The 56363-nt window shown below is 69.8% G+C and carries 56 protein-coding genes and 2 pseudogenes (2 of these 58 running past the window's edge); 15 read left to right on the forward strand and 43 right to left on the reverse strand.

The window, feature by feature from the left end; translation table 11 throughout:
• Together K883_RS01215 and K883_RS01220 are read right to left on the reverse strand one after the other, a co-directional pair.
• On the reverse strand, positions 1 to 931 hold the 5' portion of the coding sequence (locus K883_RS01215) for a lysophospholipid acyltransferase family protein (protein ID WP_036453433.1). Its footprint begins 8 nt before the window's first position; only the first 931 of its 939 coding nucleotides appear in the window; its start codon is at positions 929 to 931; its stop codon lies beyond the left edge, outside the window.
• 91 nt (positions 932 to 1022) lie between these two features.
• Positions 1023 to 1601, reverse strand: a complete 579-nt coding sequence (locus K883_RS01220) for an MPT63 family protein (RefSeq protein ID WP_036453434.1) — start codon at positions 1599 to 1601, stop codon at positions 1023 to 1025.
• 296 nt (positions 1602 to 1897) lie between these two features.
• On the opposite strand from K883_RS01220, the gene K883_RS27835 reads away from it, so the two are divergent.
• The 4 genes from K883_RS27835 to K883_RS01235 all read left to right on the forward strand — a co-directional run bounded on the left by K883_RS27835 (position 1898) and on the right by K883_RS01235 (position 4492).
• Positions 1898 to 2074, forward strand: coding sequence for a hypothetical protein (locus K883_RS27835; RefSeq protein ID WP_020188525.1), 177 nt, complete (start codon positions 1898 to 1900; stop codon positions 2072 to 2074).
• Positions 2075 to 2157: 83 nt separating this feature from the next.
• Positions 2158 to 2997: an SDR family oxidoreductase gene (locus tag K883_RS01225; RefSeq protein WP_008258798.1), complete on the forward strand. Its 840-nt coding sequence runs from the start codon at positions 2158 to 2160 to the stop codon at positions 2995 to 2997.
• A gap of 81 nt (positions 2998 to 3078) precedes the next feature.
• The gene (locus K883_RS01230; protein ID WP_008258799.1) at positions 3079 to 4149 is read left to right on the forward strand and encodes a YncE family protein; all 1071 of its coding nucleotides are present in this window, start codon (positions 3079 to 3081) and stop codon (positions 4147 to 4149) included.
• A 10-nt stretch (positions 4150 to 4159) separates the two neighbouring features.
• Entirely contained in the window at positions 4160 to 4492 is a 333-nt protein-coding gene (locus tag K883_RS01235) for a hypothetical protein (RefSeq protein ID WP_008258800.1), read from the forward strand.
• Here K883_RS01235 and K883_RS01240 read toward each other — a convergent pair.
• The 5 genes from K883_RS01240 to K883_RS01260 form a co-directional block, all read right to left on the reverse strand.
• The gene (locus tag K883_RS01240; protein ID WP_008258801.1) at positions 4458 to 4814 is read right to left on the reverse strand and encodes a hypothetical protein; all 357 of its coding nucleotides are present in this window, start codon (positions 4812 to 4814) and stop codon (positions 4458 to 4460) included. The two genes, K883_RS01235 and K883_RS01240, sit on opposite strands and share 35 nt — an antisense overlap.
• Before the next feature lies 1 nt (position 4815).
• On the reverse strand, positions 4816 to 6306 hold the full coding sequence (locus K883_RS01245; protein ID WP_014712071.1) for a molybdopterin-dependent oxidoreductase: 1491 nt from the start codon (positions 6304 to 6306) through the stop codon (positions 4816 to 4818).
• An 11-nt stretch (positions 6307 to 6317) separates the two neighbouring features.
• Positions 6318 to 6818 (reverse strand): hypothetical protein, encoded by a 501-nt coding sequence (locus K883_RS01250; RefSeq protein ID WP_036453436.1) that lies wholly within the window; start codon positions 6816 to 6818, stop codon positions 6318 to 6320.
• Positions 6819 to 6957: 139 nt separating this feature from the next.
• Positions 6958 to 7566, reverse strand: a complete 609-nt coding sequence (locus K883_RS28110; protein ID WP_231504794.1) for a phosphatidylserine decarboxylase — start codon at positions 7564 to 7566, stop codon at positions 6958 to 6960.
• Positions 7567 to 8278: 712 nt separating this feature from the next.
• Positions 8279 to 8692 (reverse strand): ChaB family protein, encoded by a 414-nt coding sequence (locus K883_RS01260; protein ID WP_036453440.1) that lies wholly within the window; start codon positions 8690 to 8692, stop codon positions 8279 to 8281.
• Positions 8693 to 8824: 132 nt separating this feature from the next.
• Here K883_RS01260 and K883_RS01265 point away from each other — a divergent pair, with 132 nt between their 5' ends.
• Positions 8825 to 9250: a MarR family winged helix-turn-helix transcriptional regulator gene (locus K883_RS01265; RefSeq protein ID WP_026071277.1), complete on the forward strand. Its 426-nt coding sequence runs from the start codon at positions 8825 to 8827 to the stop codon at positions 9248 to 9250.
• Here K883_RS01265 and K883_RS01270 read toward each other — a convergent pair whose 3' ends face one another.
• From K883_RS01270 to rpsB, 3 genes are read right to left on the reverse strand one after another with little or no spacing between them, the layout of a single operon-like run.
• Positions 9251 to 10654, reverse strand: a complete 1404-nt coding sequence (locus K883_RS01270) for an amidase (protein ID WP_036453441.1) — start codon at positions 10652 to 10654, stop codon at positions 9251 to 9253. It lies immediately after the preceding gene.
• A 31-nt stretch (positions 10655 to 10685) separates the two neighbouring features.
• A complete protein-coding gene (gene tsf / locus K883_RS01275; protein ID WP_036453443.1) occupies positions 10686 to 11501 on the reverse strand; it encodes a translation elongation factor Ts in 816 nt (271 codons plus the stop codon).
• A 12-nt stretch (positions 11502 to 11513) separates the two neighbouring features.
• Positions 11514 to 12350, reverse strand: coding sequence for a 30S ribosomal protein S2 (gene rpsB / locus K883_RS01280; protein ID WP_008258810.1), 837 nt, complete (start codon positions 12348 to 12350; stop codon positions 11514 to 11516).
• A 340-nt stretch (positions 12351 to 12690) separates the two neighbouring features.
• Here rpsB and K883_RS01285 point away from each other — a divergent pair.
• Positions 12691 to 13134, forward strand: a pseudogene (locus tag K883_RS01285) (M23 family metallopeptidase); the annotation flags it as partial.
• 244 nt (positions 13135 to 13378) lie between these two features.
• Here the strand turns inward: K883_RS01285 and K883_RS01290 are convergent.
• The 9 genes from K883_RS01290 to K883_RS01330 form a co-directional block, all read right to left on the reverse strand.
• Entirely contained in the window at positions 13379 to 14275 is an 897-nt protein-coding gene (locus K883_RS01290) for a tyrosine recombinase XerC (protein WP_036453452.1), read from the reverse strand.
• A 32-nt stretch (positions 14276 to 14307) separates the two neighbouring features.
• Positions 14308 to 15468, reverse strand: coding sequence for a lactate 2-monooxygenase (locus K883_RS01295; RefSeq protein WP_036453453.1), 1161 nt, complete (start codon positions 15466 to 15468; stop codon positions 14308 to 14310).
• Positions 15469 to 15493: 25 nt separating this feature from the next.
• Complete coding sequence (locus K883_RS01300) at positions 15494 to 16363, reverse strand: siderophore-interacting protein (protein WP_008258817.1); 870 nt, start codon at positions 16361 to 16363, stop codon at positions 15494 to 15496.
• A 33-nt stretch (positions 16364 to 16396) separates the two neighbouring features.
• Positions 16397 to 17566 (reverse strand): DNA-processing protein DprA, encoded by a 1170-nt coding sequence (gene dprA, locus K883_RS01305; RefSeq protein ID WP_036453458.1) that lies wholly within the window; start codon positions 17564 to 17566, stop codon positions 16397 to 16399.
• Positions 17563 to 19074, reverse strand: coding sequence for a YifB family Mg chelatase-like AAA ATPase (locus K883_RS01310; RefSeq protein WP_036453460.1), 1512 nt, complete (start codon positions 19072 to 19074; stop codon positions 17563 to 17565). The genes dprA and K883_RS01310 overlap by 4 nt, the downstream gene beginning before the upstream one ends.
• The gene (locus K883_RS01315; protein ID WP_036453462.1) at positions 19074 to 19448 is read right to left on the reverse strand and encodes a YraN family protein; all 375 of its coding nucleotides are present in this window, start codon (positions 19446 to 19448) and stop codon (positions 19074 to 19076) included. Before K883_RS01315 ends, K883_RS01310 begins: the two co-directional genes overlap by 1 nt.
• 119 nt (positions 19449 to 19567) lie before the next feature.
• Positions 19568 to 20389 (reverse strand): formate dehydrogenase accessory sulfurtransferase FdhD, encoded by an 822-nt coding sequence (fdhD, locus tag K883_RS01320; protein WP_036453464.1) that lies wholly within the window; start codon positions 20387 to 20389, stop codon positions 19568 to 19570.
• Positions 20389 to 22728 (reverse strand): FdhF/YdeP family oxidoreductase, encoded by a 2340-nt coding sequence (locus K883_RS01325; protein WP_179945039.1) that lies wholly within the window; start codon positions 22726 to 22728, stop codon positions 20389 to 20391. Before K883_RS01325 ends, fdhD begins: the two co-directional genes overlap by 1 nt.
• A gap of 64 nt (positions 22729 to 22792) precedes the next feature.
• Positions 22793 to 23782, reverse strand: a complete 990-nt coding sequence (locus K883_RS01330; protein ID WP_036453468.1) for an NAD-dependent epimerase/dehydratase family protein — start codon at positions 23780 to 23782, stop codon at positions 22793 to 22795.
• 192 nt (positions 23783 to 23974) lie between these two features.
• Here K883_RS01330 and K883_RS01335 point away from each other — a divergent pair, with 192 nt between their 5' ends.
• Entirely contained in the window at positions 23975 to 24733 is a 759-nt protein-coding gene (locus tag K883_RS01335) for a GAF and ANTAR domain-containing protein (RefSeq protein WP_036453470.1), read from the forward strand.
• Positions 24734 to 24740: 7 nt separating this feature from the next.
• On the opposite strand, the gene K883_RS01340 is transcribed toward K883_RS01335, so the two are convergent.
• The 4 genes and pseudogenes from K883_RS01340 to rplS form a co-directional block, all read right to left on the reverse strand.
• A complete protein-coding gene (locus K883_RS01340; RefSeq protein WP_003875077.1) occupies positions 24741 to 25046 on the reverse strand; it encodes a DUF2469 domain-containing protein in 306 nt (101 codons plus the stop codon).
• A 15-nt stretch (positions 25047 to 25061) separates the two neighbouring features.
• Positions 25062 to 25833, reverse strand: a pseudogene (locus K883_RS01345) (ribonuclease HII).
• A gap of 2 nt (positions 25834 to 25835) precedes the next feature.
• The gene (gene lepB, locus K883_RS01350) at positions 25836 to 26732 is read right to left on the reverse strand and encodes a signal peptidase I (protein ID WP_036453472.1); all 897 of its coding nucleotides are present in this window, start codon (positions 26730 to 26732) and stop codon (positions 25836 to 25838) included.
• Between the two features lie 102 nt (positions 26733 to 26834).
• The gene (rplS, locus tag K883_RS01355; protein ID WP_007775353.1) at positions 26835 to 27176 is read right to left on the reverse strand and encodes a 50S ribosomal protein L19; all 342 of its coding nucleotides are present in this window, start codon (positions 27174 to 27176) and stop codon (positions 26835 to 26837) included.
• Between the two features lie 351 nt (positions 27177 to 27527).
• Between rplS and K883_RS01360 the strand changes: the two genes are divergently transcribed.
• Entirely contained in the window at positions 27528 to 28514 is a 987-nt protein-coding gene (locus K883_RS01360) for a serine hydrolase (protein WP_036453475.1), read from the forward strand.
• Between the two features lie 9 nt (positions 28515 to 28523).
• On the opposite strand, the gene trmD is transcribed toward K883_RS01360, so the two are convergent.
• The 5 genes from trmD to K883_RS01385 form a co-directional block, all read right to left on the reverse strand.
• Positions 28524 to 29264 carry a tRNA (guanosine(37)-N1)-methyltransferase TrmD gene (gene trmD / locus K883_RS01365; protein ID WP_036453477.1) on the reverse strand — a complete coding sequence of 247 codons (741 nt, stop codon included), beginning with the start codon at positions 29262 to 29264 and terminating at the stop codon, positions 28524 to 28526.
• Between the two features lie 11 nt (positions 29265 to 29275).
• Entirely contained in the window at positions 29276 to 29791 is a 516-nt protein-coding gene (rimM, locus tag K883_RS01370) for a ribosome maturation factor RimM (protein ID WP_008258891.1), read from the reverse strand.
• 9 nt (positions 29792 to 29800) lie between these two features.
• Positions 29801 to 30043, reverse strand: coding sequence for an RNA-binding protein (locus K883_RS01375; RefSeq protein ID WP_003878715.1), 243 nt, complete (start codon positions 30041 to 30043; stop codon positions 29801 to 29803).
• Positions 30044 to 30051: 8 nt separating this feature from the next.
• The gene (rpsP, locus tag K883_RS01380) at positions 30052 to 30573 is read right to left on the reverse strand and encodes a 30S ribosomal protein S16 (protein ID WP_008258899.1); all 522 of its coding nucleotides are present in this window, start codon (positions 30571 to 30573) and stop codon (positions 30052 to 30054) included.
• A gap of 219 nt (positions 30574 to 30792) precedes the next feature.
• Positions 30793 to 31212, reverse strand: a complete 420-nt coding sequence (locus K883_RS01385) for a nuclear transport factor 2 family protein (RefSeq protein ID WP_008258903.1) — start codon at positions 31210 to 31212, stop codon at positions 30793 to 30795.
• A 59-nt stretch (positions 31213 to 31271) separates the two neighbouring features.
• On the opposite strand from K883_RS01385, the gene K883_RS01390 reads away from it, so the two are divergent.
• Positions 31272 to 32159 (forward strand): D-alanyl-D-alanine carboxypeptidase family protein, encoded by an 888-nt coding sequence (locus K883_RS01390; RefSeq protein ID WP_008258904.1) that lies wholly within the window; start codon positions 31272 to 31274, stop codon positions 32157 to 32159.
• Positions 32160 to 32243: 84 nt separating this feature from the next.
• On the opposite strand, the gene K883_RS01395 is transcribed toward K883_RS01390, so the two are convergent.
• The 4 genes from K883_RS01395 to ffh all read right to left on the reverse strand — a co-directional run bounded on the left by K883_RS01395 (position 32244) and on the right by ffh (position 37433).
• Complete coding sequence (locus K883_RS01395) at positions 32244 to 32837, reverse strand: TetR/AcrR family transcriptional regulator (RefSeq protein WP_008258905.1); 594 nt, start codon at positions 32835 to 32837, stop codon at positions 32244 to 32246.
• A gap of 1 nt (position 32838) precedes the next feature.
• Positions 32839 to 34671 (reverse strand): N-acyl-D-amino-acid deacylase family protein, encoded by a 1833-nt coding sequence (locus K883_RS01400; RefSeq protein WP_008258907.1) that lies wholly within the window; start codon positions 34669 to 34671, stop codon positions 32839 to 32841.
• Between the two features lie 103 nt (positions 34672 to 34774).
• Complete coding sequence (locus K883_RS01405) at positions 34775 to 35857, reverse strand: amidohydrolase family protein (protein WP_008258908.1); 1083 nt, start codon at positions 35855 to 35857, stop codon at positions 34775 to 34777.
• Between the two features lie 19 nt (positions 35858 to 35876).
• On the reverse strand, positions 35877 to 37433 hold the full coding sequence (ffh, locus tag K883_RS01410; protein ID WP_008258909.1) for a signal recognition particle protein: 1557 nt from the start codon (positions 37431 to 37433) through the stop codon (positions 35877 to 35879).
• Positions 37434 to 37572: 139 nt separating this feature from the next.
• On the opposite strand from ffh, the gene K883_RS01415 reads away from it, so the two are divergent.
• The 4 genes from K883_RS01415 to K883_RS01430 all read left to right on the forward strand — a co-directional run bounded on the left by K883_RS01415 (position 37573) and on the right by K883_RS01430 (position 41114).
• Complete coding sequence (locus tag K883_RS01415; protein WP_008258911.1) at positions 37573 to 38367, forward strand: alpha/beta hydrolase; 795 nt, start codon at positions 37573 to 37575, stop codon at positions 38365 to 38367.
• Positions 38368 to 38468: 101 nt separating this feature from the next.
• A complete protein-coding gene (locus K883_RS01420) occupies positions 38469 to 40232 on the forward strand; it encodes a DEAD/DEAH box helicase (protein ID WP_008258913.1) in 1764 nt (587 codons plus the stop codon).
• Positions 40233 to 40293: 61 nt separating this feature from the next.
• A complete protein-coding gene (locus tag K883_RS01425; protein ID WP_008258924.1) occupies positions 40294 to 40722 on the forward strand; it encodes a DUF6188 family protein in 429 nt (142 codons plus the stop codon).
• 23 nt (positions 40723 to 40745) lie between these two features.
• Positions 40746 to 41114 (forward strand): VOC family protein, encoded by a 369-nt coding sequence (locus K883_RS01430; RefSeq protein ID WP_036429395.1) that lies wholly within the window; start codon positions 40746 to 40748, stop codon positions 41112 to 41114.
• A gap of 18 nt (positions 41115 to 41132) precedes the next feature.
• Here K883_RS01430 and K883_RS01435 read toward each other — a convergent pair whose 3' ends face one another.
• The 7 genes from K883_RS01435 to K883_RS01465 all read right to left on the reverse strand — a co-directional run bounded on the left by K883_RS01435 (position 41133) and on the right by K883_RS01465 (position 51349).
• Positions 41133 to 43595: a [protein-PII] uridylyltransferase gene (locus K883_RS01435; protein ID WP_081614499.1), complete on the reverse strand. Its 2463-nt coding sequence runs from the start codon at positions 43593 to 43595 to the stop codon at positions 41133 to 41135.
• A 45-nt stretch (positions 43596 to 43640) separates the two neighbouring features.
• Positions 43641 to 43979 (reverse strand): nitrogen regulatory protein P-II, encoded by a 339-nt coding sequence (gene glnB / locus K883_RS01440; RefSeq protein ID WP_003878721.1) that lies wholly within the window; start codon positions 43977 to 43979, stop codon positions 43641 to 43643.
• Complete coding sequence (locus K883_RS01445) at positions 43976 to 45397, reverse strand: ammonium transporter (protein WP_008258928.1); 1422 nt, start codon at positions 45395 to 45397, stop codon at positions 43976 to 43978. The genes glnB and K883_RS01445 overlap by 4 nt, the downstream gene beginning before the upstream one ends.
• 153 nt (positions 45398 to 45550) lie before the next feature.
• Complete coding sequence (gene ftsY, locus K883_RS01450) at positions 45551 to 46867, reverse strand: signal recognition particle-docking protein FtsY (RefSeq protein ID WP_036453480.1); 1317 nt, start codon at positions 46865 to 46867, stop codon at positions 45551 to 45553.
• Positions 46868 to 46929: 62 nt separating this feature from the next.
• Complete coding sequence (gene smc / locus K883_RS01455; RefSeq protein WP_036453483.1) at positions 46930 to 50520, reverse strand: chromosome segregation protein SMC; 3591 nt, start codon at positions 50518 to 50520, stop codon at positions 46930 to 46932.
• 135 nt (positions 50521 to 50655) lie between these two features.
• Complete coding sequence (locus K883_RS01460; RefSeq protein ID WP_008258938.1) at positions 50656 to 50949, reverse strand: acylphosphatase; 294 nt, start codon at positions 50947 to 50949, stop codon at positions 50656 to 50658.
• Positions 50936 to 51349, reverse strand: a complete 414-nt coding sequence (locus K883_RS01465; protein ID WP_009956342.1) for an OsmC family protein — start codon at positions 51347 to 51349, stop codon at positions 50936 to 50938. The genes K883_RS01460 and K883_RS01465 overlap by 14 nt, the downstream gene beginning before the upstream one ends.
• A gap of 52 nt (positions 51350 to 51401) precedes the next feature.
• Between K883_RS01465 and K883_RS01470 the strand changes: the two genes are divergently transcribed.
• Complete coding sequence (locus K883_RS01470) at positions 51402 to 52175, forward strand: PIG-L deacetylase family protein (protein WP_036453484.1); 774 nt, start codon at positions 51402 to 51404, stop codon at positions 52173 to 52175.
• 111 nt (positions 52176 to 52286) lie between these two features.
• On the opposite strand, the gene mutM is transcribed toward K883_RS01470, so the two are convergent.
• The 4 genes from mutM to sepIVA form a co-directional block, all read right to left on the reverse strand.
• The gene (gene mutM, locus K883_RS01475) at positions 52287 to 53135 is read right to left on the reverse strand and encodes a DNA-formamidopyrimidine glycosylase (RefSeq protein ID WP_009956339.1); all 849 of its coding nucleotides are present in this window, start codon (positions 53133 to 53135) and stop codon (positions 52287 to 52289) included.
• A gap of 4 nt (positions 53136 to 53139) precedes the next feature.
• Complete coding sequence (gene rnc / locus K883_RS01480) at positions 53140 to 53847, reverse strand: ribonuclease III (RefSeq protein WP_008258944.1); 708 nt, start codon at positions 53845 to 53847, stop codon at positions 53140 to 53142.
• The gene (locus K883_RS01485; RefSeq protein ID WP_179945040.1) at positions 53844 to 54443 is read right to left on the reverse strand and encodes a YceD family protein; all 600 of its coding nucleotides are present in this window, start codon (positions 54441 to 54443) and stop codon (positions 53844 to 53846) included. Before K883_RS01485 ends, rnc begins: the two co-directional genes overlap by 4 nt.
• 69 nt (positions 54444 to 54512) lie before the next feature.
• Positions 54513 to 55250 (reverse strand): cell division protein SepIVA, encoded by a 738-nt coding sequence (gene sepIVA / locus K883_RS01490; RefSeq protein WP_008258949.1) that lies wholly within the window; start codon positions 55248 to 55250, stop codon positions 54513 to 54515.
• 433 nt (positions 55251 to 55683) lie between these two features.
• Between sepIVA and K883_RS01495 the strand changes: the two genes are divergently transcribed.
• Positions 55684 to 56363, forward strand: the 5' portion of a protein-coding gene (locus K883_RS01495; RefSeq protein WP_036453488.1) for a permease. Its footprint extends 487 nt past the window's final position; the window shows 680 of its 1167 coding nt (coding positions 1-680); its start codon is at positions 55684 to 55686; its stop codon lies beyond the right edge, outside the window.

The raw sequence follows: 56363 nt of genomic DNA on the forward strand, positions 1-56363 counted from the left end.
AGAACGGGAAGGCGCGCTTGCGCGCCAGCGCGTCCATGCCCTCCTGGATGGAATCCTGCACTTCGTGGTATTTGCGGTCGACGTATTCCTCGTCGTCCGCCCGCGCGGGGTCGTGGTCGAGTTCCACGGCGGGCATGAAGCGCGTCCTGATCTTGGCCGGCAGGGGCAGTTGGGGCAGCGTCGCCGGGGCGATCCCCCACGGCAGCGAGATCGCCAGCGGGAACACCTTGAGCCGCAGTAACCGGTCCAGTCGCAAGGCTTTTGACAGCCGGTCGCCGCGGATCAGCACGGGCATCGCGTCGGCCCCGCCGACGGTGGCGATGGGCACGATCGGCACCCCGGCCCGGATCGCCATCTTGACGAAGCCCGTCCGCCCGGCGAGGTTGGCCCGATCGCGCTCGGTCCACGGGCGCAGCGAGTCCACTTCCCCACCCGGCCACAGCGCGACGTCACGCCCTTCGGCCAGGGCGGTGGCGATCGCGTCCGGGGCGGCCGGAAGCACCCCCATCGACCGGAAGTAGCGCCCGAACAACGGAATTGCCATCAACGCGTCATGGGCGGTGCCGTGCAGCGGCCGGTCCTGGCCGAACCGTCGCCACCATTGCAGACCAACCGTCCAGGCGTCCCACACGAACGGGGCCCCGGAGTGGATCCCGACCAGCAGCGCCGGCGGTGCTTCCGGGATGTTCTCCCAGCCGTCGATCTCCATCCGAAACCAATAGTCCACCAGCACATTCCACAAATACTTCTGTCGCTGCAGGGCGGCCTCGTCCTGGCCGGACAGATCCCAGCGGCCGGCGCGCTCGGCGACCCAGCCGCTCAGCCCGCCGCCCTGTCCGCTGCGCCGCTCGTCCATCGCCGCTCGCGTTCGCTCGGCGTTGCGTTGCGCTTGTTTGCGCACGCTCGCCGGCCTGTGGTCCGGGTTACTCATGAATGCCGGATACCCGGTTCACCCGCGCCCGATTCGCCGGGACGCAAAAACTCCCCGCACCACCGGGGTGCGGGGAGTTTTGCCGGCCGGATCAGGCGCTGGGCGCCGGCGCCGGGGGGGCACCGGGTGCCGGGCTGTTTGGCGCGCCGGGCGCCGGGCTGTTGATCGTCCCGGACGCGGAGCCGCCCTCCACGTTCGACGTCCAGATCAGGACGTCTTGCATGCCGTCGTTGTAGACGACGCCGTTGGGGGGCGCGCCGGTCACGTCGAAGTACAGCGTGCCGGTGGATTCACTGCCCTGCGGGATCGGCGCGGGGCTGAGCCCGTTCGGCGTCCCGACCTTGTCGATCACCCGGTAGTTCTGACCGTTGGGTCCGCGGGCGATGAAGTCGTTGACCATCGGGGTCACGAGGCCGGCCTCCGACCGGGCGCTGATGTCCGCCTGGTAGAGCGTGCCCTTGGGCGTGTAGCCCGGGATGGTGACATTGCTCGGCTGCAGGTTGCTCACGGTGTAATTGGTGATCAGGGCGCCGTCCACGAACTGTTCGCTGGTGCCGAATCCCTGAATGTTGGGCGGCGGCGAAGCCAAAGCCGGCGCCGCGGCGAAAACGCCCGCGGCCGCAATCCCGGCGGCGGCAACTGTCTTAATAGCCGTCTTGGTGACCTTCATTATTCATTCCTTTCGTCGCACACAAACGCCCCCCGTCAAGGGCATGCGGATATACGCAGCGAAATAGCCATGCGGCTCCGGCTTTAAACATCTACCCGCGCCGCACGCCAATAATCGGGTCCATTAGCTGGCGAAATGCGGGTGTTTTCGCCGACGACATCTTTGGTAACAGCACACAACACCCGCATCACCGCTAACACCCGCCGCGGGCCCCGATTAAGCCGTGCGCCGCCGGGTAACCGGTGCGCGAAGACATTCCGAGCACAGGCCCAGACATCCGCGAAGGGGGCGATCGCGTGCAACGTGGCAACTCCAAGCACAGCTCACGGGAAGACGACGAGCTCAAGCACGAACTGGAAGGCACGGTCCGCGGCAATCGGTCCAGCCGTAGCGAGGAGTGGCGGGACCCGGAGCCCCCGGCCGACGACGATCCGGACGTTCCGACCGCCGGCCCGACCCGTCGCGAATCGTAAAGCGGGAAGCGGAGCGCCGGCGTTTGCCCGGTTCGGCTTCTCCAATGACATGGCGAACTTTCGAGCGAGGCAAAGGAAATCAGATGGGCTTTACCGCGCAACAACAATCCGTCCCGGGCGTGCAGGCCCAGATGGATCCAATTCCCGATTGTGGTGAAAACACTTACCAGGGCTCGGGAAAACTCCTCGGCAAAAAGGCGATCATCACCGGCGGCGACAGCGGCATCGGGCGTGCGGTCGCGATCGCCTTCGCGCGCGAGGGCGCCGACGTGCTGATCGCGTACCTCAACGAGGACGACGACGCGCGCGACGTGGCCCGCTACGTCACCAACGCCGGACGCAAGTGCGTGCTGGTGCCCGGTGACCTCTCCGACGCCGCCCATTGCCGCGCCGTCGTGGACCGGGCGGTGCAGGAATTGGGCGGCGTGGACATCCTGGTCAACAACGCCGCGTATCAGATGATGCGCAAGAGCCTGGACGAGATCAGCGACGAGGAGTGGGATTACACCTTCCGGCTCAACGTGGGCGCGTATTTCTACCTCGCCAAGGCGGCCCTGCCCTACCTGAACGCCGGCTCGTCGATCATCGGCAGCTCGTCGGTGAACTCCGACAGCCCCAATCCGACCCTGGCGCCCTACGCGGCGACCAAGGCGGCGATCGCCAATTTCTCCGCCAGCTTGGCTCAGCTGTTGGGCGAGAAGGGGATTCGGGTCAACAGCGTGGCGCCGGGTCCGATTTGGACGCCGCTGATCCCGTCGACGATGCCGCCGGACAGCGTGGAGTCCTTCGGCGACAACGTGCCGCTGGGGCGTGCCGGCCAGCCCGCCGAACTCGCCCCGCTCTACGTGCTGCTGGCCTCCGACGACGCGAGCTACATCTCCGGGGCGCGGGTGGCCGTCACGGGCGGGCGGCCGATTCTGTAGGCGGCGCTCCCGTCGCGTCCTCTCGCAGGTGTAACGGGCCGCCCGGCGGGGTACAGCCCGGACGGGCGAAACGGCGAAAGGATGGCACCGATCGTGGCCATCGGGAGCGGTCAGCGACGAAGGTTGCGACGGTGGTCGGTCGCGGCGGCCGCCGCAGTCGTGGCGGTAGCGGGTTGTTCGGCGCCCGGGTCCTCGCTGGAGAGCGCGCCGGCGGTCAGCGTGGCGACCATCGACGCGACCCTGCATGACCCGGTCTGGTCCTATCACGACCACGAGTTGCTGGGCCTCACCGACGATCACCGGCTGGCCGCGATCGGCTACGCCGGGCCGGGCACCGCCCATACCCGGCTGTCGGCCCCGATGGGGTCCGGGCGCAACCTGCAGATCAGCCAGAAGGACGACCGCCACGTCTTCGTGCCGCAGCCGGAACGCGGCAAGGTCGCCGTCGTCGACATCGCGACCCTGCGGCCGGTCGCCGAAATCGACGCCGGCCCCGCGCCTTCCTACCTCGCCGAGGACGCCGGCATGCGGGTGCTGCTGGCGCTCGCCGCGGACGGTTCGTCGGTGACGCCGGTGGACCAGTACGGGTTCCGCAAGCTGCCGACGGCCACCTACGCCGGGGAGCCGGCCGACACGATCGACGGGTCCAACCGCGGGCGGCAAATCGAGTACCACCTCTACGGCGCCTCGGGCATCCGCTACTACAAGGGGCCCACGTCGCCGCCCGAAGAACGCGGCTCGCTTCCGATGGCCGTCGCCGTGTGGGCGGGCGACGGAACCCAGGTCACCCGCAGCTATGTGGCCGGGCGCGACGACAAGGTGCTGTACGCGGTCGACTCGCGTCGCGGCGGCGACGGGCTCGAGGTGCTGGCCCGAACCGAACTGTCGTCGCCGATCCGCTATCTGGGCACCGACGACACGCGCATCTACGCGGCCACCGACCGCGACGTGACGGTGCTGGAAACCGCGAGCTTCACCGGCTTTCCGAACGGGACCATCCGGGTGATCCGCACCCTCGACTACCGGGCGGGATTGCCGTCGGGCCCGGTCGCTTCGGCGCCGCTGTCCGGGATGGCGATCGGGCCCAAGCGGGTATATCTGACCCTGCGCGGCCAGCCCCACGTGATCAGCGTGGCGAAGCCACGCCTGTGAGGGAGGTCAGGTGAGCACGACAGCGCGGCGGCCCGAGCCGATCGGCATCGATGACGACTTCGAGCTGCTCGATGAGCAGATCGCGGCGCTCAAAGAGCTCGCGCGACGCGACGACGTTCCCGAAGGGCAGGCCTACGACTTCGGAATCCGTTGGGGGGCAGCGCTCGCCGGGAGGTTCCGGCGGCTGGTGCACTACAGTTGCCTGGGCGTGCTCGACGAGCCCTCCGAACGACGGTTCCAATCCCTGTGTGACGACCTGCGTTCCGTGTCGGAGTTGATCGAGAGGTTCGATCTCGCCCGGCCGCGATTCACCGATACCCCGAGCCACCCCACGTTGCGCTAGCCTGTCTCGCCCTGGCGCGGCTCGCGATGTCCTCGACGTCGGAGATCTCCCGATAGTCGGACAAAAACTCGTTGGCGGCCAACACGATTCCGGTGCGCGGGGCCGGACAGCCGTCGTTGCGGCACGTCAACGCCACCATGAAGGCGTCGTCGTCCTCGTCGAGGAACAAGAATCCGAGATACAGCGCGTGCCCGACGGCGAAATCCTTGCCGCCGCAGCCGGCACAGTGCCCGCCCTTGACGGCCACCAGCTCTGAAACTCGTTCGCGCTCAACGCTTTGCAGGTCGATCAGCTCGGGACGCGTTGCCGAAGGGTCGGGCATGTCAGATCTCCACGTCCTTGTCGTAGTGGACGTTGTCCTCGCGCCAGCCCCCAAGGCCGTGGCCGATGCCGGAGTAGTCGTCGATGAACTCGATCTGGTTGATCCACTTCGCCATCTTGAAACCGACCTGGGTCTCCACCCGCAGCCGCAGCGGCGCCCCGTGCTTGATGGGCAGCGGCTTCCCGTTCATCTCGTAGGCCAGCAAAGTCTGTGGCTTGTAGGCGAGTTCGAGATCGATCACCTCGTAGAACTGGCCCTCCCCCTCCGCGCTGGGCTCGTCGCGGCCGGTGTCCTGCATGGTCAAAAAGCAGATGTACTTCGCCTGCGGGAGCGGACGCACATGATCGGCGAGTTGGGCCAGCGGAATTCCGCTCCACTGGCCGATGCTGGTCCACCCCTGCACGCAGTTGTGCATCACGCGTTGCGATTGCTGTTCGGCCAGGCCGCGCAGCGCGTCGAGGTCCAGCGTCACCGGGTTTTCCACCAGCCCGCCCACCCGCACGCGCCAATCGACGAAGTTGTGCACGGCCATCACCTTGTACTCGGCGCTGGTCGGCGGCTTGCCGTTGACCCGGTGCTCCTTGGACGTCATCCGCTCGGGGTAGTTCTGCCTCGAATTCAGCGGCCGCAACAGGATTTTGCGGGCGCGGGTGACCACGGCGCCGAGCACGCGGCGCACCTGAACGGGCCGGCGCAGGCTCCACACCGTCGCCGCGACGTGGACGGCGACGATGGCGGCGACGATCACCAGCGACAGGGCGGTGGCCCAACCGATGTTGCGCACGGAACCGAAGATCATCGACGCGGTGAGCTGGCCCCAACTCCAGAAGAAGATCATCGACAGGTGGATGACGATGAACACCACAAACGCGATCAGGCCGAGGAAGTGCAGGCTGCGCGCCCATTGCCGGCCGCCCCACATGCGCACATACCAGGGGAACGCGGCCTCGATGGCCGGTGACTGCGCGGCACCCGTCAGGATCTGGAACGGCGCCAGCACGAAGATGACCCCGGCGTAGGTCAGCTTCTGGATGGCGTCCAGTGGCTCGCCCGGCAGCAGCGGCGGCAGGTTGAAGCTCATGTAGGTGACGATGTCGTTCCACGCCTCACCGAAGATCGACCACGACGCCGGCCAGTACCGGTGCCACTGCCCGGTGGCGAACAGCAGGATGTAATACGAGAGGCCGACGAGGATCCAGCCGATCACCGAGAAGAAGTGCCAGTGGCGGCCCATGCCGAGTTTCTTGTGGCCGGGCAACGAGAACAGCGAGCTGTAGTCCTCCTCCTCGTCGAGGGTGTCGTAGAGCTTGTTGACCGGCATTTCCTTGACCGTGAAGCGCGCCCACTCGCTGCCGGGCCTGCTGTCGTCGTGCCAGTACAGCTTCGGGTGCGTGGACAGGATCTCGATGCCGCTGCGGATCACCAGCGTCAGAAAAAGGACATTGAGCCAGTGGTCGATGCGCAGCCACGCCGGATAGTCGAGCACTGTCATGTCGTCACCGTTCAGTCGCGCCAGTTCTGTCGTTGCGGATACGCCACGTTGATGCCGGACAGGACGGTGGTGTGCACGGCGATGAAGGCACCGGCCAACGCCATGGCAAACGTTCCCGGGGCCAGGTCCCACCGCCCGGTCACCGCCACCAGACCCGGCAGGCTGACAAAGCGGCTGACCAGATAGATCACCAGGAAGGCCGCGCACACCAGGCTGCCGGCGTACCAGCCCGCTTGCGGCACAAGGGGTTTGGCGGCAAAGGCCATCGCGGCGGCGACGGCCAGGCAGGCGGCGATCAGCGCGGCCAGATACACCCAGAAATACAGCGGCAGGCCGGGCCGGGTGGCCGCCAGGTAGGCGTGCACCGCCACCAGGCCCATGAGCAGCGATGTGCCCAACGCGGTTACGGTGCGCGGCAAGTCGAAGGCGACGTAGCCGTTGAGCGTGAGAAGGGGCGAGGACAGCACCTTGTGCCACGCTGTGATCCACAGTCGCCCCAGGAGACCGGCCATTGCGGCTGACTACCCCGACTGATAGGCCCACAAACGATCGACCGATGCGAGCTCGAACGGCTCAATCCGCACCGTCGGAGAAGCCGTCTTGCCCCCCGCAGGCAGGGCTTTTACCCCTTTGGCGGCGTAATAATCACCCTCACTGCGGGTTTCGCGGCGCGGCGCAGCGCGCCACCGGCGAACCGACCAGCCGGAACTCCTCACTGCTGTCCAGCTGGGGATCGACCCCCTCCTGGAAGAGGATGATGATGTCCGAGCCGCCGAACTGGAAGTACCCGAACTCCTCCCCCTTGGCCATGTGTTTGCCGGGCACCGCGGTGAGGACGACCGACGACACGTGGGCCATGCCCACCGGGATGACCGCCACGATGCCGATGTCGCCGCAGTCCGATTGCGAGGTGTCGACGGTGACCACGCCGCGGGTCTGGGAGAACTCGTACCCGCTGCTGGCGCTGTCGCTGGAGGCGAACTCGTGTTCTTCCAGGCCCACCCGCATGAAGACTTTCCCGTTGATCCGGAAGGACTCCTCGACCAGTCCCGCGACGGGCAGGTGATAGCGGTGGTAGGCGTGCACGGGCAGCATGTAATGGACGAAGGTGCCGCGGGCGAAGCTCTCGCTGTATTGGCTTCCTTCGATGAGTTGCTTGATGTTGCCGTACTTTTCGTTCTTGACGGTGGTGGCGGGGATGCTCGAGTCGGCAGCGATGTCGTAGGCGTGCTGGTATTTGCAGTCGGCCGGTGAGGTCACCACCAGGTTGGTGGTCGGCTCGGCGATCGGGCGCAGCCCCCCCGTTGATTTCCCGCGCGATGAACTGGTTGGCGGTCAGCCATCCGCTGGGCGCGTTCGGGGCACCGTCGACCAGTGACTCGTGGATGCGGTACTCCGGCGCGTTGTCGATGAACGACTGCAGGGCTTCGGGGCTGAACGACTCCGGCGTGTCCAGGAAATTCCCCCACTGCCGGGCGAAGTCCGTCAGCCATTCCCGAAAGACACCGGAGCCCTGGGCCGGCTCGTCGCCCTGGTCGACCAGGAAGTAGAAGTGCGCCATGCGATCGCTGACCTCTTGAGCCTGCCGCTTTTCGTTCTTCCAGGCGTCCGCGTCCGACTCGTGGGGCACCCATCTCAGGAAGCGCCTCAGGTAGGACTCGTACTCGCCGATGTCGCGCGGCCACTCGAGCGCCTCGTACAGCTCCGGGTTCAGCTCGGATTCGGCCCGCCGCCGCGCCTGATGCAAAGACCGCTCGAGCCGATCCGCGAGACCGGGCTCGTTGTTGAGCGTGTCGCGGAGGTTGTGGATAACGGAATCCGGCTCGCTCATGTCACTGCTCCCTGGTTCGTCTGTGCGCGAACGCTTCGCGACCACGGGCAGTCACGTACCCGCGGACTCGGGCGGCAAACGGCGCCGCATCGCCGCGGTGCGCACGCGAACGCAAAGGACCGCGGGAGTTGGCGATTCCGCTCAGCGGCCGCGGGCGCGGCGATTGTGCTTCTTGATCGCGTCGACCAATTCCGCTTTGTTCATCGTCGATCGGCCCGGAACGTCGAGGCGGCGGGCCACGTCGAGCAGGTGCTTTTTGCTGGCGTTGGCGTCGACGCCCTCGGCCGACTCGCCGGGCGGTCGCAGCCCGCCACGCTCGGCGCGCTCGTCGGACGGACCCTTCTTCTCCTTGGGTTCCCAGTGGTCGCCGACCTTTTCGAAACTGTGCTTGACGGCGGCGTAAGCCACCCGGTGGGCCCGTTCCTCGCTGCCGTACTCCTCGGCGGCCGCGTCGTGGGATTTCGCGAACGTGCGTTGCGCTTTGGCGTTGGAACGCCGCAAAGTGCTGGGCAGTTCGCTCTTCTTGGGCGCTCCGCCTTTCGTCGTCTTCGGCATCGAACCTCCTCGTGCGCCAAAAGCGGTGCGGGAAACCTGTTACCGCCGGTCGGTTACCCCGTTGCGGGCCGGGCAATCGCGGTCCGGCAAATGTGCGCCGCGGCCAGGCGAACATATGTCAACATGGTTGACATGAACCAGGACGACGCCCCCCTTGGCTATCTGCTGTACCGGGTGGGGACGGTGTTGCGGCCGGAGGTTGCCGCGGTGCTGAGTCCGTTGGACCTGGCCCTGCCCGAATTCGTTTGCCTGCGCATCCTTTCGATGCACCCGGGGATGTCGAGCGCCGAGCTGTCCCGCCACGCGGGCGTCACCCCGCAGGCGATGAACACGGTGCTGCGCAAGCTGGAGGACGTCGGTGCGGTGGAGCGGCCCTCGTCGGTGTCGTCGGGGCGGGCGCTGCCGGCCAACCTGACCGGCGCGGGCCGCGCCCTGCTCAAGCGCGCCGAAGCGGCGGTGCGCGGCGCCGACGCACGGATCCTGAGCAAGCTCACCGAGACGCAGCAGCGCGAATTCAAAAGGATGCTCGAAAAACTCGGGTCCGACGAGCGGGCCTGATCACCCGGCCTGGATCCGCGCCCACGGCCGGGCCTCTTCGAGTTCGTAGGCGAGTTCGAGCAGCAGCGACTCCTGCCCCATACCGGTCGACAGCATCATGCCCACCGGCATGCCGTGGGCGGATTGGGCCAACGGCAGCGAGATCGCCGGTTCGCCGGTCACATTGTGCAGCGGGGTGAACGACACCCACTCGATCAGCCGGTTGATGACCTGCTGATAGTCGGTCGGCGCCAGGAACCCGATGCGGGGAGTCTCGTCGGCCAGGGTCGGCGTCAGCACCGCGTCGTAGGTGCCGTAGAACCGCGCGGTGCGCCGCCGCGCCCCGCGCAGGCGCATGATCGCCGCCGGGAGCCGGTGCAGGTGGCGGCCGGTGTGTCGCATGAGGCCCAGCGTCAGGCAGTCCAGCCTGGCGCGGTCGAACGTCTCGCCGAACATGTGCCGTCCGCCGCGCACCTGGGCCAGCGCCAAGAATCCCCAATACAGCACGAAGTCGTCGACGAAACTGGCCGCCACCGGCGGTTCGTCGACGTGTTCGACGCGGTGGCCCAGCTCTTCGAGCAAACCCGCGGATTTCAGCGTCAGTTCCCGCACCGCGGGGCTGCACTCGCGGTGGATCGAGCGGGTCAACACCGCGATCCGCAGCCGCTGCCGGCCGGGCCCGGTGACGTCCCCGACCGGGGCCAGCTTGGGGTTGCGCCAGATCCGCTCGGCCTCCCGGTAGAACGCCGCGGTGTCGCGCACCGAACGGGTCACCACGCCGTTGACGACGACGCCGACCGGCATCCGGCGCAGCACCGCGTCCAGGGGCAACCGCCCGCGCGACGGCTTGAGGCCGACGAGCCCGTTGCAGGACGCCGGGATGCGGATCGAGCCGCCGCCGTCGTTGGCGTGCGCGATCGGCACCACACCGGCGGCGACGAACGCCCCCGATCCCGACGACGATGCGCCGGCGCTGTATTCGGTGTCCCACGGGTTGCGGACCGGGCCCAGCCGCGGGTGTTCGGCCGACGCGCTGAAACCGAATTCCGAAAGCTGCGTCTTGCCCAGCGAGGTCATCCCGGTGGCCAGGTACAGCTGGGTGAACACGCTGTCGGCGACGGCGTCGCGGCGTGTCCACGCGTCGGTGCCGTGCATCGACGGCTGGCCCGCGACGTCGACGTTGTCCTTGATGAACGTCGGGACGCCCCCGAAGTAGCCGCTCGGCGAGTCAGGCGCCGCAGCCCGCGCTTGCTGAAAAGCCGCATACGCCAACCCGTTTAGCAGCGGGTCGACGGCTTCGGTGCGGGCGATCGCCGCCTCGACCGCCTCGGCCCTGCCGACGCGTCCGGAGCGGATGGCCTCGGCGAGCCCGACCGCGTCGAGATCGCCGAGGGCGTCGTCGCCGAACGCGTGCACGTGCCGCATAGCAGTGACGCTAGCCGCTCACGCGCGCCGGCTACGCCTGACCCACCTCGAAGCGCACGAACCGCGTCACCGTCACACCGGCGTCGTCGAGCAGGGCCTTGACCGTCTTCTTGCTGTCGGACACCGACGGCTGCTCGAGCAGCACGGCGTCCTTGAAGAAGCCGTTCAACCGGCCCTCGACGATCTTGGGCAGGGCCTGCTCGGGCTTGCCCTCCGCCTTGGCGGTTTCCTCGGCGATGCGGCGCTCGCTGGCCACCACGTCCTCGGGCACGTCGTCGCGGGACAGGTAGCGGGCCTTGAGCGCGGCGATCTGCAGGGCGACCGCGTGCGCGGCCTCCTTGTCGGAGCCCTGGTACTCGACCAGCACGCCCACCGCCGGGGGCAGGTCCGCCGCCCGCCGGTGCAGGTACGCCTCGACGGTGCCGTCGAAGTTCGCGACCCGGCGCAGCTCCAACTTCTCGCCGATCTTGGCGGACAGCTCGGCGATGGCCTGCTCGACGGTTTTGTCACCGATGCTGGCGGCTTTGAGCGCGTCGACGTCGGCGGCTTTCGACGACACGGCCGCGGCCACGATCTGGTCGGCCAGCGCCTGGAACTCCGCGTTCTTGGCCACGAAGTCGGTCTCGCTGTTCAACTCGATGAGCGCGCCGCCCTGGGTGGCGACCAGACCCTCGGCCGTCGCCCGCTCGGCGCGCTTGCCGACGTCCTTGGCGCCCTTGATCCGGAGCGCCTCGACGGCCTTGTCGAAGTCGCCGTCGCTTTCGGCCAGCGCGTTCTTGCAGTCGAGCATGCCGGCACCGGTGAGTTCCCGAAGCCGCTTGACGTCGGCAGCGGTGAAGTTCGCCAATGTTCAGCCTTCCTAGGAGGATTCAGTGGTGGTTGGTTCGGGGGTGCCCGCAGCGGCGTCGGTGGGGGCGCTGGCAGCGGCGGAGGCGAGCAGCTCCTGCTCCCATTCGGGCAGCGGCTCGGCGGCCTCGGCCTCGGGCTTGCCGTCGCCGCGGCCGACCCCGGCGCGGGCCTGCAGGCCCTCGGCGACGGCGGAGGCGATGACCTTGGTCAGCAACGCGGCCGACCGGATCGCGTCGTCGTTGCCCGGGATCGGGTAGTCGACCTCGTCGGGGTCGCAGTTGGTGTCCAGGATCGCGATGACCGGGATGCCGAGCTTGCGGGCCTCGCCGACGGCGATGTGCTCCTTGTTGGTGTCGACGACCCAGATGGCCGACGGCACCTTGGCCATGTCGCGGATACCGCCGAGGCTGCGGTCCAGCTTGTTCTTCTCGCGGGTCAGCATCAAGATTTCCTTCTTGGTGCGGCCCTCGAAGCCACCGGTCTGCTCCATCGCCTCGAGCTCCTTGAGGCGCTGCAGCCGCTTGTGCACGGTGGAGAAGTTGGTCAGCATGCCGCCCAGCCAGCGCTGGTTGACGTAGGGCATGCCGACGCGGGTCGCCTCGGCGGCGACGGATTCCTGCGCCTGCTTCTTGGTGCCGACGAACAGGACGGTGCCGCCGTGGGCGACGGTCTCCTTGACGAACTCGTACGCCTGGTCGATGAAGGTCAGCGTCTGCTGCAGGTCGATGATGTAGATGCCGTTGCGGTCGGTGAAGATGAACCGCTTCATCTTGGGATTCCAGCGACGGGTCTGGTGCCCGAAGTGCGTGCCGCTGTCGAGCAGCTGCTTCATGGTTACGACGGCCATGGTTGTGCCTTACTTGTGTCGGTTGTCGCCTGGCATCGGGTGAAGCCGGGCCCTGGCGCCTGCTGCGATGCCGGACCCGGCCGGAAAACCCGGTCGGGACCGCCCGGCACGCGATTGCGTTCTCCTCGTGGAACTCCGAGACGCGATGCGGACGCGCGAAGTCAGCCCGCGGACGAGCTGCGACCAGCAGTTTACACCGGTTCGGCGGGTGCTTTTGCCACGCTTCCCCAGGCGGCGTCGCCGTCCACAGTGCCGGTGCGGCCGGGTGGCGTCGCCGGGCGGGCCGCGCTGAACTGCCTGGATGCGGTGGATGGCGCTGACGTTGGGTGCGGCCCTGGTCAGCGCGGTGCCGGCGGCGGCCGACGACGATCGCCTGGACTGGCCGTTGCGCCCGCCGCCGGCCGTCACCCGGGCGTTCGACGCCCCTGTGCAGGATTGGCATCCCGGCCACCGCGGTGTGGACCTGGCCGGCGCCGCCGGTCAGCCGGTGTACGCGGCGGGCGCGGCCACCGTGGTGTTCGCCGGGCTGCTGGCCGGGCGGCCGGTCGTGTCGCTGGCGCATCCCGGGGGCTTGCGCACCAGCTACGAGCCGGTGCGGGCGGCCGTGCGGGCCGGGCAGTCGGTGGCGGCCGGGACCGTGATCGGGACGTTGATGGCCGGCCATCCGGGGTGCCGGACCGCGGCGTGTTTGCACTGGGGCGCGATGTGGGGTCCGGCGTCGGGGGCCCACTACGTCGATCCGCTGGGCCTGCTGAGGTCGACGCCGATCCGGCTCAAGCCACTGCGGCCGCCGAACGACGCGGCACAACATGGGTAACAGGCGCCACACGCGTCGCTGCGCGGGTGGACAGGCGTTGTGCCCACCTCCGAGCGACAATCTCGGGCGGGCCCATGACCTGCGAAAACGCGTTGTCGTTCGGAGGTGGGCACTCGCAGTGCGCCGTCCGCCAGGGTCTGGAGTGGCCGATGGGACTGGTGCGACGCGACGTGCGACGACGCCGGCCCGTCGCCCGGGGCCGCGGCGGCGCTCAGGCCCGGGGGTGGGCTTGGTCGTGCACGGCGCGCAGCCGGGACACCGCCACGTGGGTGTAGAGCTGCGTGGTCGCCAGGCTGGAATGGCCGAGGAGCTCCTGGACGACGCGCAGGTCGGCGCCTCCTTCGAGGAGGTGTGTGGCCGCACTGTGCCGCAGGCCGTGCGGACCCATGTCCGGCGCGCCGTCCACCGCGGCGACGGTCTGGTGCACCACCGTGCGGGCCTGGCGAACGTCGATCCGGCGTCCCCGCGCGCCCAGCAGCAGCGCCGGGCCTGAGTCGGCGTTCACCAGGGCGGGACGCCCGTCGGCCAGCCACGCGTCGAGCGCCTCGGCGGCCGGCGCCCCGAACGGCACGCTGCGCTGCTTGTTGCCCTTACCCAGGACGCGGACCAGCCGATGCCGGGTGTCCACGTCGTCGATGTCCAGGCCGCACAGCTCGCTGACGCGGATCCCGGTGGCATAGAGCATCTCGACGATGAGCCGGTCCCGAAGGGCCATCGGATCACCTTGCTGCGCACCGGATTTGGCGGCGGCCATGGCGTCGAGGGCCTGGTCCTGGCGCAGCACCGCGGGCAGGGTGCGGTGCGCCTTGGGAACCTGAAGCCGCGCGGCCGGATCCGTGTCCAGCAGGCCACGCCGGACGGCCCAGGCGGTGAACGCCTTGACCGCCGAGGTGCGCCGGGCCAGTGTCGTGCGGGCGACGCCGGCCGCGGCCGCGGCAGACAACCACGAGCGCAGCAGCGGCAGGCTCAACCCGTCCAGGCCGGCGCCGCGCTCCGCGGCGAACGCGAGCAGCGAGCGCAGGTCGCCCAGGTAGGCGCGACGGGTGTGCGCCGAACGCAGGCACTGCAAATCCAGGTATTCGTCGAACTCCTCGAGGATCGCCTGCACTCCCCCACGGTCGCAGGGCCGATCGGGGCGCTCTAGCCGACGCGCCGCAGCGTGTCCGGGGTGAGATCTTTGAGCGTGGGATAGCCGTCGACGGCCATGATGAGGTCCGCCTCGGCGAGGATCGAGCGCAGCACGTGCACGATGCCGTCGTCGCCGCCGAGCGCCAGTCCGTAGGCGTAGGGCCGGCCGATACCCACGGCCGTCGCGCCCAGCGCGAGCGCCTTGACGACGTCGGCCCCGCTGCGCACGCCCGAATCGAACAGCACGGGCAGCCCGTCGGCCGCCTCGACCACGCCCGGCAGGCAGTCCAGCGCGGGCAGGCCGCCGTTGGCCTGGCGCCCACCGTGGGTGGAGCAGTAGATGCCGTCGACGCCGCCGTCCTTGGCGCGCCGGGCGTCGTCGGGGTGGCAGATGCCCTTGATGATCAGCGGCAGCTCGGTCAGCGACCGCAGCCATTCGAGGTCGTCCCAGGTCAACGGGTTTCCGAAGGTCGTGATCCAGTGCAGCACGGTGCCTTGCGGGTCCTCCTCGGGCGGGCGCGCCAAGCCGGCGCGGAAGACCGGATCGCTGGTGTAGTTGCTCAGGCAGAGCCCCCGCAACTGCGGGAAGTTGGCCGTGGACAGGTCGCGCGGGCGCCACCCGGGAATCCAGGTGTCGAGGGTGACGATGATGCCCTGGAAACCGGCGGCTTCGGCCCGCCGCACGAGGCTGGCGGCCAGGTCACGATCCTTCGGCGTGTACAGCTGGAAGAAGCCGGGGGTATCGCCGAACTGGGCGGCGACATCTTCCATCGGGTCGGCGGTCAGCGTCGAAACCACCATCGGGACACCGGTTTTCGCGGCGGCGCGCGCGGTGGCCAGGTCGCCGTGGCCGTCTTGGGCGCAGATGCCGATGACGCCGATCGGCGCCATGAACACCGGCGCCGGCAAGGTCAGGCCGAACATCTGGACCGACAGGTCGCGGTCGGCGGCGCCGACGAACATGCGCGGGATCAGGCCCCAGCGATCGAACGCATCCCGGTTGGCCCGCTGCGTGCGTTCGTCACCGGCGCCGCCGGCGACGTACGACCACACCGACGGCGACATCGCCCGCTCGGCGCGGGCCTCCAGCTCCGCGAAGGCCATCGGCAGCGCGGGCGCGAGCCCGCGCAGGCCCTTGAAGTAGATCTCGTTCTGGTAGTCCGCGAATGCCATGGAAAAGAGAATGCCAGTCGAGCGGTCAGGCGGACGAGTTCGCCGCCTCCGCCTCGGATTCTGACTGGGCGAGTTCTTTCTTCCACTGGCGGAACGTCTCCTCGGTGCGGCCGCGGCGCCAGTAACCCGAGATGGACGACGCCCATTTCGCGTCCACGCCCCGCTCCTTGCGGATGTAGGGCCGCAGGTTGTGCATGACGGCCTGCGCCTCGCCGTGGATGAACACGTGCACCTGCCCCGGCAGCCACGGGGCGCTGGTGACGGCCTCGATCAGCGGGGCGTGATCGCCGGCGCGGTCCTCGGGCACCAGGTCGGCGCGTCCGCCGCGATACACCCAGTGCACCTCGACGCCATCTGGTGCGGTCAGCGGGATCTCGTCCTCCGGCCCAGCCACCTCGATGAACGCCTTCCCGACCGCGCTGGGCGGCAACGCCTCCAGCGCCGCGGCGATGGCCGGCAGCGCCGATTCGTCGCCGGCCAGCAGGTGCCAGTCGGCGGCCGGGTCGGGTGTGTACGCGCCGCCGGGGCCCATCAGGTAGATCGGCTGGCCGGGTTGGGCGGTGGCCGCCCACTGGCCGGCCGTCCCGTGCTCGCCGTGCACGACGATGTCCAGCGCGATCTGGCGGGCCTCGACGTCGACGTGCCGGACGGTGAGGGTGCGCACCGTCGGCCTCTTCTCCGGGGGCAGACCGGCGAAGCTGTCGAGGGTCAGCGGCTCGGGAAGACCGGCGACGTCCACGTCGTCGGCGACGAACGCCAGCTTGACGTAGGAGTCGGTGAACTTGCTGGGCACGAAGGCGTCAAAATTCTTGCCCCGCAGCACCACCCGCACCATGTGCGGGGTGAGCTGCTCGGTACCGACAACTTCGAAGCATTGCAGCGGTCGACCTGCCACGTGTCCTCCTGTCCGACGCCCGACCCGCCTCGACTATACGAGCCGCGGCGTTGACGCAGCGTGGCCCGCGGTCGCCCGGACGATTCGCCACAACCCGTCCTGGCGCTGCACCAACCCGGCCAGCTCGAGCATCGCCAGCGGCCCCAGCGCCTGCTCGGGCACCAGCCCCGACGCGACCGCGATCTCGTCGACCGTGGCTGCGCCGCGGCCGGGCAACGCCTCGTATACCCGGCGCTCGGCCTCGCTCAGGCCGTCCAACGGCGTGACCGGCCGCGGCTCGTCCGGCGCCAGTTCGCCGATGTGGCCGATGAGCTCGACGATGTGCTCGGCGCGGGTGACCAGCTCGGCGCCCTCGCGCAGCAGCGCGTGGCAACCCGCCGACGCCGACGAGGTCACGGGTCCGGGCACCGCGGCCACCACCCGCCCCAGCGCCCGCGCCCAGGCCGCGGTGTTCGCCGCCCCGCTGCGCAGGCCCGCTTCCACCACCACCGCCGCGCCTGAGACGGCGGCCACCAGGCGATTGCGGGTCAGGAACCGGTGACGGGCCGGGCGGACACCGGGGGCGTATTCGGTGAACAACAGCCCGTGCTGGCCGATGCGGTGCAGCAGCGCGGTGTGACCGGCCGGGTAGGGGACGTCGAGCCCGCCCGCGAGGACCGCCACGGTGATCCCGTCGCAATCCAGCACGGCCCGGTGGGCGGCGCCGTCGATGCCGTAGGCACCGCCCGAGACGACGGCCACGTCGCGTTGCGCCAGGTCGGCGGCGAGTTCGGCGGCCATCTGCTCGCCATAGGCCGTCGAGGCGCGCGTCCCCACCACGGCGGCGGCCCGCTGTGCGACCTCGTCGAGTCGGGCGGGCCCCTGCGCCCACAACACCATCGGCGGGCCGCCGCGCCGCCGTGCTTCGGCGCCGCCGAACGCGGCGAACGCCAGCACCGGCCACTCGTCGTCGTCGGGCGTGATCAACCGGCCGCCCCGCCGGGCGATCGCCTCGAGATCGGCCGCCGACGTGTCGATGTCGCGCCTGGCCTCGGTGTGCCGGGCCAGGACGCCGTCGACCGCGCCCCGCCGGACCCGCTCGGCCGCCTCGACCGGACCGACACGCCGCGCCAGGGCGGCGAGCCCGGCGCAGGGCGGTTCGGCCACCCGGGACAGATACGCCCACGCCCGCAGCGCGGGCTGCCGGCCCGTCGGGGCGCTCACCGCTGCGTCCCCGGCTGGCGGAAGCTCAGTGCGGCGGCGACCTCGTCGAGCCCGGGCGACGTGCGGCCCGCCAGGTCGGCGAGGCTCCACGCGACCCGCAACGTGCGGTCGAGGCCCCGGATGCTGATCAGGCCGCGATCCAGCGCCCTTTGCAGCGGCTCCATCGCCGCTTTGCTGGGGCGGAACTTTCGGCGCAGCAGGGTCCCGCTGACTTCGGCATTGGTGCGAAAACCGTGCGGCTGCCAGCGCTGCGCGGCGGCCGCGCGGGCGGCCGCCACCCGCTGACGCACCTGTGCCGTGGATTCGCCGTCGCGACCCGAGAACGCCGTCGCCCGCACCGGATCCATCTGCACCCGCAGGTCCACCCGGTCCAGCAACGGCCCGGACAACTTGCCCAGGTAGCGGCGTTTGGTCGCCGCCGGGCACATGCAGTCCCGCGGATCGGCCGGCGCGCACGGGCACAGGTTGGCGGCCAGCACCAACTGGAACCGGGCCGGATAGCACGCCACCCCGTCGCGGCGGGCGAGGCGAATCTCGCCGTCCTCCAACGGCGTTCGCAAAGCCTCTAAAGCGCTGACCCGGATCTCGGCGCACTCGTCGAGGAACAGCACGCCGCGATGGGCCCGGCTGACGGCGCCGGGGCGCGCCATCCCGGAGCCCCCGCCGACCAGGGCCGCCACGCTGGAACTGTGGTGGGGCGCCACGAACGGCGCCCGGGTGATCAACGGCGTGTCCCCCGACAGCAGCCCGGCCACCGAGTGGATCGCGGTGACCTCCAGCGACTCGCTCTCCGACAGCGGCGGCAGCAGGCCCGGAAGGCGTTGCGCCAGCATCGTTTTGCCCACCCCGGGCGGCCCGGTGAGCATGAGGTGGTGCGCGCCGGCGGCGGCCACCTCCACCGCGAAGCGCGCCTGCGTCTGGCCGACCACGTCGACCAGGTCCACCACCGGCTCCTCGGGCGTGCGGTCCGGATGGACCCGGTTGTGCAGGGCGCCGGTGCCGCCGAGCCATTTCTTCAGCTGCCCCAGGGTCCGCACGCCCCACACGTCGATACCGTCCACCAGGCTGGCCTCGGCGAGGTTGTCCGCCGGGACCACCACGGCCGGCCATCCGTCGCGTTTGGCGGCGAGCACGGCGGGCAGCACCCCGCGCACCGGCCGGACCCGCCCGTCCAGCGAAAGCTCGCCCAGCAGCACGGTTTTCTCCAGCCGGTCCCACGGATTCTTTCGCTGCGCCGAGAGCACCGCCGCGGCCAGGGCGATGTCGTACACGCTGCCCATCTTCGGCAGCGTCGCCGGCGACAACGCCAGCGTCAGCCTCGCCGCCGGCCAGTCGTTGCCGCAATTGGTGACCGCGGCCCGGACCCGGTCGCGCGACTCCTGCAGCGCGGCGTCGGGCAGACCCACCAGGTGCACGCCCGGCAGTCCGGACGTGATGTCGGCTTCGATCTCCACGATCTCCCCGTCCACGCCGCGCACCGCGACGGAGAACGCGCGCCCCAGCGCCATCAGCCGATCCCTTGCAGGTGGGTGATCTCCGGGGTGCGCCGGCGTCCGACCCGCACGCCGATCACGTCGATGCGGATCGCCGACCACCGCCGGTCCTGGCCGGCCAGCCACAGCCCGGCCAGCCTGCGCAGCCGCCGGACCTTGCGCGGGGTGACAGCGTGCGCCAGTCCGCCGTAGCCGTCGCCGGTGCGGGTCTTGACCTCGACGAACACCGCCGTGCCGGCGCGGTCGCAGGCGATGATGTCGAGTTCGCCGTAGCGGCAGCGCCAGTTGCGGTGCAGGATCCGCAATCCCGCCCGCGTCAGGTGGTCCACGGCGAGCGCCTCGCCCATCGCCCCCAGCTGGATCCGGGTCATCGTCGTTTCGGTTGTCATGCGGGCCACGGTGCCCGCCGGGGCCGACGGGCCGGGCCGCCGTCGCGGGCTGCGGCCGCCCGCGCCCGCAAGTTATCCCCAGTGCGACCTCCATCCACAGGAGGCCGGGCAACACGGGGTCACGCGATGCGGTCGGCCCTGGTGTAGATGTTCATCGAGTCCTCGCGCAGGAACGCCACCAGCGTGATGCCGGACTCCTCGGCCAGCGACACCGCCAGCGACGACGGAGCGGAGACGGCCGCCAGCACCGGAATCCCGGCCATCACGGCCTTCTGGGTCAGCTCGAAGGATGCCCGCCCGCTGACCAGCAACACCGAGGCTGCCAGCGGCACCCGCCGATGCTCCAGCGCCCAGCCGATCACCTTGTCGACCGCGTTGTGCCTGCCGACGTCCTCGCGCACCACCAGCATCGTGCCGTCGACGCCGAATAGCGCGGCCGCGTGCAACCCGCCGGTGCTGTCGAAAACCTTTTGTGCGGAACGTAGTTGGTCCGGCATCGCCCTCAGCGTGGCCGGGGCGACGGTCGCGGGATCGGCACCCGGGGTAAACCGGCTGCTCAACCGCACCGCGTCCAGGGACGCCTTGCCGCAGACCCCGCACGACGATGTGGTGTAGAAGTTGCGGGTGACATCGAGGTCGGGTTTGGGCACCCCGGGTGCCAGCGTCACGTCCAGCACGTTGTAGGTGTTCGCGCCGTCGTCGTCACGCCCGGCGCAGTAACGGATGCTGTGGATGTCGTCGCGGCCGCCGATGACCCCTTCGGTGAGCAGAAAGCCTTGGGCCAGTTCGATGTCCGCGCCCGGCGTGCGCATCGTCACGGTGACCGCCGCGCCGTCGACCCGGATCTCCAACGGCTCCTCGACGACCAGGGTCTCCGGCCGGGTGATCGCCTCCTCGGCGGTCAGATGCGTGACCTGCCGGCGTGACGTTACGTGCCCCACTACGCGGCTTCACCGCCGACTGCGGGCTCCACCCGGATGACGACGGCCTTCGACACCGGGGTGTTCGACTTCGCCGCGGTGTGATCGAGCGGAACCAGCGGGTTGGTCTCGGGATAGTAGGCGGCGGCGTTGCCGACGGGAGTCGAATAGGCAACCACCAGAAAGTCTTTCGCGCGCCGTTCCTGAAGCCGGCCCTGCCCGTCCGTCCACTCCGACACCAGATCGACGCGCCCTCCCGGGGTCAGGCCCAGCGCTTCGATGTCGGCGGGGTTGATGAACACCACGCGGCGCCCGCCCTTCACCCCGCGGTAACGGTCGTCGAGGCCGTAGATCGTGGTGTTGTACTGGTCGTGGCTGCGCATGGTCTGCAGCACCAGCCGGCCCTCAGGCACCGGCACCCATTGCAGCGGATTGACGGCGAAGTTGGCCCGCCCCGTGCTGGTGTGGAACTCGCGCGTGTCACGCGGCGGGTGCGGCAGCTGGAATCCGTCGGGCGCACGCACCTTGCGGTTGTAATCGGCGCAGCCGGGGACCACCGCGGCGATCGCGTCGCGGATGGTGTCGTAGTCGGCGGCGAAGCTCTCCCACGGAACCGGGTGCGCCGCACCGAGAAGCGTGCGAGCCAGCCGGCACACGATTTCCACCTCGCTGCGCACCTGGTCGCTGGGCGGGTGCAGGCTGCCGCGGGACAGGTGCACCATCGACATCGAATCCTCAACCGAGACAACCTGTTTGCGCCCACCTCGAACGTCGCGGTCGGTGCGGCCGAGGGTGGGCAGGATCAGCGCCGTGTTCCCGTGCACGAGATGGCTGCGGTTGAGTTTGGTCGAGATCTGCACGGTCAGCGAGCAATTGCGCAGGGCGGCCTCGGTGACGACGGTGTCGGGGGTGGCCGACGCGAAGTTGCCGCCCATACCCACGAACACCTTCGCCCGCCCGTCGCGCATCGCCCGGATCGCGGCCACGGTGTCATACCCGTGCTTGCGGGGACTGGCGATGCCGAACCGATCATCCAGGGCGGCCAGAAACTCCTCGGGCATCTGCTCCCAGATGCCCATCGTGCGGTCGCCCTGCACGTTCGAATGTCCGCGCACCGGGCACACCCCGGCGCCCGGCTTGCCGATCATGCCCCGCAGCAGCAGCACGTTGGTGATCTCGCCGATGGTGGCCACCGCGTGCGCGTGCTGCGTCAGGCCCATCGCCCAGCACACCACCGTCCGCCGCGACGCCATCAGCATGTCGGCGACGCGGTCGAGCTGTCGGCGTTCGATGCCGGTGGCGGCGAACACGTCGTCGAGGTCGATGTCGAGGGTTCGGCGCCGGTATTCGTCGAACCCCGCGCAATGCGCGTCGACGAACGCGGTGTCGATGACGGTCCCCGGGGCGCGGTCATCGGCCTCCAGCAGCAGCCTGCCCAGCCCGGCGAACAGCGCCATGTCGCCGCCCAGGCGGATCTGCACGAATTCGTCGGCGATCGGGATGCCGTGCCCGACCACGCCATGCACCTTTTGCGGGTCCTTGAACCGGATCAGCCCGGCCTCGGGCAGTGGGTTCACCGCAATGATGTTGGCGCCGTTGGCCTTTGCCTTTTCCAACACCGACAGCATCCGCGGGTGGTTGGTGCCCGGGTTTTGTCCGGCGATGACGATCAGGTCGGCCAGCTCGACGTCCTCGACGGTGACCGAACCCTTGCCGATGCCGATCGACTCGGTGAGCGCCGAGCCCGAGGACTCGTGGCACATGTTGGAGCAGTCGGGCAGGTTGTTCGTGCCGAACGAGCGGACCAGCAGCTGGTAGCAGAACGCGGCCTCGTTGCTGGTGCGGCCCGACGTGTAGAACACCGCCTCATCGGGGCTGTCCAGGGCGCCGAGCTGGTCGGCGATCAGCCGGTAGGCCGCGGCCCAGCCGATCGGCCGGTAGTGGTCGTCACCGGGACGCAACACCATGGGGTGGGTGAGCCTGCCCTGCTGGGACAGCCAGTACTCGGGCTTCGCGGACAGCTCGGCGACCGAGTGCCGGGCGAAGAACTCCGGTGTGACGGTGCGCTTCGTGGCCTCCTCGGCGACGGCCTTGGCGCCGTTCTCGCAGAACTCGGCCAGCTTGCGACCGCCGTGCTCCTCGGGCCACGCGCACCCGGGGCAGTCGAAGCCGTTGCGTTGGTTGAGCCGGGCCAGCACCGCCGCGGTGCGCAGCGCGCCCATCTGCTCGAACCCGCGTTGCAGGGAGACCATCACCGCCCGAACGCCCGCCGCCTCGCGCTTGCGGGGCGTGACGGTGACCGCGTGTTCGTCGTAATCGACGGCGGCAGGCCCGGACACGGCCGAACGGTGAGACCTCACAGCATCAAATTACCGCTTGGCGGGGGCCTCAGCCCGTTCAGACCGCTCGGGCCCCTCAGACCGCTCAGACCGCGGAGGCCAGCGCCGCCAGGGCCTGCGCCGAGGAGTAGAGCGGCCGCCAGCCCAGCTGGGTCTTGGCCTTGGTGGTGTCCATGACCATCGACGTGCGCGCCGTGTGCAGCCATTCCAGCATCGCCGGCATCAGCGGAACGCGCGAAATCGCCGCCGAGGCCGCCGAGGCCGCGACGGCGGGCACCCGGACCGACCGCGCACCCAGGGCCTTGGCCACGTCGGCCACCGACACCACACCGTCGCCGGCGATGTTGTACGCCCCCGGCGGCGCCGGGGCGGTGGCCGCCAGCGCGATCGCGGACGCGACATCGTCGTGGTGAACCAGCTGCAGCGGAATACCCGGATCCGGCAGCATCGGCTTCAGCAAAGGAATGGCCCGCAGCGCCCTGACGACGGCGCGTATCGGGCCGGGCAGCTGGTTCCACGGCATGGCGTCGGCCAGGGCGGTGGCGTTCGGCCCGGCGACCACGCACGGCCGCAGGACGAAGACCTCCAGCGGCGAATCCCTGGTGATGTCGGCGAGCATCGCCTCGCACGCGGCCTTCTGCGCGGAGTAGTAATGCTCGGCGGACCCGCGCACCGGCACGTCCTCGGTGAGCGGGACCGGGTTGTCGGCGTGATAGCCGTAGGCCGCCACCGACGAGGTGTAGACCAGGCGCCGGGGCCGCTCGGCGGCCACCGTCGCCTCGAAGACGTTGCGGGTGCCCTGCAGGTTGACACGCGCGCTCTCGTCGCGCGAGCCCATGATGATGAAGGCAAGGTGGATCACCACGTCGGCCTGCGCGACCACGGCGTCGACGGCCTCGCGGTCGAGAATGTCGCCCCGCTGGTAGGTGGTCTTGACCCAGCCGCGTGAGGACGGGTCGAACGGGCGGCGGGCCATCCCGATGACGGTGTCGACGGCGGGTTCGCGCTCGAGCGCCGTCACCGCGGAGATACCGATCTCCCCGGTCGGTCCGGTTACCGCGACGGTCACACCCATCTAGACGTCCTTCCCTCCCGCTCCCACCCGAAACCCTGCGCGGAAACGCCACCGCGGTCAAAGGCGACGGACGGGTCGCCCACCGATTTGCTGCAACCGGGCCAAACCGGGTGTAACGGTGGTGCCGGCGACCGATAATCTACGGCGACCGACGGGTCACACCGCCGTCACCGCACGAAACGAGGCAACAGCATGGCGGACAACCCGGACGCGCCCCCGACGGGCGGGGAGAAAGCCGACCCCGCGACGGTTTTCGCAGCTCTGGCCGAAATCATCTATCGGGGCTCGGATGCCAACGAGATGTACGCGGCCATCTGTGTCGCCGCCACCCTGGCCATCCGCGGCTGCGACCACGCCAGCCTGATGGTGCGCGAGAACGACCGGTACGTCACCGTCGGCGCCAGCGACCGGCTGGCGCAGCAGGTCGACGAGCTGGAACGCCGCGCCGGCGACGGCCCGTGCATCGATGCGATCGAGGAGGAGACGCCCCAGATCGAGCCCGACCTCACCACGCCGTCGATGTGGCCCAAGCTGGCGGCGGTGCTGGTCGCGGAGACACCGGTGCGGGGGGCGATGGGATTTCGGCTCCTGGTCGACAAACGCAAAGGCGCGGCGCTCAACCTGTTCAGCGATACCCCGAACATGTTCGACGCCGAGGCCGCCGGGCGGGCGGCGGTGCTGGCGGCCTTCGCGAGCGTCGCCATCAACGCGGTCGCCAAGGGGGAAGACGCCGCCAGCCTGCGCCGGGGGCTGCTCAGCAACCGCGAGATCGGCAAGGCGGTCGGCATGCTGATGCTGCTGCACGACATGAGCGAGGACGACGCCTTCGACCTGCTGCGCCGCCATTCCCAGGCGCTGAACATCAAGCTGGCCGAGGTCGCCCGCGCGGTGATCGAGCAACGCGGCCAGCTGCCCGCCCTCGCGGAAAACCAGCTGCCCCCGAACGCCTGAACGGCGGTTATTCGGGGAGCCGCAGCTCGGGCTTCTCGACCTCTTCGATGTTGACGTCCTTGAAGGTGACCACCCGCACCTGCTTGACGAAACGCGCCGGGCGGTACATGTCCCACACCCACGCGTCGGACAGCCGCAGCTCGAAGTAGACCTCGCCGTCGGCGTTGCGCGGCGTCATCTCCACGCTGTTGGCCAGGTAGAAGCGCCGTTCGGTTTCCACGACGTAGCTGAACTGGCCGACGATGTCCTTGTATTCGCGGTACAGCGAGAGCTCCATCTCGGTTTCGTACTTTTCGAGATCTTCTGCGCTCATCTGCCACTCATCCGCTCAGACGTCCTTCTCCCACATGGTGTCCCCGGGACCCTGGTCCCATCTTTCCTCACCGATATCCGTCGCGCTGCAGCGGTGGGTCCGGATCGCAGTCGGCCACCAGCCTGGTGCCCGATCCGTTCGCGACGCGCCGCACGTTGATGAACGAATAGCGGTGCTCCGGACACGGGCCCAGCCGCGCCAGCGCCGTGCTGTGCGCCGGCGTGCTGTAGCCCTTGTGCAGGGCGAAGCCGTAGCCGGGGTGATCGGCCTCCATGGCCACCATCAGCCGGTCCCGGCTGACCTTCGCCAGCACGCTGGCCGCCGCGATGCACGCCGCGACCGCGTCGCCACCGATGACCGGCAGCGACGGGACCGCCAGGCCGGGCACCCGGAAACCGTCGCTGAGCACATAGCCCGGCCGCACGGACAGCCCGGCGACGGCGCGTCGCATCCCCTCGATGTTGGCGACGTGCACACCGCGCCGGTCCACCTCGGCGGGCGGGATGAACACCACGTGGTAGGCCAACGCGTAGCGGCGGATCAGGGGGAACAACTTCTCCCGGGCGGCCTCGGTGAGCTTCTTGGAATCATCAAGCGCGGCAAGGCTTTCCATTCGCCCCGGGCCGAGCACACAGGCGGCCACCACCAGCGGGCCCGCGCAGGCGCCGCGGCCGACCTCGTCGACGCCGGCCACCGGGCCCAGCCCGTTGCGGTACAGCGCCGACTCCAGGGTGCGCAACCCTGACGACTTCCGGATCACCGTGCGCGGCGGCCACGTCGTGGCCATGGCTACCGAGTCTGCTGCGGGTTCACCGACTCCACGCCACCCCACCGGGACGGCGGCCACACGATGAACCTGGCCTTGCCGATCACATTGGACACCGGCACGGTCCCCGTGGTGGGGTCGCCCGTGCACAGCACGCCCTTGAGCGCCTCGGCGGGCACGCTGGTGCAGTGGGCGCGCGAATCCGCCGAGTGCGTCCGGTTGTCGCCCATCACCCACAGCCGCCCGGCCGGGACGGCGACCGGCCCGAACTCGCTGCCCAGGCACGGGTAGACCGACGGGTCGGCCGCCATGGTGTTGCGATCCAGGTACGGCTCCTTCAGCGGCTTGCCGTCGACCGTCAGCCCGGTCTCCGCCCGGCACGCCACCGTCTGTCCGCCGACCGCGATAACCCGCTTCACCAGGTCGTTTTCGTCCGGCGGGACGAAGCCGATGAACGACAGCGCGTTCTGCAACCAGCGCAGCACGGTGTTGTTCGACCGGATCGACTTGTAGCCGAGGTTCCACGGCGGCGGCCCCTTGAAGACGATGACGTCGCCGGGGCTCGGCGCGCTGAACCGATAGCTGATCTTGTCCACCATGATCCGGTCGCCGACGCAGCCGGTGCAGCCGTGCAGCGTGGGCTCCATGGATTCCGACGGGATCAGGTAGGGCCGCGCGACGAAGGTCAACATGACGTAGTAGAGCGCGACGGCGATCACCGCCAGCAGGGCGAATTCGCGCAGCGTGGAGTGCTTGGCGCCGGCGGGCTCGGACGCCTGGTCCGGTTGACCTGGTTCGGGGACCGGCCGGTCGGCCGCGTCGGCGTCGTCGGGGCGCGTCTCCGGATTGCGCGTAGAGACCTTCGGATCTGATTCGCCAGCGTGGGACTGGGGGTTAGATGAATCCGCGGTGTCGGTCACGTGATCAGCGTAGCCAGCACAGGTTGTCGCCCGGCAAGCCGGCGAGTGATCCGCTTCGGAAACCCGTAAGGCGAATCACCAGCGCCGCCAAGGCGTCCCGGCTCAGCGCTTCTCCTTGATCTTGGCCTTCTTGCCGCGAAGCTCCCGCAGGTAGTACAGCTTGGCGCGGCGGACATCACCACGGGTCACGACCTCGATGTGGTCGATGTTGGGCGAGTGCACCGGGAAGGTCCGCTCGACGCCGACGCCATAGCTTTCCTTGCGGACGGTGAAGGTCTCGCGGATGCCACCGCCCTGGCGGCGGATCACCACGCCCTTGAACACCTGGATGCGCTCCTTGGCGCCCTCGATGACCTTGACGTGCACGTTGATGGTGTCGCCCGGGCCGAAAACCGGGATGTCGTCGCGCAGCGACGCCTGATCGACGAAGTCCAGCCGGTTCATCTGAGAGACACTTCCTTGAGGTCGCGGCCGACGGCAGCTACCCACACGTAGGTGTGAGGCGGTCGCCGAGCCGATGGGCTTTCTGGCGTATCTCGCAGCGGGCGGGAAATGGCGCAGGCGGCCTGCAGCCGCTGGAGACAACTGGTCAATTGTGCCAGACGGTGCGCGTGCCGCGAAAATCACACGAAGTCGGCGGTTCGCGGCGAGCCGAATGCGCTGGTGAATGGTACATATGACTGGGGTCGGAACGCGCTACCCGCACCATTGCGTGACGGCCGGTACGGGTGGCGCGAGGGATCCCGCCGTTGCACTGTGTCCAAGTCACGTCCGAAGTCGCGCGGAAGGAGTGGAATGCGGGTACGGCCGCTGACGCTGCTCACCGCCACCGCGGCGGTGACGTTGGTGGTCGCCGCCGGTTCCGAGGCGCTGGTTCAGGCCAAGGTGTACAGCCTGCCGGTCAACGCGCCCGTTCGGGTCATCCCGCAGCGGCCGGCACCCGCACCACCGCAGTCGGCGGCGCTGATGCTCGAGGCCGCCACACCGCCGCAGGAGCCCCAGCCGCCCCAGGCGCTGCCGTTCGCGGGGTCGGCCCCGCTGCAGGCCCGCGTCCAGCAGGCCACCGAGGAGGCCGCCGCGAGCGGCGCCGCGCTGTCGGTGGCCATTCTCGATCGCCGCACCCACCAGCTGGTTTCCAACGGCAACGGCCAGGTCGTGGGTACCGCGTCGGTGGCGAAGCTGTTCATCGCCGACGACCTGTTGCTGCACCAGGCCGAGGGCAAGGCCGCTTTGAGCGCCGAGGACCGCCAGGCGCTCGACATCATGCTGCAGTCCTCCGACGACGGCGCCGCCGAGCGGTTCTGGGGGCAGGGCGGCGGGTCCGCCATCATCTCCGAGGTGGCCGCCCGGTACGGCCTCGCGTCCACCACCCCGCCCAGCGACGGGCGCTGGTGGAACACGATGAGCTCGGTGACCGACCTGATCCGCTACTACGAGATGCTGCTGGACGGCTCCGGCGGCCTGCCCGCCGACCAGGCCCAGATCATCGTCAACGACCTGGCCCAGTCCACCCCCAACGGCCTCGACGGCTACCCGCAGCGGTTTGGCATCCCGGACGGCCTGTACGCCGAACCGGTCGCCGTCAAGCAGGGTTGGATGTGCTGCATCGGCAGCGACTGGATGCACCTGTCGACGGGCGTGATCGGGGCCGACCGCCGCTACATCATGGTGGTCCAGTCCCTGCAGGCCTCCGACGACGCCACCGCGCGGGACACCATCACCCGGGCGGTCAAGACGATCTTTCCCGAGGGCCGCATCGACGCGGTGGCGCGCGGCCTCTAGTCTTCCGGCTCAAGCCGACGGCCCGGCTCCTCCTCGGTCCACTTCGCGGACCGCATCGTCGCCGAGCTCAAGCAGCTCCGGGCGGCGTTCGCGGGTGCGCTGCAGCGAGATCTCCCGTCGCCACGCGGCGATCCGCGCATGATCACCGGAGAGCAGGACCTCGGGGACCTGCAACCCCCGCCAGCTCGGCGGCCGGGTATAGCTGGGGCCCTCCAGGCGGCGATCCAGCGCCGGCGAGTGCGAATCATCATGGCGCGACGCGGGATTGCCCAGGACGCCGTCGAGGAGCCGCAGCACGGCCTCGATCATCACGACGGCAGCCGACTCGCCGCCCGGCAACACGTAGTCGCCGATGGAGACCTCTTCCACCCGCATCCGCCGCCCGGCGTCCTCGATGACGCGCTGGTCGATGCCCTCGTAGCGGCCGCACGCGAACGCCAGGTGCTTCTCGGCGCTCCAGCGCGCGGCGGTGGCCTGCGTGAACAGGGCGCCGGCCGGCGTCGGGACCACCAAAAGCGTTTCGCCGGAGCAGATCTCGTCGAGGGCATCACCCCACACCGGCGCCTTCATCACCATCCCCGGGCCGCCGCCGTAGGGGGCGTCGTCGACCGAGCGGTGCACGTCGTGCGTCCACCGCCGCAGGTCGTGTACCGCCAAATCGACGAGCCCGGACTGAATCGCCTTGCCCGGCAACGATTGCCGCAGCGGGTCCAGGTAGGCGGGAAAGATCGTGACGACGTCGATTCTCATCTTTCAAGGCCCTACAGATCCAGGAGGCCTTCGGGCGGATCGATCTCGATGGTGCCGTCGTCCAGCGACACCGACGTCACGATCGCGGTCACGAACGGCACCAACGCCTCCCCGGATTCGCGCCGCACCGCCAATAACTCCCCCGCGGCGGTGTGCAGGACCTCGGCGACGACACCGACGTCGTGTCCCGTGATCGTCCGCACGTGCAGGCCTTCGAGTTCATGATCGTAGTAGGTGTCGGCCTCGTCGATCGGCGGCAAATCGTCGGAATCGACGACGAACAGGGTGCCGCGCAGCGCGTCGGCGGCGTCGCGGTCGGTGATGCCGGCCAGCCGCACCAGCAGCCGCCCGCCGTGTTCACGCGCGCTCTCGACGACGAAATCCCGCTCCCCACCACCGCGAGAAGCCTTGCCGCGCAACGTATTACCCGGCGCGAACCGGGCGTCCGGGTCGTCGGTGCGGATTTCGACGACGATTTCGCCGCCGATCCCGTGCGCTTTGACGACGCGCCCGACGGTCAGTTCCACCGGGGTTCTCTACTGGTCGGTGTCCACCACGTCGACGCGGATGCCGCGACCGCCGATACCGGCGACCAGCGTGCGCAGCGCGGTCGCCGTGCGACCGCCGCGGCCGATCACCTTGCCCAAGTCGTCGGGATGGACGTGGACCTCGACCGTCCGCCCCCGGCGGCTGGTCACCATGTCCACCCGGACGTCGTCGGGGTTGTCAACGATCCCGCGAACCAGGTGCTCAACAGCGTCAACGACAACCGTACTCATCGCCGCGATCAGCTCTCGGTGGTCGACTCGGCCTGCTCGCCGCCCTCGGCGGGCGCCTCGGCCGGCTTCGTCTCGGCGGTCTGCGCGGCGCCCTCGGACTCGGCCTTGGACTCGCCCTCGGCGGCCTTCGCGGTCTTCTTCGCCGGGGACTTCTTCTTCGGCTTCGCGGCCTCGGTGGTCGGTCCGCCCTCGGCCTCGGCCAGCGCGGCGTTGAACAGCTCCAGCTTGCTGGGCTTGGCGGGCTTGACCTTCAGGCGGCCCTCGGCGCCGGGCAGACCCTTGAACTTCTGCCAGTCGCCGGTGATCTGCAGCAGCTTGCGGACGGGCTCGGTGGGCTGGGCGCCCACGGACAGCCAGTACTGGGCGCGCTCGGAGTCGATCTCGATGAGGCTCGGCTCTTCCTTCGGGTGATACCGGCCGATGACCTCGATGGAGCGACCGTCGCGCCGGGTCCGCGCGTCGGCGACGGCGATGCGGTACTGGGGATTGCGGATCTTGCCAAGCCGGGTGAGCTTGATCTTGACAGCCATGGTTGAGCGACTTCTCCTGTGTGTGTCACGCTGCAATTCAGCGATCGGGGCGGGAATGCCCGGATCCGGTTTTGCCTCGCGTTTCTGACCGGCCGGCGATGCGTGATCGCTCGGCGGACAGCCGCCTATTGTGCCAGACCAGGGGCGGCGATCAGAAATCGTGGCGATCGCACGCGCGGCCCGGCCGGGCGCGGCGGGTGGCCACCATCCGGTCGAGCCTCACATCACCTTCTGGAAGACCTTGGTCTCCGCGCGCCGGGTCATCCGCCAGCCCTCGGGGGTGCGCGCGAACTCGTCGTCGTACCAGAGGCCGCAGAACAGCACCTGCTCGTTATCGCCACCGAGCACCATCGGGTTGAAGCAGATCACCCGCGACGACGCCGTGTCCCCGTCGATGCGCACCGAGAAATTGCCGAGCATGTGGGCATACACCGGGAAGTTGGGCAGCACCTCGGCCAGCCACTTCTTGACCTCGGGATAGTGCCCCTCGATGCCGCCCAGCGCCGTGTAGTCGATGTAGGCGTCCGGGGTGAACACCCGGTCCAGGTCGTCGAAGCGGCGATTGTCGATGGCGGTGGAGTAATCCACCAGAAGCTGCTGGATCTCAAGGCGGTCGGATATCTCGGCCAGGCTCAACATGCATCGGACAGTAGACGAAAATCCGCGCCGACAAGGGCCGGAAGTTAGACTCTCGGCCCATGCGGAAGCTCGTGGGCTCGGTGTCCGGGATGGCCGCGGCGCTGCTCGCCGTCGTCGCGTTCGGTGCCCCTGTCCCCCTCTCGCGCGCCGACAGCAGCCAACCGATCGGCTCGATCCCCATCCCCGACGGCCCGGCGCAGACGTGGATCATCGCCGATCTGGACAGCGGTCAGGTGCTCGCCGGCCGCGACCAGAACGTGGCCCACCCGCCGGCGAGCACGATCAAGACGCTGCTGGCCCAGGTGGTCCTGGATTCGGTGAACCTGGATTCCACCGTCGTCGCCGATGTCGCCGACACCCAGGTCGAATGCAACTGCGTCGGCATCAAACCGGGCCGCACCTACACCGCGCGCCAGCTTCTCGACGGCCTGCTGCTGGTCTCGGGCAACGACGCCGCCAACACGTTGGCCCACATGCTGGGCGGCCCCGACGTCACCGTCGCCAAGATGAACGCGAAGGCGGCCTCGCTGGGCGCCACCAACACGCACGCGGCGACGCCGTCCGGCCTCGACGGCCCCGGTGGGTCGGGCTCGTCGACGGCGCACGACCTGGCCGTGATCTTCCGCGCGGCGATGGCCAATCCGGTGTTCGCGCAGATCACCGCCGAGCCGTCGGCGATGTTCCCCGGCGATAACGGCGACCGGCTCATCACCAACCAGGACGAACTGCTGCAGCGCTACCCCGGCGCGATCGGCGGCAAGACAGGGTTCACCAACGCCGCCCGCAAGACCTTCGTCGGCGCCGCCGCGCGCGGCGGCCGCCGGCTGGTGATCGCCATGATGTACGGGTTGGTGAAAGAGGGCGGGCCGTCGTATTGGGATCAGGCGGCGACGTTGTTCGACTGGGGATTCGCGCAAAGCCCGCAGGCCGGCATCGGCTCGCTGTAGTACCGCTCGCCCGAGCGCCGCGAGCAGACACAAAAGCACCCAATTTCCCGGCGTGTCGCGTGCTTTCGCGTCTGCTCGCGCAGCTCAATCCGGCAGCGCGGCGGTCAGCAGCGCCATCAGCACCGGGATCCGCTGGGCCGCGATGTCCGGTTGCGGCAGCACGCCTTCCACCACGGCGGCGCCGTCGAACACGTTGGTCATCAGCGCCACGAACACCGGGAAGGTGTCCTCGGGGAAGCGTTCGGCGCCCGGGAGCGCCCGGGCGGCGTCGTGGATCTTCGCCGCATACTGCCCGAGCTCGTGTTGCAAAGTCTCCCTGAGCTTTTCGTCGGTGCGGGCGGCCACCAGCAGTTCATAGATGACGGCGTTGGCCGGACCGCTGGTGATGTCACGCAGGATCCCCAGGGCCGCCTCCAGGGCCGGCCGGTCGGCGGGTATCTCGGCGACCCCCTTGGTGAACGACTCCAGCTGACGGCGCAGCACCTCCGACGCCGTCGCCGCCATGAAGTCGCCCATGGTGTCGAAGTGCCGGAACAGCGCGCCCACCGACACCCCGGCCCGCTTGGTGATCACCGCGGCCGACGCCCGGGCGTAGCCGACCTCGATGATGGTGGCGATGCAGGCGTCAATGAGCCGTCCGACGGTTTCCTCGCGGCGCTGTTGCTGGGTTCTGGCCATGTCACGCGCTCTGGGCCAGGGCGCCCTGTGGTCGGCGGGCGCGCTCGCCGGCCCGCAGGTAGCGGCCCGACGTCACGGTTTGCCCGTAGCCGTCGCGGAATCGGCCCCCGCCGAACACGACGACGCCGCCCACGCCGGTCGCGACGACGGCCTGGTCGTTGCGGTTGACCATGCGGCGCAGGCCGCCGTAGAACGGCACCGCTTCCTCGTGGTAGCGGTCGACGGATTCGTCGAGACCGGCCGGGTCGATGACCACGAAGTCCGCGCGGTCGCCGACCCTGAGCGTGCCGGCGTCGATGCCGAACCACTCGGCCAGTTCGCCGGTGAGCCGGTGCACCGCCTGCTGTATCGACAGGAAGGGCGCCCCGGCCCGGTGCGCGTCCTGGGTGCGCTTGAGCATGCGCAGTGCAAAGTTGTAGAACGCCATGTTGCGCAGGTGCGCGCCGGCGTCGGAGAAACCCATGTGGATGCTGGGGTCGGCGGCGAGCTTGTCGAGCTGCTTGGGCCGGTGGTTGGCCACGATGGTGGTCCACCGGACGTTGCGCTCGCCGTTTTCGACGAGCACGTCGAGGAACGCGTCCAGTGGGTGCAGGCCACGCTCGTCGGCGATCGCACCGAAACTCTTGCCGATCAACGACGCATCGGGGCATTCGACGATGACCGCGTCGTGAAAGTCGCGGTGCCACAGCGACGGCCCGAGCTTGATGCGGTCGAACTCGCGGCGGAACCGACGACGATAGGCCTCGTCGGCCAGAAGTTCGTTGCGCTGCAACTGATCCCGCAGGTGCAGCGCTGCGGTGCCCGCCCCGAACTCCTCGAACACCGGCAGATCGATTCCGTCGGAATACAATTCGAACGGCACCGGCAGGTGCTGGAACCGCACGGCCGAGCGCAGCAGGGTGTTGAGCACCCGGGTGCCGAGCCCGAACGTGTGCACGGCGAGCGGCATCGACTTGGCGTCCGCGGAGACCAGCATGCTCATCCGGACTCCCTTGCCGCGCCCGAAGATTCGGCTGCTGGTCAAGAAGAACATCAGCGACAGGATCGGGTTCTGAAGATTCGGTGCGCTCTGCAGGATCCGGCCGCGCTTGCGCAGGACTTTGATGAGTTTGCGCCGTTCCCGCCAGGTCGCGAAGGTGGACGGCAGCGCGCGGGACCGGAAACGTTCGCCGTCGAGTTTGTCGATGGCCGCGTCCATCCCGGACATGCCGAGCAGCCCGGCGTCCAGCGCCTCGTCGAGCAGCGCCGCCATCTTTTTCAGCTCGTCGTCGGTGGGCCGAATCGTCGGGTCGGTGGCCCGTTCCAGTCCGAGCACCGCGGTGCGCAGGTCCGAATGACCAAGCAGCGAACCGACATTGGGGCCCAGCGGCAGGGCGTCGATCGCCTTGACGTATTCCGCCGCCGTCGACCACGTCCGGCCCGAACTCAGCGCGCCGAAGACGTATTCGCGCGGAACCGCCTCCACTCGGCTGAACAGATCGGCGGCGTCCTCGGAATCGGCATAGACGGTCGACAACGAGCAGTTGCCCAGCAGCACGGTGGTGACACCGTGGCGCACCGACTCGCGCAGGCCGGGGTCCAGCAGCACTTCGGCGTCGTAGTGGGTGTGCACGTCGAGGAAGCCGGGCACGACCCATTTGCCGGCCGCCTCGATCACCTCGGGGCAACCGGTCTCGTCCAGCGCCTCGGCCGAGACGGCGACCACGACACCGTCGCGGATGCCCAGTGTGCGGGTGAGCGGCGCGGCGCCGGTGCCGTCGAACCACAATCCGTCGCGAATGATCACGTCGTAGGCCATGGCGTCCTTCCGGTCATCGTTGCCGAACGCTAACATAGATAGCAAGCACTCGCAATCTTTCTTCGGCGCAGCGTGGCGGTGCCCGGAAGCGCTGGTTAGTCTGCGTCACCGAGCGGCCGCGGCGACCGCGACGCGCCGGCTACGCCGGTGAACGGAAGATCTTGCCGCGCAACATGATCAGATCGGGATTGTTCAGCACGGCGGGCCCCGACCGCGGGTCGCGGGCGAAGCACAGCAGGTCCGCCGAGGCGCCGTGGTCGAGGCCGGGGCGGCCGAGCCAGCGGCGCGCGTCCCAGCAGGCCGCCCCCAGCGCCTGCGTCGGGCTCATGCCGATGCCCTTGAGCGCTTCGACCTCGTCGGCGATGCGACCGTGCGCGACCATGGTGCCGGCGTCACTTCCGGCATATATCTGCACGCCGGCTTCCCGCGCCGCGGCGATACGCGACGGGCCGCGCGCGTGCAGGTCGCGCATGTGGGCGGCGTAGGCCGGATACTTCGCGGCGGCCTCGGCGATGCCGGGGAAATTCTCGAGGACGTTGACCAGCGTGGGAACCAGCACGGTGCCGCGGGAGGCCATCAGCTCGATGGTGTCGTCGTCCAGGCCGGTGCCGTGTTCGATGCAGTCAATGCCGGCGTTGATCAGGCCGGGCAGCGCGTCCTCGCTGAAGACGTGCGCGGTGACCCGGGCGCCGTGGGCGTGGGCGGCCTCGATCGCGGCCGCCAGGACGTCGTCGGACCACAGTGGCGCGAGGTCGCCGGCGCCGCGGTCGATCCAGTCGCCGACGAGCTTGATCCAGCCGTCGCCGCGGCGCGCCTCCTCGGCGACCGCGTCCGGCAGCTGCCACTCGTCCTCCAGTTCGCGCGAGAACCCCGCCGCGTAGCGCTTGGGTCTGGCCAGATGCCTGCCGGCGCGGATGATGCGGGGCATGTCGTCGCGGTCGTCGAGGCTGCGCGTGTCGGTGGGCGATCCGCAGTCCCGCAACAACAACGCCCCGACGTCGCGTTCCGTCTCGGCCTGGGCGATCGCCTCGTCGAGCGGGATCTCGCCGTGATGGCCCAGGCCGACGTGGCAGTGGGCGTCCACCAGCCCGGGCACGATCCATCCGCCGTCGAAGACGGTGTCGGCGCCGGCGACCGGTTCGGTGCTGATGCGGCCGTCGACGATCCACAGTTGGATCTCGGTCTCGTCGGGCAGTCCCACGCCCCGCACGTGCAGCCGCACGGCGGCTAGTTTCTTCCGGTCACGACTTGCCCGGGAACTTCAGCTTGGACAGATCGAAGTCGGCCAGCCCGGGCGGCAGCTCGTTGAGACCCTCGGGCATCTGCGACAGGTCGGGGAACCCGGCCGGCATCCCGGCGGCCAGGGGGTTTCTCGCCTTGGGTGGCGTCGGGCCCCGCCCCCCCTTCTTCCCCTTCTTGCCCGCCTTGCCCTTGGCGCCCTTGGCCTTTCGCGTCGCGGACTTGCGGCCCATCCCCGGGATGCCCATGCCGCCGAGCATGGACGACATCATCTTGCGGGCCTCGAAGAAGCGGTCGACCAGCTGGTTGACCTCCGACACCGAGACGCCCGAACCGTTGGCGATGCGCAGCCGCCGCGAGGCGTTGATGATCTTCGGATCGGCGCGCTCGGCGGGCGTCATGCCGCGGATGATGGCCTGCAGGCGGTCGAGTTGGCGGTCGTCGACCTGGGCCAGCGCGTCCTTCATCTGCCCGGCCCCGGGCAGCATGCCCAGCAGGTTGCCGATCGGGCCCATCTTGCGGATGGCGAGCATCTGTTCCAGGAAGTCCTCGAGCGTGAGCTCGCCGGTGCCGATCTTGACCGCGGCGGCCTCGGCCTGTTCGGCGTCGAAGACCTGCTCGGCCTGCTCGATCAGGCTCAACACGTCGCCCATGCCCAGGATGCGGCTGGACATCCGGTCGGGATGGAAGACGTCGAAGTCCTCCAGCTTTTCGCCGGTGGAGGCGAAAAGGATTGGGACACCGGTCACTTCGCGGACCGAGAGCGCCGCGCCACCGCGGGCGTCGCCGTCGAGCTTGGTGAGCACCACCCCGGTGAAGCCGACGCCCTCGCGGAACGCCTCGGCGGTGGTGACGGCGTCCTGACCGATCATCGCGTCCAGGACGAACAGGACCTCGTCGGGATTGATGGCGTCGCGGATGGCCGCGGCCTGCGCCATCAGTTCGTCGTCGATGCCCAGCCGGCCGGCGGTGTCGACGATGACGACGTCGAAGTGCTTGGCGTTGGCCTCGGCGATCCCCGCCGCGGCGACCGCGACCGGGTCGCCGGGTCCGGACCCCGGGGATTCGCCCGGGTGCGGCGCGAACACCGGCACCCCGGCCCGCTCGCCGACCACCTGCAGCTGGTTGACCGCGGCCGGGCGCTGCAAGTCGCACGCCACCAGCAGCGGCGTGTGGCCCTGCCCGCGCAGCCAGGCCGCTAGCTTGCCGGCCAGCGACGTCTTACCGGAACCCTGCAGGCCGGCGAGCATCACCACGGTCGGCGGCGTCTTCGCGAACGCCAGCTGGCGGGTCTGTCCGCCCAGGATGCCGATGAGTTCCTCGTTGACGATCTTGACGACCTGCTGCGCCGGGTTGAGGGCACCCGACACCTCGGCGCCCTTGGCGCGGTCCTTAATCCGGGTGACGAAGGCGCGCACGACGGGCAACGACACGTCGGCTTCCAGCAGCGCCAGCCGGATCTCGCGGGTGGTGGCCTCGATATCGGCGTCGGTCAGTCGACCCTTGCCGCGTAGCCCCGCGAGGGCGCCGGTCAATCGGTCGGACAGCGATTCAAACACCCCGCCAGCCTAGTGGAGCACGTTGGGGCGGACTCGGCGCCGCCCGTCGACGCGACACTGCAACGACGCACACGACACGCCGGTAACGGTGTACGTCGTTTCAGTCTCGCGGGGACGGCGAACGGGTTTGAATGGTCGAATGCTCGAGCTGATCGACAAAGGGTCCTGCACTGCCGAGCACCCGGTGCCCCTGCTCTTCGTCCACGGCGGGTGGCACGGCGCGTGGTGCTGGGAACACTTCCAGGACTTCTTCGCCGGCGCCGGCTACCGCACAGTCGCGGTGAGCCTGCGCGGGCACGGCACCAGCCCCACCGCGAAGCCGTTGCGCAAGGTGTCCATCGCCGACTACATCGAGGACGTCCGCACGGTCGCCGACGACCTCGGTGGCGCGCCGATCCTGATCGGGCACTCCCTGGGCGGGTTCGTGATCCAGCGCTACCTCGAAGAGCGCAGCGCCCCGGCCGCGGTGCTGGTGGGCTCGGTGCCGCCGCAGGGCGTGCTCAAAATGGCGTTGCGCGTCTGGCGCCGCCGGCCGTCGATGACCATGGAAGCCTGGAACGATCCCACGCTGCTGAAATTTTTGGCCACCCCGGCGCTGGCCCGCGAGTACCTCTTCTGTGCCGACACACCCGAGGACATCGTCGAGGCCTGCCGGCAACAGGCCGGGGCCGAGAGCGTGCGCGCCGCCATGACCGATCCGATGGTCCGCCGCGTCCGGACCCGGCGGGTGACGACGCCGATCCTGGTCCTGGGCGCCGAGGACGACGGCTTCGTCAGCCCCGGCGATGTGCGCGCCACCGCGCGGGCCTACGGCACCGAGCCGGAATTCTTTTCCATGGGCCACAACATGATGCTCGAGCCGGGCTGGGCCGACGTCGCCGAACGCATCCGCGACTGGCTGCAGACCCACGAAGCGGTGACCCACGCACGATAGCGAGTCGAGTCGCTCCAACATCGAAAAGCGTTGGCGTGCTAGATTTCACAGCCGCCACTCAACCGAGCTGGCCGTGTCGAACAGCAACGATTGGGGGGCCTGTGTCGATGCCGGCCAGCAGCATCCAAGCGCGGACCGACACCGACCACGGCGACGACAGCGGCACCGCCGTGCTGCGCGGCTGGCAGCGCAGGGCGCTCGTCAAATATCTCGCCGGCCAGCCGCGCGACTTCCTGGCGGTGGCCACCCCCGGGTCCGGCAAGACGACGTTCGCGCTGCGGGTGGCGGCCGAACTCCTCGGCCAGCGCGCGGTCGAGCAGGTCACCGTCGTGGTGCCCACCGAGCACCTCAAGGTGCAGTGGGCGCAGGCCGCGGCGCGGCACGGCATCGCCCTGGACCCGAGATTCTCCAACGCCAACCCGCGGATCGCGCCGGAGTATCACGGCGTCATGGTCACCTACGCGCAGGTCGCCGCGCATCCCACGCTGCACCGGGTCCGCACCGAGCAGCGCAAGACACTGGTCGTCTTCGACGAGATCCATCACGGCGGGGACGCCAAGACCTGGGGCGACGCCATCCGCGAGGCGTTCGACGACGCCACCCGCCGGCTCGCACTGACGGGCACGCCCTTCCGCAGCGACGACAGCCCCATCCCGTTCGTGACCTACGAGGCCGGTCCCGACGGGATACGGCGGTCGCAGGCCGATCACACCTACGGCTACACCGACGCCCTGGCCGACGGCGTGGTCCGGCCCGTGGTCTTCCTCGCCTACTCCGGGGAGGCCCGGTGGCGCGACAGCGCCGGCGAGGAGCACGCCGCCCGACTGGGTGAGCCGCTGTCCGCCGAGCAGACCGCGCGGGCGTGGCGCACGGCGCTGGATCCCGCCGGCGAGTGGATGCCCGCGGTGATCACCGCCGCGGACCTGCGGCTGCGCCAGCTGCGCACGCACGTGCCCGACGCCGGCGGCATGATCATCGCCTCCGATCAGACCGCGGCCCGCGCCTATGCCACCCTGCTGACGAAGCTGACCGGCGAGGCGCCGACGCTGGTGCTCTCCGACGACCCCGGCTCGTCGGCGCGCATCAGCGAGTTCGCGGCGAGCACCAGCCGCTGGCTCGTCGCGGTGCGCATGGTCTCCGAGGGCGTCGACGTGCCGCGGCTGTCGGTCGGGATCTACGCCACCAGCGCCTCGACCCCGCTGTTCTTCGCCCAGGCCATCGGCCGGTTCGTGCGGTCGCGGCGCCCGGGCGAGATCGCCAGCATCTTCGTGCCGTCGGTGCCCAACCTGCTGCAGCTGGCCAGCGAGCTGGAGGCGCAGCGCAACCACGTGCTCGGCGAGCCGCACCGGGAATCCGAGGGCGATCCCCTCGACGGCGATCCCGCAACCAAGACGCAGGACGAGAAGAGCGACCTCGACAAGGGGTTCACCTCGCTGGGCGCCGACGCGGAGCTCGATCAGCTCATCTTCGACGGATCATCGTTCGGCACCGCCGCGCCGGCGGGCAGCGACGAGGAGGCCGACTACCTCGGCATCCCGGGCCTGCTCGACGCCGAGCAGATGCGTGCGCTGCTGCACCAGCGCCAGGACGAACAGCTGCAGCGGCGGGCCCGGCTGCACCAGGAGACCGGATCGCCGGGTGCCGTCGAAACCCCGTCGGCCACGGTGCACGGCCAGCTTCGCGAGCTGCGCCGCGAGCTCAACGCGCTCGTCTCGATCGCCCATCACCGGACGGGCAAGCCGCACGGCTGGATCCACAACGAATTGCGGCGCCGCTGCGGCGGCCCCCCGATCGCCGCCGCGAGCCGCGAACAGCTGCGGGCGCGCATCGACGCCGTCCGCCGGCTCAACGCCGAGACGTCGTGAGCCGGTACGGCATGGCCCACCACGGTTGTGCATGTGCCAAATTGGGGCCAGAGTGGAATCTATGACCGAACAGAAAGTGATCGAGCAGTGGCTCGAGGGCTGTGCGGTTCAGCGGATCATGTTCCGCGACGGTCTGGTGCTGAATTTCGAGGACTACAACGAGCTGGTGATCACGGCACCGATGCGTCTGACCCTGCCGGCCATCGAAACCTCACCCGCCGAAGTGATCGCCATCGACCCGAACCACCCGGCGGGTCAACTGCGTCCGCTCTTCGATTTCGCCGGATCGAGCTGCACGAGTGCCGTCTGGTCCGACACCGGAGATCTCCATCTCGAGTTCTCCGACTATCACCAGATCGACGTGCCGTCCAACGACAACGCCATCGCGTGGGAGCTCTACAGCAAGCACCACGGTTATGCTGCCTGCCTCGCGCACGGCGAATTGCGCGTCGTTCGCCTCGATACGGCTCGGGCCGACGGCGACCGGTGAGCTAGCACGCGCCGAGGTGTTTCATGCGTCGCGTGGACTACGTCATCCACTACGTGGAGTCGCTCACGAGGTCGGTGACGTTCTACCGCGACGTGATCGGGCTGCAGGTACGGATCGAAGGCGACGGCTACGTCGAGTTCGAGACGGCCAACACCAAGTTCTCGCTTTTCGAGCGGTCGAAGCTGCCGGAGCTCATCGGCCGCGAGGGCGGCAACCCGCCGTGCGGCGAGATCGGTTTCCTGGTTGACGACGTGGACAGCGAGGCGGAACGGTTGCGGCACCTCGGTGCCGAGATCCTCACCGGACCGGTGGACCGGCCCTGGCGTGAAAGGACGCTCCACATCGCCGACCCGGACGGCCACGTCATCGAATTCGCCCAGAAGTTGCGGTGATCGCCGGCGTCATCGGGGTTAGTCGCCGACGGGTTCCTCGAGCACCTCGACCGCCGGCCCGCCGAGCGCGGCGAGCAGGCTCTGCTCGACCGCGTCCCGCCCGGCTTGCCCGCCGGAGGCGGCCGTCACGCAAAAGACGTCGGCCGCCGTCGACCCGAACGTGTTGACCTTGGCCCAGACGATGTCGGTTCCGGCCCGCTCCAGCGCCCGGGTCAGCATCGCGAGCAGCCCCAGGCGATCCATGGCGCGGACCTCGACGATCAGCTGGCCGGCGGTGCCCGTATCGACCCACAGGATGCGCGGCGGGGCGGTCGAGCGCGTCACCGGCACCCCGACCTGAACCTCACCGGCCCGCGTGGACGCCGCGCCGGCGGCGTCGCTATCGCGTTTCTCCAGCGTGCCCAGCACGTCGACGTCACCTGCGAGCGCGCCGGTGAACTGCTGGCGCAGCAGGCCCGCCTCCGGCGGCGAACCGAACAGCGGCGACACCACGAATTCGACGACCGCGAAACCCGCGTCGGTGCTGGCCGACGCCGAATGGATGCGCAGCGAGTTCAGCGCCAGCACCGCCGCGGCCTTGGACACGAGCCCCCGCTGATCCGGGGCGGCCATCACCACGTCCAGCCGCTCACCGCCACTGGGCTTGATCTCCACGTGGACCGCGCGTTGAGCGGCCAACGAAAGATATTGGGGTGCAGTCGGTTCGGCCTCCGGAAGCGGCTCCCCCGCCATCACCAGCCGGCAGCGCCGAACCAACTCCTCGATCAGGGACGCCTTCCATTCGCTCCACACCCCCGGCCCGGTGGCCTTGGAGTCGGCTTCGGTGAGCGCATGCAGCACTTCGAGCAGCAGCGGATCGCCGCCGAGCGACTTCGACACGCGCTCAATGGTTTTGGGGTCGTTCAGGTCGCTGCGGGTCGCCACGACCGGCAGCAGCAGGTGGTGGCGGACCAGCTGCGCGAGCGTCTCGGAGTCGGCGGGCGAGATCCCCAGTCGCGGCCCGATATCCAGGGCCAGGCCCGCGCCGAGCACGCTGTGGTCGACGCCGCGGCCCTTGCCGATGTCGTGCAGCAGCGCGCCGAGCGCGAGCAGGTCGGGCCGCGCCACGCGCGTCGCCAGCGGCGCGGCGTTGACGGCCGTCTCGATGACGTGCCGGTCCACCGTCCATTTGTGCGCGACGTCGCGCGGCGGCAGGTCGCGGATCGCGTCCCATTCGGGCAGCAGCCGGCCCCACAGCCCGGTGCGGTCGAGCGCCTCGATGGTGGCCACGGTCGTCGGGCCGGCGGACAGCACAACCAGTAAGTCGTCCAACGCTTCCCGCGGCCAGGGCACCGGCATCTCGGGCGCGCCGGCGGCCAGGCGGCTCAGCGTGGCGGCGCCGATCGGCAACCCGGTGTCGGCGGACGCGGCGGCCACCCGCAGCACCAAGCCCACGTCGGTGTCGGGTCGCGCGTCGCGGGCGAGCACGATCTCTCCGCCGTATTCGACGACGCCCTCGTCGAGGGGGCGGCGCTTGGGCCGGCGCACCAACGCCGAGACGCCGCGGCGCGGCAGGGCGTTCTCGGCGGTGCGCAGCCCCGTCTCGGCGTGGTAGGCGATGGTGCGCCCGGCGTCGGATAGCTTGCGGGCCAAGTCGAATCGGTCACCGATGTGCAGCGCGGCGCTGAGTTCGTCGCCGTATTGGGCCAGCAGCTGATCGCGTCCGCGCCCGGACACGCGGTGCAGCTCGGTGCGCACGTCGAGCAGCGTCAGGTGGGCGTCGTCCAGCGAGCCGCCCGGCGACTCCGGGCGGGCCATGCCGTGGCGGTCGATGAGCTGGGCCACGCCGAGCGCGTCGAGCAACTGCACATCGCGCAGGGCGCCACGGCCCGATTTCAGGTCCGGTTCGGCCCGCTGCGCGATCCGCCCGCAGCGCTCCCAGCGGGCCTGCGTCATCGCGACGAGCTCGTCCATCCGGGAGCGAATTGCGCTGCGCCACTGGCGTCGCGCGCCCGCGATCAGTTCCTCGGACAGCCGCGCGTCGCCGGCGATGTGGCGTGCGTCCAGCATGCCCAGGGCCGCGATCATGTCGGCATTGGCCACACCCAGGGCGCCGGACACGGTCCGCACGCTGTGGTCGAGGCGAACGTTGGCGTCCCACAACGGATACCACAACCCGTCGGCGACCTTGCCCAGCACGTCGTCGGACTTGTTGTCGTGCAACAGCATCAGGTCCAGGTCGGAATATGGCAGCAGCTCGTGGCGGCCCAACCCGCCGATGCCGACGATCGCGAAGCCGCTGTCGTCGTCGATCCCGATCTCGGCGGCCTTGGCCATCAACCATGATTCGTGCAGATCCAGCCAGGCGTGCCGCAGTTCGGCGGCGTGTAGCTTGCTGCCCTCGGACAGCAGTTGGCGCCGCGAGGCGGCCAAATCGACTGCCCCGCCGGCGCTTCCTGTCCCCGCTTGGTGCCCGGGCGGATCGGAGCCGTTCGGGGTCATGCCCTCGCGGCCCGCCCGGGGCGAATCAGCAATTGACGGAATGCGTCATAGCGCATCGGTTCCGCGCTCGCCGGTGCGCACGCGCACAATGGTTTCCACGGGACTGACCCACACTTTGCCGTCGCCGATCTTGCCGGTGCGCGCCGCCCGGACGATGCTGTCCACGACCTTGTCGACGATGGAGTCGTCGACGACGACCTCGATCCGCACCTTGGGCACGAAGTCGACGGAGTATTCGGCACCGCGGTAGACCTCGGTGTGCCCCTTCTGCCGCCCGTAGCCCTGGATTTCGCTGACCGTCATCCCCAGGACGCCCGCGTCCTCGAGACTGGTCTTCACGTCATCGAGCGTGAACGGCTTCACGATCGCGGTGATCAGCTTCATGACTGCTCTGCCTCCACTTTGTCGCCCACTCGGTCCTCCTTCACGCCGTTGCGGGTGTCCGCGACAGCGACCCGGGGCGGGAGCACCGAGCCGGTAGCCACCGCGAAATCGTAACCACTCTCGGCGTGCTCGGCCTCGTCGATACCCGTGGCTTCCGCTTCCGGGTTGAGGCGAAGCCCGATGGTGTACTTCAGGATCAAAGCCAGAATCAGCGTAACCACACCGGAGTAGGCGAGGACGCTGAACGCGCCGATCGCCTGCCGCTCGAGCTGAGCCCAGCCGCCGCCGTAGAACAATCCCTTCGACACCCCGACCACGCCGTTGATCGCCGGGCTTTCCGGGGCGGCGAGCAGGCCCACCAGCAGCGTGCCGGCCAGGCCGCCGACAAGGTGCACCCCGACCACGTCGAGCGAGTCGTCGAAGCCGAGTTTGAATTTCAGGCCGACGGCCAGCGCGCACAGCACCCCGGCGACCAGGCCCACGACCAGCGCGCCCAGGACGTTGACCGACGAGCAGGACGGGGTGATGGCGACCAGGCCCGCGACGATGCCCGACGCGGCCCCCAGCGTCGTCGCCTTGCCGTCGCGGATGCGTTCGGTCAGCATCCAGCCCAGCATCGCGGTGGCCGTCGCGACCGTGGTGGTGACGAACGTCGTCCCGGCGACGCCGTTGGAGCTGGTGGCCGACCCGGCGTTGAACCCGTACCAGCCGAACCACAGCAACCCGGCGCCGAGCATCACGAACGGCAGGTTGTGCGGGCGGAACAACGTGGTGGGCCAGCCGCGCCGCTTCCCCAGCACGATGGCCAGCATCAGGCCCGCCACACCGGAGTTGATGTGGACGGCGGTCCCGCCGGCGAAGTCGATCGCGTGCAGCTTGTTGGCGATCCAGCCGCCGTGCTCGGAGGCGAAGCCGTCGAACGCGAAAACCCAGTGGGCGACCGGGAAGTAGACGAACGTCGCCCACAGGCCGGCGAACACCAGCCAGGCGCCGAATTTCAGGCGGTCGGACACCGCGCCGGAGATCAGCGCGACGGTGATGATCGCGAACATCAGCTGGAACGCCACGAACACCGTGGCGGGCAGGGTGCCGGCGAGCGGAATGTCCGTTGCCGCAGTGCCTTTGCTGGGGTCGGCGGCCACCGCGTTGACGCCGATGAGGCCCTTGAGGCCCCAATAGGACGTCGGCTTGCCCATGAAGTTGCCGACGTCGTCGCCGAAGGCGACCGAATAGCCGTAGAGCACCCACAGCACGGTGACCACGCCCATCGCGCTGATGCTCATCATGAGCATGTTCAGCACGCTTCGGGCGCGCACCATACCGCCGTAGAAGAACGCCAGACCCGGCGTCATCAACAGCACCAGCGCGGAACTGGCCAGCATCCAGGCGGTATCGCCGGTGTTGGGCTGGCCCAGCATCGGGTATGTCACTCGCAATCTCCTCCGGTCGGGCCGCAATGGGACGTCGGACATGCGTCCGATGACCTGCGAGAAGATTGCGCAATGGTTGTTTCGGCGATGGTGCCGTCGTGTTTCGGCGGGATTAACGTCCCGCGCGCCGCTGCGGTGGTGTCAGCCGAGCAGCGCGTCGACGAACGCGGCCGGTTCGAATGGCGCGAGGTCGTCGGGGCCCTCACCGAGCCCGACCAGCTTGACCGGCACGCCGAGCTCCTGCTGGACCCTAAAGACGATGCCGCCCTTGGCCGTTCCGTCCAGCTTGGTCAGGACGGCCCCGGTGATCTCGACGACCTCGGCGAACACCCGGGCCTGGGCCAGGCCGTTCTGCCCGATGGTGGCGTCGAGCACCAGCAGCACCTCGTCGACCGCGGCGCGCCGGGTCACCACGCGCTTGACCTTGTCGAGTTCGTCCATCAGCCCGACCTTGGTGTGCAACCGGCCCGCGGTGTCGATGAGCACGACGTCGACGCCGGCGGCGATGCCCTTGTCGACGGCGTCGAACGCCACCGACGCCGGGTCGGCGCCTTCGGCCCCGCGCACCACCTCGGCGCCCACCCGCGACGCCCAGGTCTGCAGCTGATCGGCGGCCGCGGCCCGGAAGGTGTCGGCGGCGCCCAGGACGACGCGCCGCCCGTCGGCGACCAGGACGCGGGCCAGCTTGCCGACCGTGGTGGTCTTCCCGGTGCCGTTCACGCCGACGACCAGCAGCACCGAGGGATGGTCGGCGTGCGGCAGCGCCCGGATCGACCGGTCCATGCCGGGCTGCAGCTCCTTGATCAGCACGTCGCGCAGCACGGCCTTCGCGTCGGCCTCGGTGCGCACGTCGCTGCCGGCCAGCCGGGCGCGCAACTGGGCGATGACCGATTCGGCGACGACGGGGCCCAGGTCGGCGACGAGCAGCGTGTCCTCGACGTCCTGCCAGGCGTCTTCGTCGAGGTCGCCGCCGCCGATCAGGCCCAGCATGCTGCGGCCGAACGCGGTTTGCGAACGGGCCAGCCGGCCGCGCAGCCGTTCCAGGCGGCCCTCGGGCGGCGCGATCTCCTCGATCTCGGGGGCGGCCGGCGTTTCGGGCGCCGGGGTCTCGGGTTCGGGCGGCGCGGCGGGGATCGGTGGCGGCGTGACGGTCTCCGGTTCGGGGAGGTCGACGTCGGAGATGGTGCGCCGCGGCGCGTCGCGCGGGATGGTGGCGTCGTCGCCCACCCCGGGCAGCCCGGTGGTGTCGAGCCGCTCGGGCGGCGCCACGGTCGGTGTCTGGCTGAAGGTGATCCCGGACGACGCGGTGTATCCGCCGGAGCGGTCGATCGCCCCGGGTTCGGCGCGCGTCGAGAAGCTGATCCGCCGCCGGCGGTACCGCAGCAGGCCCAAGACCAGCGCGACCAGGACGACGAGAACTATCAGGACCGCGAGCGCGATCCAAAGACCTTGGGACACGCTGACATTGTTTCAAGCGGTCCGGTGCCGGTCGGTCACCGGGGCGTGCCCCGGCCCGCCGATCAGGTCGTGACCAACTGCTCCACCTGCTGGCCGCGCATCCGCTGGGAGATCACCGCGGTGATGCCGTCGCCCTGCATGGTCACGCCGTAGAGCGCGTCGGCGACCTCCATCGTCGGCTTCTGGTGGGTGATGATGATGAGCTGCGAGCGCGCCCGCAGCAGCTCGAACAGCGAGATCAGGCGCCGCAGGTTGGTGTCGTCGAGGGCGGCCTCCACCTCGTCCATGATGTAGAACGGCGACGGGCGCGCCCGGAAGATCGCGACCAGCATCGCCACCGCCGTGAGCGCCTTCTCGCCACCAGAGAGCAGCGAGAGCCGGGTGACCTTCTTGCCCGGCGGACGGGCCTCCACCTCGATGCCGGTGGTCAGCATGTCGCCCGGATCGGTCAGCCGCAGCCGGCCCTCGCCGCCGGGGAACAGCACGGTGAAGACCTCGGTGAATTCGCGCTCCACGTCGGCGTAGGCCTCGCTGAACACCTGCAGGATGCGGGCGTCGACCTCGTCGACCACCCCGAGCAGGTCCTTGCGGGCGGCCTTCACGTCCTCGAGCTGGGTGGACAGGAAGTTGTAGCGCTCCTCGAGCGCGGCGAACTCCTCCAGCGCCAGCGGGTTGACCCTGCCCAGTTCGGCCAGTTCGCGCTCGGCTCGCTTGGCCCGACGCTCCTGGGTGGCGCGGTCGTAGGGAATGGGGGCCGGCGCGAAGACCTGCTCGCCGCGCTCCTTGGCCTGCTCGTATTCGGCCATTTCCAGGTCGGTCGGCGGCAGCTCGTTCTGCGGGCCGTACTCGGCGATCAAATCCTCGGGCGCCATGCCGAACTGCTCGAGCACCATCTGCTCGAGCTGCTCGATCCGCAGCGCCGCCTGGGCGTTGGCCACCTCGTCGCGGTGCAGCGAGTCGGTCAGGGCGGCCACCCGGGCGCCCAGCGCGTTCACCTCGTCGCGCACCGCCGCCATCGCCGTCGCGCGCTGCTGGCGTTCGGCGGCCAGGGCGTCGCGGATCTTGGACGCCGAGTCGACGACCCCGTTCAACCGCTGCGCCAGCAGCCGGCCGGAGTCGGCCACCGCGGCGGCCACCGCGGCCGCCCGCAGCCGCGCCTCACGTGCTTGCTGGGCCCGCACCCGGGCTTCGCGTTCGGCGGCGGCCGCGCGGCGCAACGAATCCGCCCGCCCGCGCACAGCGTTCGCGCGCTCCTCGGCGGTGCGCACCGCGAGCCGGGCCTCCACTTCGACGCTGCGCGCGTTCTCGGTGGCGGCGGCGATCTGCTGGCGGTCCACCGGTTCCTCCGCCGGCGCCTGCTGGGTCTCCTGCGCGTTGCGCAGCCGGGTTTCCAGTTCGGTGACTTCGGCGACGGTCTGCGTCCGGCCCGCTTCGAGCTCCTCGCGTTGCCGCAGCAGCCTGCTCCACTCGTCCTCGGACGTGCGGGCTTCCTGGCCGAGCCGGCCGAGCTGTTCGTACATTCCCGAGATGGCGCTGTCGGATTCGTTGAGGGCGGCCAGCGCCTGCTCGGCGGAGTCCTGGCGGGCGGCCTGCTCGGTCAGCGCGCCGGACAGCGCCGCGCTCAGCTGGGCCACCTGGGCCTCCGCGGCGGTCAACTCGGCGCCGGCCTTGTCGATCTCGGAGGTCACCTCGAGCGTGGACAGCTTGCGATCGGAGCCCCCACTCACCCAGCCGGCGCCCACCAGGTCGCCGTCGAGGGTGACCGCGCGCAACCGGGGATGCTCCGCGACCAGGGCGAGCGCCCGGTCCAGGTCGTCGACCACCGCGACGCCCGAGAGCATCGCCGTGATCGCGCCGCGCAGCCGCTCGGGAGCGTCGATCAGGTCGAGCGCCCACAGCGCGCCCGCCGGGGCGGGCTGCGGGGCGGGGCGATCGGCGGGCCAGTCTCCGAGCACCAGCGCGGCCCGGCCGCCGTCGGCCTGTTTGAGCGCGGCGACCGCGGACCGGGCCGCGCCGAAGCTCTCGGCGGCCAGCGCGTCGGCCGCCGATCCCAGCACCGCGGCCAGCGCCGCCTCGTAGCCGGAGCGGACCTTGACCAGCTTGGCCATCGGACCCAAAAGCCCTGTGCCGGAATGGTTTTGGGTAAGCCAGGCGGCGCCGTCCTTGCGTTCGAGGCCGACGGCGAGCGCGTCGATGCGGGCGCGCAGCGAGGCCACCTGGCGTTCGGCGTCCCGCTCGGCGGACTGCAGTTCGGCGACCCTCGCGTCAGCCAACCGCAGCGCGGCCACGGTGCGCTCGTGGTGCTCGTCGAGTCCCATCTCGCCCTGGTCGAGTTCCCCGACGCGACCCTGCACGGTTTCGAATTCGGCCTTGGCCTGCTGGGCGCGGGCGGCGGCGGCTTCGATGCGTTCGGACAGCCGCGCGACGCTGTCGTCGATCGACTCGACGCGTGCCCGCATCGTCTCCACCTGACCGGCCAGCCGCGCCAGCCCTTCGCGCCGATCCGCCTCGGCGCGCACCGCCGCCATGTGCGCCCGGTCGGCCTCGGCGGCCTCGCGCTCGCGCTCGGCCAACTCGGCGCGCGCGCCGTCGAGCCGGGTGCGCGCCGCGGCCAACTCCGCCAGCAGCCGCTGCTCGGCGATCGCGACCTGCTCCGCCTCGGCTTCCAAAGCGTCGGGGTCGGTGTCGCCGGCCGCCACCGGCTCCACGTCGAGGTGCTGGGCCCGCTCGCTGGCGATGCGCACCGTGGCGGCCACCCGTTCGGCCAGCGCGGACAGCGCGAACCAGGTGTGCTGCACCGATTCGGCGCGTCCGGAGAGCTCGCCGACGGCGGTTTCGTGCGCCGTGAGCTCCTCGGACGCGACGGCCAGCCGCGCGGAGGCCTCGTCGTGCTCGCGCCGCATGGCGGCCTCGGCCTCGAAGATGGCCTCGCGCTCGCCCTTGCGGTTGACCAGGTCGTCGGCGGCCAGCCGCAGCCGCGCATCACGCAGGTCGGCCTGGATCGTCTGGGCGCGGCGGGCCACCTCGGCCTGGCGGCCCAACGGTTTGAGCTGGCGGCGCAGCTCGGTGGTCAGGTCGGTGAGCCGGGCCAGGTTCGCCGACATCGCGTCGAGCTTGCGCAGGGCCTTCTCCTTGCGCTTGCGGTGCTTGAGCACGCCGGCGGCTTCTTCGATGAACGCGCGGCGGTCTTCGGGCCGCGATTGCAGGATCTCGTCGAGCTTGCCCTGCCCGACGATGACGTGCATCTCCCGGCCGATCCCGGAGTCGCTCAGCAGTTCCTGAACATCCATCAAACGGCAACTGCTGCCGTTGATTTCGTATTCGCTGGCGCCGTCGCGGAACATCCGCCGGGTGATCGAGACCTCTGAGTACTCGATGGGCAGCGCGTTGTCGGAGTTGTCGATGGTCACGGTGACCTCGGCGCGGCCCAGCGGGGCGCGCGACGAGGTCCCGGCGAAGATGACGTCCTCCATCTTCCCGCCGCGCAGCGTCTTGGCGCCCTGCTCGCCCATGACCCAGGCCAGCGCGTCGACGACGTTGGACTTGCCCGAACCGTTGGGACCGACCACCGCGGTGATGCCCGGCTCGAAACGCAGAGTCGTCGGCGAGGCAAAGGACTTGAAGCCCTTCAGCGTCAGACTCTTGAGGTACACGGCGAGCCAGACTACCGCTCAAACCATCCCGGGCAGGCTCACCGAGGGGTGTCGGCCGGCCCGAAATCTGCCCGCGGCGTCGCGGCGCGACGCACTGGTCACAGTGGTCACATCAGCCACGAGAAGCAGGCGCCGTCACCGCTCGACGAACCCCTCGAAACGCTCCTGGGGCTGCGACCAGTCGGCGACGACCTTGTCGACCCTGCCCGGCTGGGCGGGCCAGGACGCGCCGCCCCGCAGCAGCTCCAGCAGCTTCTCGCCGGCCTCCCGCGGCCCCTGGGCGACCACCAGCACGCGGCCGTCGGCCTGGTTGGCGGCGTAGCCGGTGAGGCCCAGCTCCAGCGCCCGGCACCGCGTCCACCACCGGAAACCCACCCCCTGGACGTTCCCGTGCACCCAGGCGGTGAGCCGGGCGTCAGGATCCGACATCGCTCACCTCGAAGTTGACGGTGGTGCCGGACTGCAGGGTGCGCCCGACGGTGCAGACCTGGTCGATGGCCCGGTTGACCACGACGCGCAGGCGCTCCTTCTCGTCCTCGGCCAACCCCGACAGATCCAGCTCCAGCGTCTCCTCGAGCAGCGGATAGCGTTCCTGCTCGCGGTCGGCCGCGCCGGAGACCCTGATGACCGCCTTGTAGTCGTCGCCCAGCCGGCGGGCCAGCGGCATATCGCTGGACATCCCGCTGCAGGCCGCGAGCGCGATCTTGAGCAGCTCGCCGGGAGTGAACACGCCGTCGACGTCCTCGGAGCCGACGAGTACCTGCGCTCCCCGCGAGCTGTATCCCGTGTAGCGGCGAGTTCCGGTGCGTTCCACCCATAGTTCGGCCATGGCTCATTTCTACCGGGCGGCCCCGCCGTGACGCGCGGGCATACTGTTTGGCATGGCCACCGTCGTCGCGTTCCACGCGCACCCCGACGACGAGGTGGTCCTCACCGGCGGCACGCTTGCGCGCGCGTCCGCGGCCGGGCATCGCGTCGTCGTGGTCACGGCGACCGACGGGCGGGTGCACAACGAGGACGGCAACCGGCTGGGCGAATTGCGGTCGAGCGCAAGCATTCTCGGGGCCCAGCGGGTGGAGTGCCTCGGCTACGCCGACAGCGGCTACGGCCCGCTGTTCTACCCGGATCCGCCCGGGCGCACCCGATTCGGGCGGGCGGACCTCGACGAGGCGGCGGGGCGGCTGGCCGCCATCCTGCGCGATGAGCACGCCGATCTGCTGCTCAGCTACCAGCCCAACGGCGGCTACGGTCACCGCGATCATGTGCAGGTGCACCACGTCGGCAAGCGAGCCGCCGAGCTCGCCGCGATTCCCCGGGTGCTCGAGGTGACGATGCCCCGCGAAATGCTGCTTCGCGTCAGCGATCTCGCCCACCTGCTGCGGCTTCCCGGACCGTACGAACGTGACATCGTCCGGGGCGCGTATGCCCCGCGCGCGACCATCACCCACCGGGTCAACGTGTTTCGCTTCGCCCGCCAGAAGCGGGACGCTTTTGCCGCGCACCGTTCCCAGATCGGCAGTTCGGGCCTGGGCGCGCGCCTGTTCGGGCTCCTGATGCGGTTGCCGCCCCAGGTGTTCGGCGCGCTGTTCAGCCACGAGTGGTTTGTGGATCCGGCGCTGCCCACGGGGACGCTGCGCCGTGACATCTTCGAGTGATGCACCTATTGCGTAGTCGAGTGTGAACGCGGGGCGTCCGGTGTGAAAGCCGGTCACCCACCCTCGGCGTGTCGCAACCGTGTGGTCACCGTCAAAGCCAAGTCTTCACACTCAAACACGCGGGCGCGGTTGGCATTTCGGGCAATAGAACGACGAACGGTTCATGAACTTCTCCCTGCGCATCACCGCGCCGCAGCGGCGGCAGCCCTGGCCTTCGCGGCCGTAGGCGTCCAGTGAGCGGTCGAAGTACCCGGATTCGCCGTTGACGTTGACGTACAGCGAATCGAACGAGGTCCCGCCCTTGGCCAGCGCGTCACGCATCACGTCGGCGGCCGCGTCGAGCACGGCGGTCAACTGCTTGCGGGTCAGCGCGTCGGCGATCCGCGCCCCGTGCACCTTGGCCCGCCACAGCGCCTCGTCGGCGTAGATGTTGCCGATGCCCGACACCACCTGCTGGTCGAGCAGTTGGCGCTTGATTTCGGAGTGCTTGCGCCGCAAGACTTTTACGACGGCGTCGGCGTCGAACCGGGGGTCCAGCGGGTCGCGCGCCAGGTGCGCGACGGGTTCGGGCACCACGCTGCCGTCCACCTCGACCAGGTCGGCGAGCATCCACCCGCCGAAGGTGCGCTGATCGGCGAAGCTCAGCACGGTCCCGTCGTCGAGCAGGGCGGAGATCCGGACGTGGTCGGCGCGCGGCACCGCGCCGAGCAGCATCTGCCCGCTCATGCCGAGGTGCACGACGAGCGCCGCGTCGCTGTCGAGCAACAGCCACAGGTACTTACCGCGCCGGTCGGTGCCGGTGATCCGGTCGTTGAGGAGCCGGGCGGTCAGGTCCGCGGCCCCCGCCTCGTGGCGTCGGACCGCGCGCGGGTGGTGCACCCGGACGGCCGTGATCGTCTTGCCCACCACATGGGCGTGCAGGCCGCGGCGCACCACCTCGACTTCGGGCAGTTCGGGCATCGATTCAGCTGCCGGGAACGGTGTCCAGCGCTTCCAGCGCTTTCCAGGTCGCCGCCGCGGCCTTCTGTTCGGCTTCCTTCTTGGAGCGGCCCACGCCCGAGCCGTATTCGGTGTCCGCCACCACGACCACGGCGGTGAATTCCTTGTCGTGGTCCGGGCCGGTGGAGGTGACGACGTAGGACGGCGCGCCCATGCTGCGGGCAGCGGTCAGCTCCTGCAGGCTGGTCTTCCAGTCCAGCCCGGCCCCCAGCGTCGGCGCGGCGTCCAGCAGCGGCCCGAACAACCGCAGGATCACCTCGCGCGCCACGCCGATCCCGTGCTCGAGGTAGATCGCACCCAGCAGCGATTCCATGCCGTCGGCCAGGATGCTCGACTTGTCCGCCCCGCCCGTGTTCGCCTCCCCGCGCCCCAGCAGCAGGTGCACCCCGAGGCCCCCCTCGCAGAGCTTTCGCCCGACGTCGGCCAGCGCCTGGGTGTTGACGACGCTGGCCCGCAGCTTGGCCAGGTCCCCCTCGCTGCGATCGGGATGGCGGTGGTAGAGCTCGTCGGTGATGGTCAGGCCCAGCACGGCGTCGCCGAGAAACTCCAGCCGCTCGTTGGTCGGCAGCCCGCCGTGCTCGTAGGCGTAGCTGCGGTGCGTCAGCGCCAAGGACAGCAGTTCGTCGGGCAGCTCAACCCCGAGGGCGTCGAGCAGAGCCTGCCGTGAGCTCACCGCCCACCCCGCGATTCGTCCGCCTCGGGGTCGAACATGCCCGCCAGCTTGGCCCAGCGCGGGTCGATGTGATTGTGCTGATGGCCCGGCTCGGCGGCCAGCGGCACCCCGCATTCGGGGCACAGCCCCGGGCAATCCGGCGTGCACACCGGCGAGAACGGGAGTTCGAGCCCCACCGCGTCGACGATGGACTGCTCGAGGTCGATGGTGTCGTCGACGATGTGGCCGACCTCGTCCTCCTCGGTGGTCGCCTCCGTGGTGCTGTCCGGGTAGGCGAACAGTTCGGTCAACCGCACCTGCACAGTCCCGTCGAGCGGGGTCAGGCACCGCGCGCATTCGCCGGCGGTGGGCGCGGTCACCGTCCCGGTCACCAAAACGCCCTCGGACACCGACTGGACCTGCAGGTCCAGTTCCAGGGGGGCGCCGGCCTCGATCGCGATCATGTCCAGCCCGATGCGCGCCGGGCTGGGCACGGTGTTGCGCACGGTCACCATCGCGCCGGGTCGCCGCCCGAGCCGGGTGATGTCGAACGTCATCGGCCCAGATAGCCGAGGCGCACCGCCGCGCGTCGATGAGGTGGTGTGCTGGCGCGTCATATCGGAAATCCTACGGCGCCCGCCGCACAATTCCAGGGCTCGCCCGCCCGCTGGGCGGGCGACGAAACGCTAGCGCACGGCGTAGTCGTGCGTCCCGGCCGCCGTCCGCAGTTGGTGGCGGCCGCGACCCACCGACCGCAGGGTGCCGTTGAGGAATTCCTCGAACTCGGCGAGCTTGTTGTCGACGTAGATGTCGCATTCGCCCCGCAGCCGGTCGGCCTCGGCGTGCGCCGAATCGATGAGCCGGGTGGCCTCGGCGTTGGCCGCCTCGACCACGCTGTTCTGCGACACCAGGCGCTGCTGTTCCTTGATGCCCTCTTGCACGGCCTTCTCGTAGGAGATGTTGCCGTTTTCGAGCAGCCGGTCGGCCTCGGCCTGGGCGCGCCCGACGCTGGCCTCGTAGTCGCGTTTGGCCGCGGTGGCGATGCGCATCGACTCCTCGCGGGCCTCGCCGACCATGCGCTCGCTGTGCTGGCGGGCTTCGCTCACCATCCGGTCGGCCTGCGCCTTCGCGTCCGACAGCAGCCGGTCGGCCTCCGCGCGGGCGTGGTTGAGCATGGACTCCGACTCGGTGGTCGCCGACTCGACCATGGACTCGGAATGCGTCTTGGCGTCGGACAGCATGGAATCGCGCGCGTCCAGCACGTCCTGGGCGTCGTCCAGCTCGCCCGGAATCGCGTCCTTGATGTCGTCGATCAGCTCCAGCACGTCGCCGCGGGGCACCACGCAGCCGGCCGTCATCGGGACGCCGCGGGCTTCCTCGACGATGGCGCTCAATTCATCCAGCGCTTCAAACACTCGATACACGGCCGTACCCTCCTGGCGTCTGCAAAACTGTTGTTACCAGTGTGCCTGGTGTTGTCTCTGTGACAGCGGTGGCGACACCGGTGTGTCGGGTATTTGCCCGTTCCCGGTGTTCTAAACGCCCCGGCGCGCCGGTGCCGGCGTGGGCGTGGTGAGTGAGTTTCATGCGAAAGCGCCCGTTCACGCTGTTTTCGCGGCGGCGACGGCCGCGCGCGGTGGTTCGTCCATATTCATCGCCGGACCGCGCCGCTGCGGCCTTTGCCCCGGTGTGGGTTTTGCGTCGACGCGCCCGGACCCGGCTATTTGCCAGCGATTCTAGGGTCCGGGGAACCGCCGGACGATCGGACCCTGCGCCCTTATACCCCCAAGGGGTATAGTCCCATGCGTCGGAACAGACTCACCTCGCGCCGGCGGCTCACCGCAGGAGGTTTCAGTGATGACGGTGCTATCGGCGATCGGGCACGCCCTGACGCTCGCGGGTTCGATGACATGGGAAATCCTGTGGGCGCTGATCGTCGGCTTCACCCTCTCGGCGGTGGTGCAGGCCGTCGTGCGGCGCTCGACGATCGTGGCGCTGATGGGCGATGACCGCCCGCGCACCCTGGCAGTGTCCGCCGGGCTGGGGGCGGCCTCGTCGTCGTGCTCGTATGCCGCGGTGGCCCTGGCGCGATCGCTGTTCCGCAAGGGCGCCGACTTCACCGCCGCCATGGCGTTCGAGATCGGTTCGACCAACCTCGTGGCGGAGTTGGGCATCATCCTGGCGCTGCTGATGGGCTGGCAGTTCACCGCCGCCGAATTCGTCGGCGGCCCGTTGATGATCGTGGTGCTCGCCGCCTTGTTCCGGCTGTTCGTGCGGTCGCGACTCGTCGACGCCGCCCGCGAGCAGGCCGCAAAGGGAATCGCCGGATCGATGGAAGGCCATGCCGCCATGGACATGTCGGTCAAAGGAGAAGGCTCGTTCTGGCGGCGGCTGTTCTCCCCGGCCGGCTTCACCTCGGTCTCGCACGTGTTCGTGATGGAGTGGCTGGCGATCCTGCGCGACCTTGTCCTTGGCCTGTTGATCGCCGGGGCCGTCGCGGCGTGGGTTCCCGAAAAGTTCTGGCAGAGCTTCTTTTT

The sequence above is a fragment of the Mycobacterium sp. TKK-01-0059 genome (genome assembly GCF_000709305.1).
Lineage (GTDB): Bacteria > Actinomycetota > Actinomycetes > Mycobacteriales > Mycobacteriaceae > Mycobacterium > Mycobacterium intracellulare.

Excerpts from the sequence above, each read along its gene's own strand:
- K883_RS01220 (WP_036453434.1), bottom strand. The coding sequence starts at position 1,601 with ATGAAGGTCACCAAGACGGCTATTAAGACAGTTGCCGCCGCCGGGATT.
- K883_RS01225 (WP_008258798.1), top strand. The coding sequence starts at position 2,158 with ATGGGCTTTACCGCGCAACAACAATCCGTCCCGGGCGTGCAGGCCCAG.
- K883_RS01230 (WP_008258799.1), top strand. The coding sequence starts at position 3,079 with ATGGCACCGATCGTGGCCATCGGGAGCGGTCAGCGACGAAGGTTGCGA.
- K883_RS01240 (WP_008258801.1), bottom strand. The coding sequence starts at position 4,814 with ATGCCCGACCCTTCGGCAACGCGTCCCGAGCTGATCGACCTGCAAAGC.
- K883_RS01245 (WP_014712071.1), bottom strand. The coding sequence starts at position 6,306 with ATGACAGTGCTCGACTATCCGGCGTGGCTGCGCATCGACCACTGGCTC.
- K883_RS01250 (WP_036453436.1), bottom strand. The coding sequence starts at position 6,818 with ATGGCCGGTCTCCTGGGGCGACTGTGGATCACAGCGTGGCACAAGGTG.
- K883_RS01260 (WP_036453440.1), bottom strand. The coding sequence starts at position 8,692 with ATGCCGAAGACGACGAAAGGCGGAGCGCCCAAGAAGAGCGAACTGCCC.
- K883_RS01265 (WP_026071277.1), top strand. The coding sequence starts at position 8,825 with ATGAACCAGGACGACGCCCCCCTTGGCTATCTGCTGTACCGGGTGGGG.
- K883_RS01270 (WP_036453441.1), bottom strand. The coding sequence starts at position 10,654 with ATGCGGCACGTGCACGCGTTCGGCGACGACGCCCTCGGCGATCTCGAC.
- rpsB (WP_008258810.1), bottom strand. The coding sequence starts at position 12,350 with ATGGCCGTCGTAACCATGAAGCAGCTGCTCGACAGCGGCACGCACTTC.
- K883_RS01295 (WP_036453453.1), bottom strand. The coding sequence starts at position 15,468 with ATGGCATTCGCGGACTACCAGAACGAGATCTACTTCAAGGGCCTGCGC.
- K883_RS01310 (WP_036453460.1), bottom strand. The coding sequence starts at position 19,074 with ATGGCGCTGGGGCGCGCGTTCTCCGTCGCGGTGCGCGGCGTGGACGGG.
- K883_RS01315 (WP_036453462.1), bottom strand. The coding sequence starts at position 19,448 with ATGACAACCGAAACGACGATGACCCGGATCCAGCTGGGGGCGATGGGC.
- K883_RS01330 (WP_036453468.1), bottom strand. The coding sequence starts at position 23,782 with ATGGGTGTGACCGTCGCGGTAACCGGACCGACCGGGGAGATCGGTATC.
- K883_RS01335 (WP_036453470.1), top strand. The coding sequence starts at position 23,975 with ATGGCGGACAACCCGGACGCGCCCCCGACGGGCGGGGAGAAAGCCGAC.
- K883_RS01340 (WP_003875077.1), bottom strand. The coding sequence starts at position 25,046 with ATGAGCGCAGAAGATCTCGAAAAGTACGAAACCGAGATGGAGCTCTCG.
- rplS (WP_007775353.1), bottom strand. The coding sequence starts at position 27,176 with ATGAACCGGCTGGACTTCGTCGATCAGGCGTCGCTGCGCGACGACATC.
- K883_RS01360 (WP_036453475.1), top strand. The coding sequence starts at position 27,528 with ATGCGGGTACGGCCGCTGACGCTGCTCACCGCCACCGCGGCGGTGACG.
- trmD (WP_036453477.1), bottom strand. The coding sequence starts at position 29,264 with ATGAGAATCGACGTCGTCACGATCTTTCCCGCCTACCTGGACCCGCTG.
- K883_RS01375 (WP_003878715.1), bottom strand. The coding sequence starts at position 30,043 with ATGAGTACGGTTGTCGTTGACGCTGTTGAGCACCTGGTTCGCGGGATC.
- rpsP (WP_008258899.1), bottom strand. The coding sequence starts at position 30,573 with ATGGCTGTCAAGATCAAGCTCACCCGGCTTGGCAAGATCCGCAATCCC.
- K883_RS01385 (WP_008258903.1), bottom strand. The coding sequence starts at position 31,212 with ATGTTGAGCCTGGCCGAGATATCCGACCGCCTTGAGATCCAGCAGCTT.
- K883_RS01390 (WP_008258904.1), top strand. The coding sequence starts at position 31,272 with ATGCGGAAGCTCGTGGGCTCGGTGTCCGGGATGGCCGCGGCGCTGCTC.
- K883_RS01395 (WP_008258905.1), bottom strand. The coding sequence starts at position 32,837 with ATGGCCAGAACCCAGCAACAGCGCCGCGAGGAAACCGTCGGACGGCTC.
- K883_RS01400 (WP_008258907.1), bottom strand. The coding sequence starts at position 34,671 with ATGTTAGCGTTCGGCAACGATGACCGGAAGGACGCCATGGCCTACGAC.
- K883_RS01415 (WP_008258911.1), top strand. The coding sequence starts at position 37,573 with ATGCTCGAGCTGATCGACAAAGGGTCCTGCACTGCCGAGCACCCGGTG.
- K883_RS01425 (WP_008258924.1), top strand. The coding sequence starts at position 40,294 with ATGACCGAACAGAAAGTGATCGAGCAGTGGCTCGAGGGCTGTGCGGTT.
- K883_RS01430 (WP_036429395.1), top strand. The coding sequence starts at position 40,746 with ATGCGTCGCGTGGACTACGTCATCCACTACGTGGAGTCGCTCACGAGG.
- K883_RS01435 (WP_081614499.1), bottom strand. The coding sequence starts at position 43,595 with ATGACCCCGAACGGCTCCGATCCGCCCGGGCACCAAGCGGGGACAGGA.
- glnB (WP_003878721.1), bottom strand. The coding sequence starts at position 43,979 with ATGAAGCTGATCACCGCGATCGTGAAGCCGTTCACGCTCGATGACGTG.
- K883_RS01445 (WP_008258928.1), bottom strand. The coding sequence starts at position 45,397 with ATGCTGGGCCAGCCCAACACCGGCGATACCGCCTGGATGCTGGCCAGT.
- K883_RS01460 (WP_008258938.1), bottom strand. The coding sequence starts at position 50,949 with ATGTCGGATCCTGACGCCCGGCTCACCGCCTGGGTGCACGGGAACGTC.
- K883_RS01465 (WP_009956342.1), bottom strand. The coding sequence starts at position 51,349 with ATGGCCGAACTATGGGTGGAACGCACCGGAACTCGCCGCTACACGGGA.
- K883_RS01470 (WP_036453484.1), top strand. The coding sequence starts at position 51,402 with ATGGCCACCGTCGTCGCGTTCCACGCGCACCCCGACGACGAGGTGGTC.
- mutM (WP_009956339.1), bottom strand. The coding sequence starts at position 53,135 with ATGCCCGAACTGCCCGAAGTCGAGGTGGTGCGCCGCGGCCTGCACGCC.
- K883_RS01485 (WP_179945040.1), bottom strand. The coding sequence starts at position 54,443 with ATGACGCGCCAGCACACCACCTCATCGACGCGCGGCGGTGCGCCTCGG.